We start from the raw sequence: 57,671 nt of genomic DNA, 5'->3' as shown, positions 1-57,671 counted from the left end.
AAAAAGCCATAATTTCAGCCATGTCTTTTTCATAGTCGCCTGTTGGATAAATAATCTTCCCAACACCTGTAGTTTTTTTATCATAATCCATATATGCAAGAGCAATAGGTACACCTGCATTGATGGCAACATGATAAAAGCCTGTTTTCCATTTTTCTTGTTTAGCACGTGTTCCTTCTGGTGTCACCAACATCACTAATTTTTCATGTGTTTTAAATAAGTCTGACATCAATTCAACCATACTTGAGCGTGCTTCACCCTCTTTTTTAGGCCGACGATTAATACCTATGCCACCCATTGCACGGACAAAAGGACCCAATGGCAATTTCATATAACTGTCTTTAATTGTGATGCGAACATTCACACCTAAAGCTTTAAGTGCAAGACGCGCATACAAAGCATCCCAGTTACTAGTATGTGGTGCAGCAATCATGACACATTGATCAATATTTAAATCCCAATGATTATCAATTTTCCATCCTATCAATCCAAGGCTTTGTTCTGCCAATTTTTCAAACACGTTATATACTCAATAAAATAATGCGTGGATTGTAGCAACCAGATCAAAATATGAAAGCTCAATTTGACAGAAAATTTATCAATTAATATATATGTGTATAATTTTTTAAGCATTCATAAATACTTAAAATTACTTATTTTTTTATTTTATTTTCATATAATGATTTTAATGTAAAAAATAAATAAGTTCGCCAAAAGAAAGATCACAATTATTCTCAATTTTATATATCAATACGTTCTTTATTGAATATTTTACAACCATAGAAGCAGAGTTTTGCCTATAAAATTTTTTATGTATTATGGCGAGATCCAACTCATAAAAATATATAACTCAACACAATCCTTTCGTATTTATGTTTATTTTTACATTACATACATATTCCTTTGAAAACATGAATTGTATTCTTATTCTGAAACTCTACTCATTCTACTTATTTTTTATAATATTAAATTGGATCATATGATGAAAAAAACACTCCTAATGATTTCTATACTAGGACTTACACTTAGTGCATGTTCTAAACCAACACATGAAGCAACTGATGACATCCAAAGTACGCCTCAAACACAAGCTGCAACGACACATGAAGCCGCAGTTCCAACTATTGACAGCGAACATAATGCACAAAACAGTCTAGATTGGGAAGGACTCTATACAGGTCTATTTCCATGTGCTGACTGTAGTGGTATCGAAACTCAATTGGAATTAAAACCCAATCATCAATACCAACTTACAGAAGTTTATCAAGGTAAGGGAGATGGTAAAGAGTTTAAATCTGAAGGAACATTTAGTTTTGACCCTTCAGGAACAATCATTACACTTGATCAAAATGCAGAAAAACGTAAATTTTTTGTCGGTGAAAATCAATTAGAAGCGCGTGATATTGAAACGGGTGAAAAAATTGAAAGTACACTTGCTGAACATTATGTTTTAACGAAAAAAACCGATTAACCTATGATCCAATTGAGTCTTAAAATGCTCAATTTTATTTATTTTAATGCATAAAAAAAACCCTGCTTGGCAGGGTTTTTTTTGAATCAATTTCGAGGATTAACCACCGAATTGGTTCATTGTGTTTTTAGCATCATCATGCGCTTTAAGTGCGTTGTCGCCAGAGAAGATTTCTTTGTGATCATCACCGATATCAGAACCAGCCATTGCTTGGTGCTTAACAGCAGAGATACCACCACGGATTTCTTTACGTTGTACGCCAGCTACATAAGCCAACATACCTTCAGAACCGAAGTAACCTTGTGCAAGCTCATGAGTAGAAAGCGCTGCAGTGTGGTAAGTCGGAAGTGTGATCAAGTGATGGAACACACCTGCTTCACGAGAAGCATCTGCTTGGAAAGTACGGATTTTAGCATCAGCATCAGCAGCTAATTCAGTAGCATCGTACTCAGCACTCATTAATTTAGCGCGGTCGTAAGCAGAAACGTCTTTACCTTCAGCAACCCAACGGTCATAAGACTGTTGACGGAAGTTTAAAGTCCAGTTGAAAGATGGAGAGTTGTTATAAACAAGCTTCGCATTTGGAACTGATTCTTTAACACGGTTAACCATGTGAGCGATTTCTTCAACGTTTGGCGTTGCAGTTTCGATCCAAAGAAGGTCAGCACCGTTTTGAAGGCTAGATACGCAGTCAAGTACAACACGATCAATTTGAGTGTCAGCACGGAACTGATACAAACCAGAAGCTAAACGCTTAGGACGGTGTAATTTACCGTTACGTTTGATTAAGATTTCGTCTTCTTGAGCATCAGCGATGTCAATTTCAACTGTGTCTAAGTAGCTAATGTACTGAGAAGCGATGTCACCTGGCTCTTTAACCACTGGGATTTTTTGAGTTAAGTCAGCGCCTTCAGAGTCAGTACGTGCAACAATGATACCGTCATCAAGACCCATTTCTAAGAATGCATAACGTAATGCATGGATTTTAGCGATGAAGTCTTCATGTGGAACTGTTACTTTACCAGCTTGGTGACCACATTGTTTAGCATCAGATACTTGGTTTTCGATTTGTAGTGCACATGCACCCGCTTCAATCATTTTACGAGCAAGTAAGTAAGTCGCTTCTTCGTTACCGAAACCAGCATCGATATCCGCAATAATTGGAACGATGTGAGTTTGGAAACCGTCAATTTGAGCAGTAATTTCTTTCGCTTTAGCTGCATCGCCTGCTTCGTTTGCTTTTTTAAGCGCACGGAACAAATCGTTTAATTCTTTCGCATCAGCTTGACGAAGGAAAGTATAGATTTCTTCAATTAACGCAGGTACTGAAGTTTTTTCGTGCATAGATTGGTCAGGAAGTGGACCAAATTCTGAACGAAGAGCAGCAACCATCCAACCAGAAAGGTAGATATAACGACGTTCAGTTGTACCGAAGTATTTTTTGTTCGCAATAATTTTTTGTTGTGCGATGAAACCGTGCCAGCAACCCAAAGACTGAGTGTATTTGCTAGAATCAGCATCATAAGCAGCCATATCTTGACGCATAATCGCAGCGGTATATTTTGCAATGTCTAAACCAGTTTTGAATTGGTTTTGCATTTGCATACGTGCAGCATCTTCTGGGCTAATATCGCGCCAAGTGCTTCCGAATTTTGCTTTTAATTCGCGGATTGCATCTACTGCTGTTTGATATTGAGTCATGATATTTCCTGTATATAATTTTAGGATTTCATCAATTGAAGGGCTAAATCGAAATTTTAAAAACTGTTCAGATTTAGTACACCTCGTTGCTATGGACTTAGCTTAGTTTGAGTCAAATAATTTATCCAATATCTTGCTGTAATTTTCAGTATTTATTTAAAAAATATATAGATCAAAGTCGTATTATAATTAGAGTTGCATTTAATAAATATATGTTTTTATTTATTTTATTTTTTCAATATTTTTTATTTCTTGTTTAAATTAAAGACAAAAACTCAAAAGTCACATTATTAGACCTAAGTCTTAGCTGTTTCAAAATAATTCGAAAATAGGTCAATTCAGCCAATTTTTTAAAAAATCTACAATTTTAAACGCGCAAATATTAAACAACTACACGAGCAAATCATACGCAATAATATAACATAGTGTTATCATTCAACAACACTTCTTCAATATAACCTTTACCCCAAAGTATCTATTGATCACCAATCAAAATAAAAGCTCCCACAGATAGAGTGCAAATAAAATTAAAATCACCTAAATGAATGTTGAGAATCAGATGCAAATTTCGTCAGCTTTTAACACAAAAGACTTTGCTTATGGCATAATCCATCGTGATTTCTAAATTTTATTTTCGGTATTTATTTTATGAATCTTGAGCGGGTCGACCTCAACTTACTGATTTACCTTGATGTACTGTTACGTGAAAAAAATGTAACTCGTGCTGCAGAACAACTTGGTGTAACTCAGCCAGCTATGAGTAATATTTTACGTCGTTTACGTAATTTATTTAATGATCCTTTATTGATTCGCTCATCTGAAGGCATGACACCAACAGAACGTGCATTGGAATTACAACCACGTATTCGTGATGCGCTATCTGATTTGTCGATGATTTTGGAACCACGTACAGAGTTTCGTCCTTATACGTCTAATCGTGTTTTTCGAATTATGACCTCTGATTATGCAGAAGCGACTTTAGTTCCTCGATTAGTCAAAGCCTTACGTTCAGAAGCCCCCAATGTCGTACTGGACTTTTTAACACCAAGTGATGTGTCATATCGTGACATGGAGCAAGGTAAAGTCGATCTTGCCATTAACCGCTTCAATGAAATTCCACAAAGTTTTCACCAAGTTTTAGTATGGCGTGACAGTTTTTCATGCTTACTCAACGGCAAACACCCTGCCGCCAATAACTTGAACTTAAAAAGTTACCTCGATGCACAGCATATTTGGGTTTCAAAAACAGGTATGGGCGTAGGCTTTGGAGTAAATCCTGAAAAACAAGCTGGACTTGGATGGATTGATCAGGCTTTAGAACGAATTGGTCAAAAACGTAAAATTTCTGTTTTTACTCGGCATTATCAAATGCCTGCACTTTTGGCATCCAATGTTGATTTGGTCGCAACGCTGCCAACACGTATTGCACAGTTACAAGCCAACAGCCAAAATTTGCTCATCAAAGACCCTCCTTTTTATATTCCTGAATTTGAATTGAAAATGGCTTGGTGTCCTTTATTGCATCATCATCCTGCACATCGTTGGTTACGTCAGCTAATTTTGTATGTGGCTCGTCAGATGGTTGAAGAAGAAAATCGTGAATTTTTAACAAATAATTCTCATTTCTCTCAATATTAAGCTGATTTTAATAAAAAAACTAAATTGTTATTTTTTTGCTTTATACTCGTCCAAACAATGAAACAATTCATTGTTTGGATATTTATGTGTTAAAAATATTCATAATAATGAAAATACACAGGTGGATGCGTGAGCCTTTTCCAAAACATCGTTATTATCGCCATACTTATTGCCGGGGCGGGTTTTTTATCTCTGACAGAAATTGCACTTGCTGGTGCAAGAAAAGTTAAATTAAAAATCCTCGCGGAATCAGGTGATATTCGTGCGCAAAAAGTATTAGATTTACAAGAAAATTCAGCAAATTTCTTTGCAGCCTCGCAAATTGGTTTAAATGCCATTGCCATCTTGGGTGGTATATTGGGTGAAGGTGCATTCCGACCTTATTTTCTCAATTTTGTGATGCAGTTTTATCAAGGTACTTGGGCTGAATCCATTAGTTTTGCATTGTCCTTCACTTTAGTAACTTCATTATTTATTTTATTTGCAGATCTAATGCCAAAACGTATGGCAATGATTGCACCTGAAAAAATTGCTGTTTCCGTTATTAATCCGATTCAAGTTTTTATTACCGTTTGTAAACCTTTGGCATGGATCATCAATGCTATTGCCAATGTGTTATTTCGATTGTTTAAAGTCAATACCATTCGTGACGACAACATTACTTTTGATGATATCTCTGCCGTTATGGATGCAGGTGCACAAGCTGGAGTTTTACAAAAACAAGAGCATCATTTTATTGAAAATGTATTTGAACTCGAAGAACGTAATGTTCCATCGAGTATGACTACCCGTGAAAATGTCATTTATTTTACATTGAATGAATCTGAAGAAAGTATTCGCCAGAAATTAGCACAATATCCATATTCAAAATTTTTGGTTTGTAGCGAAAATATTGATGATGTTATTGGCTATGTCGATGCCAAAGATATTTTGGTTCGTATTCTTAAAAACCAGTCATTATTACAACTTAACGAAAGTACCATCCGTAATGTTTTAACTATTCCAGACACACTGACCTTATCGGAACTACTTGACCGATTTCGTTCAACCAAAGAAAAATTTGCGGTTGTAATCAATGAATATGCACTGGTCGTAGGTGTCATTACCCTCTCTGATATTATGATTACTGTGATGGGTGATTGGGTTACCCCTGTTGAAGCTGACATACAAATTATTAAACGGGACAATAATTCATGGCTCATTGAAGGCAGTACGCCTATTGAAGACCTGAAACATGCACTTGAAATTGATGAAATGCCCGATGAAGAAAATTACGAAACTCTTGCTGGTTTTATGATGTATCGCCTACGTAAAATTCCTCGCCCTGCTGATGCAGTGATATTTGGCAATTATAAGTTTGAAGTGGTTGATGTTGATCATTTTAAAATTGACCAATTACTTGTCACCCGTTTATTAGATCACTCAGACGCACCTGTTGCTGATGAATAATATCTGTTCATTCCAATTGGCTGAAGCCGAATCTTCGGCTTTTTAATGCCTCCTGTTTTTATATAATTTTTTAGACGCAGACATTACCTGTGTAATTGCTGTTAATTTTGGCTAGATTACTCAGACTAAATATTAAGATTACCTCGACTCGCAAGTAGTTGATAACGGACAACCAAACCTCAGTTAAAGCATTGAAATAATTCATCCGAGTTTCGATCAATAGATTTTGTGAATTAATCACTTCAAGCAATTGTCCAGCACCTGCTTGATAACGCCCTTGGGAAACAATTTACACATCTTCCGCATTATCATCGAGTTTCTACAACGCTGTTATATTTTCATAAATCGCTTGTATAGTACATAAGCACACATGCAAGTAGTAACCCAATTTCGTATATATAATTAAAGCAACCCGCAACAGCCATATAGAAAATATCAGGAGGGATGATAAACATCACAATAAAAAAACTCACAACAACAGCATAAGCTTGCTTGTTTTCTAAAATATCTAAAGCAATGCCTAGAAATAAGATTTCAGTAAAACCCACTTCAAACATAACAATTGAACTCTATTTAGGATCGTTCAATGTCGTGTCATCTTTTACCGCTTGCTTAAAATCCTTTACGGCCCCACCGATATCCTTACCAAAATTTTTAAATTTTGTAGTTCCCAAAATAACCAATACAATGATTACAAACAAAATGATATGACCAATCGATAAATCCATCATTTAGAAGTATCCTTTATTTAAATTTTCTTAAAGTTTAGGTGTTATTTTTTATTTTCACATCCATATTGTTAAATTATGCTTAACCAAATCTTAAAGATTTTCTAATTATATGATTTGCTCAAATGAACATTTGTATTTGTAATAAGTGCCATTTTTTACTGATACACTTTAATAAAATACAATATTATTTTTTTATTTAAAATTACAAAAATCAAAGTAAGTTAAAAATAAATATAAAACAATTATTTATTTTTAACTTTAAAATCATCTAGTCAATAATTAAACAATCAATCAAAGACAATTATTTCGCTGAATGATCATTTGATAAATCATATTTATTTTGAATTATTTAGGTTAGTTTAAAAAACCATTAAACTTCGGATGAAATTATCCCAACAACAAGATCATTCAAAATCAAAGGATTGAACTATGCTAACCGTCCTCGGTCTTAGCATGATTATGTGCTTTATGTACTTAATCATGTCTAGGCGCCTTACACCCCTTGTTGCCCTCACATTGATTCCTGTTATTTTTGCACTTATTGCTTATGGGCTCGGTTTCTTTGTTGACAGCTTAAGTCATATCCAAATTCATGAACTTGGCGAAATGATGCTCGAAGGTGTAAAGAAGCTTGCCCCGACAGGTATTATGCTTTTATTCGCTATTCTTTATTTTGCCATCATGATTGACACTGGATTATTCGATCCTTCTGTTCGCTTCATTTTACGGCTTGTTAAAGGTGATCCGCTTAAAGTTATTCTTGGCACTATTACCCTGACTATTATTGTCTCTCTTGATGGTGATGGCTCAACCACCTATATGATCTGTGTGGCTGCAATGCTTCCACTTTATAAACGTCTAGGCATGAGCCCACTGATCATGGCATGTCTAATGATGCTTGCAAGCGGCATTATGAACTTAACCCCTTGGGGTGGTCCAACTGCTCGTGCTGCTAGTGCATTACATGTCGATCCAAGTGATGTTTTTGTTCCAATGATCTTACCAATGCTCTGTGCGATTGCATGGCTATATTTCCTTGGCTTTATGTACGGACGTATGGAACGTAAGCGCTTAGGTATTATTGATCTTGATGTGAGTCATGGTGATAGCATTCAAATCTCAACTAACCCTGAAGCCAATCGTGCACACTTAAGATGGTTTAATGCTTTATTGACTATTGTATTGATGGTCTGTCTTGTCAAAAGCGTCTTACCACTTTCAATTCTCTTTATGATTGCATTGAGTATCGCACTTGTTGTGAACTACAAAGATATTGATATGCAAAGAAGTTTGGTTGCTCACCATGCAGGAAGTGCGCTCAATGTAGTGGGTATTATTTTTGCAGCCGGAATTTTCACTGGCATTTTAACCGGCACGGGCATGGTCGATGCTATGTCTAAGGAATTAGTTGCGATCATTCCTGAAAGTATGGGACCTTTTCTCGCACCAATTACAGCAATTGTCAGTATGCCGTTAACCTTCTTTATGTCGAATGATGCATTCTATTATGGTGTTCTACCTGTTCTATCGGAAGCAGCAGCACACTATGGCATTACCCCTGTAGAAATGGCACGCGCATCTATTGTGGGTCAACCTGTACATTTACTCTCACCATTAGTGCCATCAACCTATTTACTCTGTGGATTAGCAGGCATTGAAATGGGACAACATCAAAAATTTGCCATTAAATGGGCGATTGTAACCTGTTTAGTCATGCTCGTTACTGCGATGCTTTTTGGTATATTCCCACTGTATTCGACTTTACCTTAAAGCAAAAGACATTCGGCTGATGCTAGAATCAGCTATATCATTAATTTATACGTATGTACAAAAAAGCCAATCTATTTCAGATTGGCTTTTTTACAAAATCAAAATATTAATTTTGTACTACGCGCTGAGCAATGCATCTAGAGTCGCTTGATAGTGAATACGAATATCATCATTTAAAATATTGAACGCATTATCAAACTGAACCATTGGCCAACCTTCTTTCCAAAATGGGAAAATGTTGTGCAAATCATGTGTCACAACCGCATCTTCACGTAAAATAGCTTGTGCGACTTGTGATAATACTTGTGCTGTTTCTGCACCATCAATATCCATATAATCAATGCCCTTGGCTTTCAAAATACGGATTCGATCTTTTTTATAACGAATTTTCTTCGCTTGAGCTTCATTTAAATTCAAAGCTAAAGTCACTGCTTCAACAAACTTCTCTTCAAAGCTTTCATGCAATGCAACCAATGCCTGCTTATGAGATTCCTGACGACCCGCTTTGCCTCCTTGACGAATAATATCTTGTGCTTGGATATCAAGCTCGTCATTTTTCATGGATTGTAAAATATCCATAATTTCGATATCACTAAGTGATGCAGGCGTTTGTTTAGTCATGGGAGTCCGAAAAACAGAAAATTTAATCTACCTATTTTCGCATAATTTCACGCAGAAAGCTGAGTTAAATGAAAAGATGAAATGATCAGCAGTTTTTGGCACAATGTTTAGCATAATAATCTTATAAAGATAGATCATTTCTATGCCTTTTTCTATTTCTGCAATTCTTGCTTGCACTTGTTTCTATTCGAGCATTTATTTGATTTATTTCTATTTTACAAAAAATAATCACCCATTTTTACTTATTTTAGCGGCGGTTTTACTTATCCTTGCTGTCATGATTACACCCGCTGCTTATGAACAAAAAAGACGTAACCGTTTTAATGAAACGCTGTGGCATGACCATTGGTTTACGTATCCACTCATTACTTGGTGGCGTTTGTTCAGTTGGCCTATACGAATTTTACTTTCTAAATTTTTTGATTAAATGATTGTGTTATACCTTCTCCCTTGGGAAAAGGTATACATTGAGCAAAATCAATACTTCATGTTAAAGCACTTCAACCACAACTTTACCAATATGCTCGCCTGTATCCATACATGCATGAGCCGCTTGAATTTGATCAAATTTAAAGGTTTGATAAATCATTGGCAGACATTCACCTTTTGCCCAAAGTGGTGCAACTTGTGTTTGTAAACCTTGAGCAATTTCAGCTTTTTCGGCTGTAGTACGCGCACGCATAGTTGAGCCTGTAATAGTCAAACGTTTCATCATAATCTGACCGAGTTTCACATCTTTAGCTTTTGCACCACCTAAAAATGCAATATAAACTAAACGTCCATCATGGCGTAGCAAGTTTAAATTTTGTTCTAAATATGGCGCACCTACCATATCTAAAATGATATCGACACCGCCATTTTCAGTTTTTTCATTAATCACTTGTTCAAAATTTTGCGTCTTATAATTAATTGCATCCGTTAAATGGCTAATAGCTTCAACTTTTTCATTAGAACCAACCGTTGCAAATGATTTTAAACCCAATGATTTTGCAAGCATCAATGCCGTCGTACCAATCCCGCTTGTACCACCATGGACAAGTAGAGTTTCCCCAGTTTTGGCTTTACCCATTTGAAATACATTTGCCCAAACAGTAAAGAATGTTTCTGGAATTGCCGCCGCTTGCACAAAACTGACGCCTTGTGGAATCGTCAATGTTTGGCTTTCAGGTACAACACAATATTCTGCGTAACCACCACCATTGGTTAAACCGCAAACTTGATCACCCACTTTAAACTGCGTAACTGTATCACCAACAGCTACAATTTCCCCTGCAACTTCAAGCCCAGGAACTGGCGTTACGCCTTTTGGCATAGGATATAAACCTTGACGTTGCAAAATGTCAGGGCGATTAATTCCAAATGCATGTACTTTGACTAAAACCTCATCTGCGTTTACTTCAGGAATACTGACTGTTTCATAAGCCAATTTTTCCACACCGCCTGGTTCAGTAATAATCACCTGCTGCATACTTGTTGCGATCATTTGGTTTAACATCATTCTTCCTATTTAATTCATTACTTTTCAAATTTTATGTATTTGAACATAAAGTTGCTCAAGAATGAATAACAGTGGACTTATGTATAATTTGTTTTTATTTAGCAAATGAATAGTGATGGTCTAATGCATTATATTATCGAATATACAGAAAATAATTATAGTGACTTTGAATGGCATGATGGCTTTGCTGTGATTCGTTTTTACGCAGATTGGTGTGCACCCTGTGTACAAAATTTTCCATTTTTTGAACAAACGGCTACGTATTTTCAAAGTACACAAATCAACATTAAATTTGGGAAAGTGAATATCGACCAATCCCCCATTCTCACTTTACGCTATAACGTCTACGGACTCCCATCAACCTTAATTTTTTACCAAGGAAAAATTATTCAGCGTATTGTAGGCGTTAAAAATGTGCTAGAAATGCAAAATATTTTAAGCCGAACATTCGCTCATATTGAAGATTAAATCACTTATTTTTCCAAATGACTGGGTGCATACACAAACTGCATCAAAAATTTACGTACCAAAGGTAACATCACTAAAATCAGTGGAAATGCGAGAAGCCATGATATGCCCCATGCATGTAACCAAGTTGATAAAAACCCATCAATAAACCCTAAATTCATCCACATGTTAAAACATGAAATAGTGCCACTCATGATGGCTGATAAAATTAATGGCATTAACCAAGCCAAGTGTTTAGGGTGAAATTTTGGAAAATGATTTGACATATAAGACCTATTTTTTAATTCATTTCATCTTGATTTTGAGTTTTAACGGTTTGCTTTAAAGCTTTCATAAAGTGTGCAAACTGTGGCAAAAATTCTTTAAATAGCGGAATGTCTTTATTTTCCAATAAAGTTTCACCAAATAGTTTCAATCCCACGGTAAATGCTTTAGTTTTTTCATCATCAAGTAAGTTAGCTTTAGCCAATTTTTCCAAAATTTTAAATAAATCATCATGGTTATAGGCTTGAAACTGTAAAACCTCGCTGTAGCTTGAAGGCTGACCTTGCGCATCGGCAATGTGTTTTACAGTTACTTCATATTGATGTTGTTTCATGTTCTGCTCCTATAAACGACTAATTTCAACAGCGGCTTGATCTATCTTATCGGCTATATCTTGGACTTGTTCTACACTCAGTTCGCAGTGTTGAATTTTGAGGCGTAGCGAGGCTTTAAGATGCTCCATCGCACGTTTAATCTCTAAATATTGTTGGTTGTTTTGAATCTGTTTGCGAGTATCAAAACGATTCATTATTTTTTCAACCGTTTCAATTTGCTGTTGTAAATGCACCATTCCTGCATCTGTTATACGATATTGTTTACGATCATCTAACGTTATATCTGACTGAATAAACTGTTGTTCTTCAAGATAATTTAACGTTGGATAAATCGTACCTGTGCTTGGGCTATAACCACCACCCACAATATTGCCAATTTCTTTAATAATGTCATAACTAAACTGAGGGGTTTGCGCAATCAGATGTAATACCAAAAGCTTCATATGCCCTGCTTCAAACAGGCGTTTGCGTGGCTTTTTACTATTTTCGATATCAATAAAATCTTCTGAATTTGACATCATTAAGACATACCATAAGACTTATTAAGATATATCTTATATGTGAAGTAATAAAATTTCAACCTTATAATTTTTAAATTACAACACCACAACTACAGTGCCTTCCTATTCCTTACTAAAAATATAGATTCTTTATTTTTAGCTTCATGTGATACAGCAAAAATAGGTTAAACAATATCTATCAAAAAACGATATATTTTAAACTGTTAAAAGATTATGATCGATTTGAAAATACAATTTTATTGAGATAAAAATTAAACCATCTCAGCTGCAAAATTTGAGGTGCAGCATTATGTTTAACCATCTTTCGATGACATGGCAAAATCGACTTGAAATTGCATTTTTCACAGGCTTAAGCACATTGGCAATTATCGCTTGGGCGTGGTTTTTACAGTTCCCTTGGGATTATGCTTTCAAAGCTATCGTTATATTTCAAGTTCTGGCTTATTTTTATATTAATTAGGTCGAATTCTAAGCATCAAAAGTAAATGGTGCATCTGGATGGAGCTTTTTGATATTCTTTGATTTTCAGGCTATTTTCGTCGCCATAATAAGCATAAGCCGCGGAGTCATTTGGCTACTCCACTTACGACATTAAATATTCTAAAAATAATGACCAACTCTCACAGTCGCTTATATTTTCATTTTTTAAAAACTCTACTTATATAATGACTACAAACAGCATTTTTTATTTATATCAAGATTACTATTCAAAGGCTTGATTCTTTTTTGCTTTATTCTGAATCTATTCACGCGCATAGCAATATACTTTTTCAATATAATTGAATCATCTAATTCAATGCATTCACCTATTGTATTGTCATAAAAAAGCCCACTGACGTGGGCTTTTCACATCAATTCATCTATTACAGTCGAACAGTTTCCACAATTTTCTCAGCAAGTTCTTCAACAGCTTCCTGAGTTAATGTTACATCTGCACCTTGCTCCAGATCAGTGATCACAACAATACCTGTTTGACGAAGTAATGCCACTTGTTCTGCTGTTAAGCCAACTTTAGCAATTGCAACTACACCTTGCTGAATGAGCAAACTCTCAAGTGCTTGCGCATTTTCAAGTGCTTTAGCTGTTACAGCCACAACAGCAGGTTTCTGACCCAAACGAGCTGCACGCGCTTCTGCTGTGACAGGTTCATCATGCGCTGACCATTCGATTGCAGACTCAACCATACCTGCACCCACCGTTACATTGCTTAAACGGTCAATGAAAATAAATGAGCCTGTATAACGACTGTCGTTATAACGGTCAAAGACCATAGGTACATCAAACTCAATATCAATATCAGCAATGGCATTTAAATCTAATTGATCAACTTCCATTTTTTCCAAAGTATTCACATTGGTACGGAAATTGATTTTAGATACTTTGGCAGGAATGGTTTGCGTACCAAACTTAACGTTAAATAACTTACCCACCACTAAAGGTTGATCTGCCATCCATACCACAGTTGCACGAGCCGAACGTGAAATGAGTGGTTGCTCTCCAGCTTTCACCAAAACATTACCACGAGAAACGTCGATCTCATCATTCAAGGTCAACGTCACTGCTTGACCTGCAATAGCATGTTCTAAATTGCCATCAAAAGTCACAATCTCTTTAACTGTTGATTTTTTGCCTGATGGCAAAGTCACGATTTCATCGCCAACTTTCACAGAACCTAAAGCAATCGTACCGCAGAAACCACGGAAGTCGAGGTTCGGACGATTCACATACTGCACAGGAAAACGGAATTCATGTGCGCTTGTGTCACGGCTGATTTCGACTGTTTCCAAAGTATTCATCAGTGTTTTACCGTTATACCACGGCGTATTCGCTGATGGATTCACCACATTATCACCATTCAATGCAGAAATTGGTGTGAAGATAATATTGGCAGGTTTGCGATCACCCAATTGATTGACGAAATCATTGTACTCTGCTTGAATTTCGTTGAAGCGAGTTTCAGAGAATTCAACCAAGTCCATCTTATTGATCGCAACTACAATATTACGAATCCCTAAAAGGCTCGCAATATAAGTATGACGACGCGTTTGTGTTTGAACACCATAACGAGCATCGATCAAAATAATCGCAAGATCCGCAGTAGACGCACCTGTCGCCATGTTACGCGTATATTGCTCATGCCCTGGAGTATCCGCAATGATGAATTTACGTTTTTCAGTCGAGAAATAACGATAAGCGACATCAATGGTAATCCCTTGCTCACGTTCAGCTTGTAGACCGTCTACAAGTAACGCCAAGTCAGGTGCATCACCTGTTGTACCGACTTTTTTTGAATCACGAGTTACGGCTTGTAACTGATCTTCATAAATCAATTTTGAATCGTAAAGTAAACGACCGATTAAAGTTGATTTACCATCATCCACATTACCGCAAGTTAGAAAGCGCAATAAGTCTTTATTTTCGTGCTGTTTTAAATATGCCAAGATATCTTGGCTAATCAATTCTGATTGATGAGACATCGCTCAAAGCTCCACAATATTCTTTAGAAATCGGTTTTTTAATCTCCCTATATCCCTCTTTGAGAAAGAGGGACTTTCCACTCTTTCTTTTCAGGATTCACCCTCTTTTAAAAGATGAGTAGCACTGCTGCGCATGGGGGGAGATTAAAAATTAATTTAGAAATAACCTTCTTGCTTTTTCTTTTCCATCGAGCCCGCTTCATCATGGTCAATCATACGACCTTGACGCTCTGAGCTTGTTGCCAAAAGCATTTCTTGGATAATTTCAGGCAAGGTATCCGCTTTAGATTCAACTGCGCCAGTCAATGGGTAACAGCCTAAAGTACGGAAACGTACCGATTTCATTTGTGGAACTTCACCTTCTTTCAAGCGCATACGTTCATCATCAACCATGATGAGCGTACCATCACGCTCAACAACTGGACGCTCAGCAGCCAAATATAAAGGCACTAAAGGAATACTTTCTTGATAAATATATTGCCAAATGTCTAATTCAGTCCAGTTTGACAATGGGAATACACGAATACTTTCACCTTTGTTCACTTTACCATTGTAAAGATTCCAAAGTTCAGGACGTTGGTTTTTCGGATCCCAACGATGTTTAGAATCACGGAACGAATAAACACGTTCTTTAGCACGTGATTTTTCTTCATCACGGCGTGCGCCACCAAAAGCCGCATCAAACTGATATTTATCCAAAGCTTGCTTTAAGCCTTGGGTTTTCATAATGTCAGTATATTTTGAACTACCGTAATCGAATGGATTTACATCTGCATCTTTGCCTTCTTTATTCTGATGAACAATTAGGTCAAAACCATGCTCTTTTGCCATATTATCGCGGAACTTAATCATTTCCTTAAACTTCCAACCTGTGTCGACATGCAACAGTGGGAAAGGAAGTTTTGCAGGATAAAATGCTTTTAATGCAAGATGCAGCATTACTGCTGAGTCTTTCCCGATTGAATAAAGCATGACTGGGTTTTCAAACTCAGCAGCAACTTCACGGATAATATGAATACTCTCAGCTTCAAGTTGCTTGAGATGAGTAAGTCTTTCCTCAGATATAGACATTGACAGCACCAACTCACAAAAACGTGTACTTATTACACATATTAAAATTTATATTCATTATAGTGATTTACAATCCCTTTCTATTGCTTGTTTTTTTATATTGATATAAAAAAACATCATATATAAATCACGAGAACGCAATAAAATGATGACCAATATCCTTTCATTAGAACAGATAAAGTTTGAGCAATGGCTTCCTCTTTGGCAAGGTTATTTAAACTTTTATAAATCAGAAATGACAGAACAACAAATAAGATTATCTTGGAAGAGAATCACAAATTCAGAGCAAGCAGATATGTTTGGTTATGCGCTGATTCATGAAGGAAAAATGATGGGTTTTGTACATTTAATTTCACACATGAGTATGTGGACAGAAAAACCGTATTGTTATTTACAAGATTTATATATTGATGAAAATTTTAGAAATCAAGGATTTGCTCGTAAACTGATTGAACATAGTTATACAGTATGTGCTGAAAAATTTGATCGTATCTATTGGCTAACACAAAAATCGAATATCGCCGCACAATATCTTTATGATCAAGTTGCGAGTCAAACAGGATTTATTCAGTATAAACAGACACTCTAAAATTCGTATTGTTGAAGTTATGCAATTTTATTAAAAAAAGGCTTATCCAATATGAATAAGCCTTAAAATACATAAAAGCACAACCTCATCTTTCATGCTTTAAAGTAGGAATAACTTATTCATCAAGGTCATGATGGATAAGCACTTATAGAATAACGTTCTAAAAATAACAGTGCTATACCTGAAATCAGGTATTTTTATACTTTAATTAATCGTTCATTATATAAAAGTCCATATGTAATATATTGATATGAACTTTTATAATGAGTATTTCAAACAGTCACTTCTTAGAAACCAAAAATATCACGATCAAGTGGAATTTCAATTCCAATAGATGCCCCAGCATCATTACCTTGACGATCTGAATCACTCACCCAACCATTGATTTTCAATGGTAAAGTCGGCTTCAAATAATGTGTCCATGTTAAATCAAGTGCTTTAATTTTATCATCTTCAGGAAACGCTTTATTAATTTGATCATCACCAAAATGAGCTGCAGATTGATTCACTTTGGCATACATCACACGACCACTTAAGCGATTCATTACATCAAAACGAATATCACCACCCATCGAAATCATTTCACCATCACCGCCCATTGCATGTCCGAGCGGAAAGCCGTGTTGGTAATAACCATCTTGATAAATATAGTGACTATATGAAATCCCTTTTGCATCGCCATTAGTACGTGTATCTGCCCACTCGGCATAAAGCTGATACGGCATATTTTTATAACTTGATGAAAAATCAGCGCCAGCTAAGTACATTTTCTTCGATGGTAATAATCCAGCTTCATCTTCACCGACATACTGCCCATATAGGCTTACAGGTACATCAAGTAAAGGCTGTAAATTTAAACGCCCATCAAATCCTGCAATTTGGTTCGATTTATCATCATCACCATCATTAAAATTATCATTACCTTTTATTGCATTCCAAAGCGAATCCCAACTTTCAGGACGACCTTCTCCACCCCACTGTAGAATACGAGATGCCCCTAACTCCAAATACGGAAGTGGCTGAGCTGTTAAACGAAAGCCTAATATTTTCGCATCAGGAATTGCTTCGTAATCATCAAGTTGACCCGCAAATGCTTGATACTGCCAAGGACCAACCCAAGACAACCATTTTGTATCAAATGCTTTTTGTTCCGCACGTTGCGCAGTAAAACCATAAACAGGACGACTCGCATCACCACGAATTAAACTACCATCATGACCTGGGCCCCAGTAAGTCGGCATTTGTCCTGCAATCAACCATTGGTTCCATAATTTTCCTGCGATATAAGAACCCTCAACATTGACGTCTTGACCATTGTCAATTTGTGGATCTTTTTCTGCATTAACACGTAATTTACCATCCCAATTTTCGCCACCTGCATTTAATTCAAGTGATCCAACATATTGAGCTTTAGTACTATCCCCAAAGGCTTGTGGAATATTTTTTTGATCCGTTTCTGCGAATAATCCTATTTTTGCAGTTTGATTGTCCGCTTTCAACGCATTTTGGATTGAATCAATCACTTTTTGTTGTGCATTATTTGAAATTTTAGCTTGAGAAAGCGCGCGCTGAATTTCATTACCACTCATTGGCCATGTCGATGTACTGATCTGAATCACGCCTTGCTGAGTTAACCAATTTAAGTCAGTGCGAATATCTTCATTGTTCAGCACTAAACCTTGTGCAAAAATAGGCAGACTCATCGTCGTTAAAACTGCAGCATAGAGCGCTTTTCTTAAATACATGTGTTATTTCTCAAGTTTATTTTCTCCGCCCCACCATAAAGATTTTAGTCACTTTATTCAATGGTAAATCTGTGTGTTTATCTATCATGTGTATTTAAAACTAGGTCTCTCAACAAATAATTAAGGCTCAAAATTGATATAAAAAAACCACTAAAATCAGTGGCTTTTTTACTTTTAAACAACAACTTATTTAAAAAAATTAGTTGCTTTGTTTAATACGCATATGTGGGAACAAAATCACATCACGGATACTTGGTGCATTGGCGAATAACATCACCAAACGGTCAATACCAATACCCTGACCTGCTGTAGGAGGTAAACCGTATTCCAATGCTTCAACAAATTCAGCATCATAATGCATTGCTTCATCATCACCTGCATCTTTCTCTGAAACCTGTGCCTGGAAACGTTCTGCTTGATCGATTGGGTCGTTCAACTCTGAGAAGCCATTCGCCAGCTCTCGACCGCCAATAAAGAATTCAAAACGATCGGTAATATGTGGATTATCATCATTACGACGTGCAAGTGGAGAAGTTTCCGCAGGATATTCAGTAATGAAAGTTGGTTGACGAAGTTTAGTTTCAACGGTTTCTTCAAATACAATCGTTTGAAGTTTACCTAAACCAAAACCTGGTTTAACTTGTTCTTTCAATTCATTTTTAACGAAGTTTGCAAGGAATTCACGATCACCGACATTTTCAGGTGTGAACTGTGGATTATTCTCAAGAATCGCATCGAACATTGAGATTTTTTTGTATGGCCCTTTGAAGCTATACACTTCTTCGCCATAAGGAACATCAGTTGAACCTAAAATGTCGATGGCTAATTTTTCAAGCATCTTTTCAGTCAATTCCATCAAGTCTTTGTAATCTGCATAGGCTTGATAGAATTCAATCATGGTGAATTCAGGATTGTGACGCGTTGATACACCTTCGTTACGGAAGTTACGGTTAATTTCGAATACACGTTCAAAACCACCTACAACCAAACGTTTTAAATAAAGTTCAGGTGCAATACGTAAGAACAATGGCATATCCAACGCATTATGATGTGTTTCAAATGGACGTGCAGATGCACCACCAGGAATCACATGCATCATTGGCGTTTCAACTTCCATGAAGCGTTCATTGGTTAAATACGCACGAATACCTGACACGACTTTTGCACGAATTTCAAAAGTTTTACGTGTTTCTTCATTCACGATTAAATCTAAATAACGCTTACGGTATTTAGCTTCAGTATCTGTTAAGCCATGGAATTTATCTGGAAGTGGACGAAGTGATTTAGTTAAAAGTTCAAAATGTTCGATATGAACATAAAGATCACCTTTACCAGAACGACCGATATAACCTTTAGCTGCAACAATATCACCAAGGTCTAAGCTTTTTATTGTCTCTAAAACATCAGGTTCAAGTTCTTTACGTGCAACATACAACTGAATACGACCTGTCATGTCTTGAATCACTATGAATGATCCACGATTCAACATTACACGACCCGCGACAGACACATAAACTTTCTCACCTGCTTCGATGTCTTCTTTAGACATTTCTGCAAATTGATCTTGCAAATCTTGTGCGTAATGTTCACGTTTAAAGGTATTTGGCCAAGGACTCGTTCCAGTTTCTTGAGCCTTGTCTTGTATTTGTTTAAGCTTGGCATGACGCTGTGCTATTAAATCGTTCTCGGAAATAGTTGGTTCAGAAGTCGATTGAGCGTTTTGTTGCGTCATCTCTGCCTCGATTGTAATTAAAAACGGAAGTTGCATAGCATAGCAGATTTACAACATAATGCGTATGACTATAATTCAATGAGCCTACAAAAATAAAAAATGGATAAGCAATTGCATTCAAGCATACACAAGACCATGTTGCTGATTTTGATCGGGATGATTAAATGCAGTGTAACGATTGCTTCACCTATTCAAATATTAAACACAGCACGTAAAGATCTGCCGACTCGTATCGAATCCACTAACGTAAATACACAAAATTACGTTTGGCAACTTGAATTAATTCCACAGCTCAATCAACAAATTCAAGTCAAATTATTAAATCCGCATGCCCAACTCAGTCTTTTAAATACTCGAGCCTTAAATATTGCTCGTCAGATCAAAATTTCTCAACTACCTAAAATTGATAGCCTTTCGAGTAAATCCAATTTAAATACTGATGAAAAAAATCTACTAAAAACCGATTTTTATTATGGCAAATACATCTTAGTAATCAAATTCCCAAGAGGATTTCAGTACAACATTAAACCGGGTTTCAAAGCCATGAATGATGGACTGCAAAACCTCTGTAATAATGAAACACGACAACAAAAGGGATTAAAAATACGACCTGATCAAAATCATCAACTTATCTTCAATGCCAATTTGTCTGTAGATTCTGAAGGGCAAATTTATGCCGTCAAATATAATCCAACTTTAGATCAAGAAACCATTCATTTAATGACCTCACAATTCAAAAAAGCACGCTTCTATCCCTACAATCAATATGGTATTCCTATACCGTTTACGATTGATCAACCGCTGATTATTCAATGTAATTCGGAATAAGTATTCATCTCAATCAGTATAAAATCATACAGTCGTTTAATCATCTTAGACCAAAAGCTAACTTTTCATATTATTGCTAATACGTACAATGAACAGAACCAGAAAGTTAATTGAAATATAACGTTTCAATTCAAATCTATCTTTGTATAAAAGACAGTATGAAAGCGATAACAATGAATCAAAGTAATTTAAGAATTTTATTTTTACATGGACTTGATTCTTCTCGAGAATCAACTAAATTTCATGCCATTCATGCTACTAAAAAGTTTTGCATAGATGTTGATTATCGCAATTTGAATTATGCAACGGTCGAAAAATTTTATAATGACGCTATTGCAACTATTAAGCCTGATCTTTTAGTTGGTCACAGTCTAGGCGGTTATTGGGCGCTAAAACTTTCCTCTCTACATCGAATGCCTGCAATCATTGCCAACCCTAGCCTTTCGCCTAACTTTAGAGATGATTACTGCCCTATAGATGAACATGATCTTGAGCACGATATCCCACAAACTGCTTATATTGAACTTGGCGATGAAGTTCTAAATATGTATGAAGTATCAGAGCAGCTTGAGCCCTTCATGCAAATTAAAAGTATTGAAGGTGGTCATCATCGTTTGGCGCAACCTGAAAATTTGAATGCATTAATCGAATATATGCAGAAAACCTTTCTTCAGTCCTAATTTTTTCGATTTGATTGATCAATACTTTTTATACATCAATCTTAAATTATTGTAATTTTCACGCATAAAAAAACCTGCAATAGACAGGTTTTTTTATTCATCAAGAACAAAAATCTATACGTTTGAAGTCTATTGCTTATGCAACTTCAACTTCTTTGATGACAGGTTTTGAACTTTCATCTAATACAGACCAAATCGTCATACCTAAATCACCATGCAGTGTAGGTAAGTCAAGAAAAATACTTGCACCCAATACCGTGTGATGACATTTATCCATCAACTGTTTTACAGCTCGTAGTGTGCCACCCGTTGCCAAGACATCATCAACAATAATCACTTTTTGCGCTGCAATGTCAGCCGACATTTCTAAACGATCTAAACCATATTCGAGGCTATAACCGACACCCACAACTGGAGGTGGTAATTTACCTGCTTTACGCACCAACAATAAACCTTTGCCTGTACGTTGTGCAAGTAAGCTCGCCAATACAAAGCCACGTGCTTCTACTGCTACAAAACTGTCTAATTGCTCAAGTTGATCTACAGGAATACTGGCAATAAGTGCATCTGTTAACGCTTCAAGTTTATTCATAAACAATGGCGTTAAATCATAGAAACAAATACCTGGTTTTGGAAAATTTTGGACAGTACGAATGTGTGACCACAAAGCAGTAGACATGTTCATAATAGGGAGAATAGTATAATAAGGAATAGGTGAATATTAACGCATTTTTATACAATTTAACAGCTCAAGGGTTTTTTAATAGCAATGAAAGAGTCAATGAAAAAACATAACTAATTGATTTTATTTACATCATTTTTATATGAAATATTGGGTATATAATATTCTGATTTAATTATACCTCATTACATACAAAAATCATGCTAGACAATAGTCTAAAGATTTTCATTTTATGTCATTATCTTTCAATATGAAAAATGCATTAAAACTCATCCTCACATTTATAAACAATTAATTATTTAACAATTCGGTTGATTAAATAAAATACGACGATATAAATTGTTAGACAAAATAATCATATATTTGCCAAAACGCCCCTGCTTTTGTCCTACTCTGCCATTCAGCTTTCAGATTAGTACGGTAAACTCCCTTTAATTACTTTACTTTCATATTGAAACTGCGTAAAAATTCAATTGAATTGAATATGTAAACTTAGAGCAACATTTCAATAGACTTCTGATTGAAATTCTTTATCGCCTTTATTTACGGTAATAATAAAGAATGTAGCAATACAAAATAAGAAGTCTGAGCATATTATAAAGGTCATATAAAAACCAAGAGTCTAGCTGATGAGCTGTTGGTTTTTTTGGAGAGTTAAATGAAGAAGTATCAATGCATCGTTTGTGGTTGGATTTATGACGAAGCAGAAGGTTGGCCATTGGATGGTATTACTGCTGGCACAAAATGGGAAGATATTCCTGATGATTGGACTTGCCCTGACTGTGGCGTGTCTAAAGCAGACTTCGAAATGGTCGAAATCTGATTACAAGACAAAGACCATGATGCTGCATGGTCTTTTTTTATGTTATTTGAATAAGTAAAAAGCGGAGAAAAATATGCAACCAATCGTCATTATTGGCTCAGGAATGGCCGGTTATACCCTAGCACGGGAATTCCGCAAATTAAATCCAACACAAGAATTGGTTATGATCAGTGCTGACGATGCGGTGAATTATGCAAAACCGACGCTTTCCAATGCTTTAGTCGGTAACAAAGCACCTGATCAAATTGGTCTTGCCGATGCGACAAAAATGCGTACACAACTCAATATTCGCATTGAAAACGATACATGGGTTAAATCGATTGATGCTGATAAACATGAATTAACCCTAGATCAAGCAGGTCAAACCACAACTCAAGGTTACTCCAAACTTATTCTTGCTGTGGGTGCCAATCCTGTCCGTTTAGCCATTGCAGGTGATGGTAGTGATGACATTCATGTCGTAAATTCATTGATTGATTACCGTGCATTTCGCGACTCACTGAATCAGTGCTCTACTGCTGAATCAGGTGAAAAACGTGTAGTCATTTTAGGTGCAGGTCTAATTGGTTGTGAATTTGCCAATGATCTACAAAATACAGGTCACAAAGTCACGGTGATTGATTTAGCGCCACAGCCTTTAGGTCGACTTTTGCCAGCACATGTTGCACAAGCCTTCCAACACAATTTACAAGAATCAGGCATTCAGTTCGCACTCGGCACAACGGTTGAAAAAATCAGTAAAATTGATATTGGCTACCAAGTTGTACTCGCTAATGGTCAATCGTTAGTTGCAGATGTCGTACTTTCTGCGATTGGTTTACAGCCAAATATTGCCTTAGCAAAAACGGCGAATATTGAAACAAGCCGTGGCATCATTGCAAATACCCTAATGGAAACCAATCAACCGGATATTTATGCAATCGGTGACTGTGCAGAAATTAATGGTACATTATTGCCTTATGTGATGCCTCTGATGCAACAAGCACGTGCACTTGCAAAAACACTTGATGGTCAAAATACGAATGTCCACTATCCAGCTATGCCCGTTGCTGTTAAAACACCTGCTGCTCCACTGACTGTGCTTCCTGTGCCTGTGGGTGTTGAAGTCAATTGGGAAAATGAAGAGTTTGAAGATGGTATGTTGTCAAAAGCCATTGATTCAACAGGTACACTCAGAGGTTTTGTCTTGCTCGGTGCAACTGCAGGCAAACAACGCTTAGCTTTGACTAAACTCGTTCCTGACCTGATTCCTGCTACAGTTTAAATTGATTTTTAAAGGTCTGTATCCATATAAAAGATACAGACCTCTTTCACTATCTAGGAAAAATAATAATGAATAGTGCACTTCAGTTCCAAATCTCTCCTTACACACCTTTTATGCAAGAAACTTCGATTGACTTGGGTAATGGTGTGCAATTGCATGTTGAAATAGGCGGAAAAGAAACTGATCCAGCCATTTTGTTGATTATGGGCTTAGGTGCACAAATGTTATTTTGGCCCGATTTTTTCTGTAAATCTCTTATTGATCAAGGCTATCGTGTAATTCGCTTTGATAACCGTGATATTGGTCTATCTTCTAAAATTCGCCACAAAGGCCCTCGTTTGAATCATTTAAAACTGATGGGGCGTTTTGCCATAGGCTTACCTAATAATGGCGCGCCTTATAATCTTTATGATATGGCAGATGATGTTGCACTACTTATTGATCGCTTAGGTTTAGATCAACCCCATATTATTGGGGCTTCCATGGGCGGTATGATCGCACAAATTCTTGCAGCAAAATATCCTGAAAAAATTGGAAAATTAGGGTTAATATTCACCAGTAATAATCAGCCTTTACTGCCACCACCCTTTCCAAAGCAATTATTTACACTCATTGGTAAACCTGAATCGCGTGATGAACAAGGTATTATCAATCATTCGTTAAAAGTTTTTAAAACGATTGGTTCTCCTGGATATTTAAATCAATTGGAAGCTTTACAGACCGCTCGTAAGTTATATCAACGAAGTTATCATCCAGCGGGTGTACTTCAACAGTTTTTAGCAATATTATGTACAGGTTCATTATTACCATTGGATAAACAGATTCAAAAACCGACTTTAGTAGTTCATGGATCAAAAGATCGTCTACTTCCACCGAGTCATGGTAAGGCTGTTGCCAAGGCAATATCAGGTGCTAAGTTTGAATTAATTGAAGGAATGGGGCATGATATCCCTCCGCACTTTATTCCTCAACTTAGTGGATTATTTGCTCATCATTTTAAATCGTAAATATTAGGACACTATGGCTGCATTACCATCCCTAAGACAGCTGTCATATTTGGTGACATTGTCTGAGACGTTGCACTTTACTGAAGCAGCGCGCCGTTCGTTCGTCACTCAATCTACGCTTTCAGGCGGGATTATGGAGCTTGAACGTTTATTGGGTGGCGTACTTGTTGAACGCGATCGTCAAAACGTACGTTTAACTCCGTTGGGTGAACAAGTTGTCGCCCGCGCCCGTGTCCTTCTTGCCGATGCTCAGGACTTAATGCGATTAAGCCGTGAGATGAGTGAGCCGCTTACGGGTGATCTACATCTTGGTATTATTCCGACTATTGCGCCTTTTATTTTGTCTAAATTATTAGATGAAGTGCATAAGCAACTGCCCAAAATTCAGTTACATTTGCATGAAGCGCAAAGTGATAAAATTGTAGAAAAGCTTGAACATGGTAATTTGGACATGATCATGCTCGCTCTACCTTTCGATACACGTGGTCTAAAAGTTGCTGAAGTTGCAAAAGAAAGTTTATTTTTGGTTTACAATAAAAATGATCAAAATGCTGCCAATGCAAGAAAGCTAGATGACCTCGATTTAACACATTTAATGCTACTTGAAGAAGGTCATTGTTTACGTGACCATACTTTAAGTGTCTGTCCAATTAGTGAACGTAAAAATGATCACCGCCTAAAAGCGAGTTCTTTACCGACTTTGATTGAAATGGTTAGTGCCAATCTTGGTTTTACCTTACTGCCTGAAATCGCAATTCATGCACATATGCTGAAAAGCAATGAACAGATTGTCATTAAACAGATCGAAAATGCGCCTTCTCGTGTATTGGCTTTAGTTACGCGTAAAAGTACGCCATTACAAAATGAGTTTGATGTTCTTTTACAAATTTTGCAAAAAATTACCTCTGATTTGCATTAAGTCCGTATTGTATTATTTTAAAACCCCAATTTAATATTGGGGTTTTTTATTGTATTGTTTTTCTTAGATATAAATTTTTATGTAATTCTATTAGTAAGCAATTTTTACAGTCATCTTGTATATAATTATTCAATTTTTGATCTAAGCAATTGTTTGGTCAATTTATAACAATCTAAAATATTTTTTGTAATTCCACATTTTAGATTTTATTATTTCCGACAAAATTTTGAACATTTAGTCATTTAAAAAAGAAAAACCATCCTCTATTTTAATCAAAATTAGATCAATGAATGGGTATATAAAGAGAAAAACAAACCCCACATTCTGTATTTTCAACATGATAATCACCCTCTTGTAATTTCATAATTGAAGCCACAATCGACAAACCCAAACCACCAGAGCGCCCTTGTAAATGACGAGATGACTGGCACTGATAAAAGCGTTCAAAAATATAAGGTAAATGCTGATTTTCAATGAATACATCTTGACTAAGCACAGAAATCTTAATCATTTCTCGGTTTTTATATGTAACGTATTTTGCATAAAGATGAATGATGCCACCTTCTGAGCCATGTAAAACTGCATTTTCAACTAGATTAGAGATTGCACGTTGTAATAAATCAGGATCCGTTTTAACAATTAAATTTTCAACTTCTGACATGATCTGTATACGCTTTTCACTCGCTAGAAGTTCATAAAAACTCAAAATATTTTCAATAAATTCTTGAATTTCGATAGACTGAAAATCTAGTCTAACTTGCTGTTGCTCTGCTCTCGCTAGAAATAACATGCTGTCGATCATGCGCTTTAAACGTTGATATTCATCTAAATGTGAAATCAGTAATTCTTGATATTGAGCAGATGTACGAGGCTCTGAAAGTAAAATTTCAGTTTGTCCCATCACGTTATTCAATGGTGTTCGAAATTCATGTGCAATATTCTCTGAAAAACGATTAAGCTCCTGATAACCACTTTCAATACGTTGCAACATATGATTAATCGCATGGCTCAGTTGCATAATGTCACTGCTTTTATGCCGAATCACAATCCTCTGTTGTAAAGATTGAATATCTATAGCCTGAGTTTGATGAGTTAGTTCACGTAGACCCGTTAACCCGAAACGGCAAACAAACCAACAAAATAAACATATTATTCCGATGCCTATACCAAAATAAAAAATCAGGTCATTGCGAAAAGAATATAAAATACCAAGACGTTCAGACCATTGTTTCCCTGCAATTAATTGATAGGATTGTCCTGAAATTTCAAAATTTTTCCAAGCGATGCGAGTCGATAATTCACCTTGATGCAGGTCAAGAAAATGGATTTTTTGATCAGCGATCAAATCGGGAATATTGATATCTAATGGATTGATATTAATTAATTTTTCTTTGTCATGAATTAAGATAAATAGATTATCTTGGTTTCCTAACATATTTTGATAAATCTTAGGTTTCTGAACGATTTGTTGAATATTTTCGCTATCTTGAAGTAATATTTCCAAACGTTCTATACGCGAGGCTAGAGCCTGATCCTGTTCACGAATCAAGATACGGTCGATTCCTAAATAAGTCAAAATACCAACCAAGCACAATATAATGGTACAGACAAGTGTCACCATGAGTGTAAGTCGAAACTCTAGTGAACGCACATTCATCAAACAATCTCTTCTGAAAGTTTATAGCCTAAACCACGAATGGTATGAATTAATTTAAGTTCACTGATATCATCTACTTTTTGACGTAACCGTCGGATGGCAACATCAATAAAATTCGTATCTGTATCAAAATTGATTCGCCAGACTTCTGATGCAATTTGGCGACGTGAAATAATTTGATTATGGTGTTGCATCAAAAAACGTAACAAATCAAATTCTTTTTTACTCAATTCAATCAATTGATTCGCACGTAAAACTTTGTGTTGAGTCAAATCAAGTTGTAAATCTGCAAGCGTTAAAATATTACCCATTTGAACTTGTTGGCGACGAAATAAACTTTTAATTCGAGCCAACAATTCGACATATGAAAAAGGTTTGGCAAGATAATCATCTGCTCCTAATTCCAACCCTTTGACCCGATCCATAATCTGATCTTTAGCGGTCAGAAAGATCACAGGAACCTGAGAAAATTGTCGCAATATTTGTAATACAGTCCAGCCATCAATATCGGGCAGCATTACATCTAAAATAACCAAATCAAATCGCTTTTTTTTTAAAAGCTCTAGCCCTTCAAGACCATGATTAACATATTGCGCTTGATATCCAGACTCGATTAAACCTTGTACCAAATAACCTGCAATTTTTGTTTCATCTTCAATAATAAGAATACGCATGATAGGAACATCCATTTCTAAAATGACAAGATTGTAATGTAAATGTCATGTTGCACTTCGACTGCTTAATTAGACTAAAAGCAATACAAAGAGGTGGGTCGTATGGAAAAAGTCATTTTAGGACTGATGCTGGGATTGTTTTTTAGCGCGCCTAGTTTTGCAGAAAATTTTGAACTTTCAAAGCAGTATAATCTTAATTTAGCTACAGCAGAAAAATTAGCGATAAATGCTGAAAAATCTTGTCAACAGTTAAATAAGCATTTAGCTGTTGCGATATTGGATCGTAGTGGTCAACCTCTCTTAATCAAACGTCATGAAAGTGTTGGGCCACATAATGCAATCGCTGCACAAAAAAAAGCATTTACTGCACTTTCAACTAAAACTCCGACCACTATTTTTAGCCAAAATGCTCGGCAGAATATTGACTCACAAAACCTCACTTCTTTCTCAGAACTATTGTTGTTAGGCGGTGGTTTTCCAATTGTTTATCAAAATGAAGTCGTCGGAGCCATTGGAATTGCGGGTTCTGGTGGTTCTAAAAATGATGATTTATGTGCTGAACAAGCAATCAAAATGACATTTAATTCACAGGAGATATAAATATGAAAGTATTGGTATTGGGTACAGGAATGCTATTAAGTGCATATACAATGGCTGCTGATAATCCTTTAAGTGTACATGTACTTAACTTACAAACTGGATTGCCATCATCTGAAGTTGCTGTTGTACTTGAACAAAATAAAAAAGGTCAATGGATCAAACTCAATGAAAAATTCACCAATGAAAATGGACGTGTTACTGCGCTATACCCTGATCATAAAACACTTGAACAAGGTGTTTATCGCGTGACTTTTAAAACAGGTGATTGGTTTAAAAGTCATAATGAAAATAGTTTCTTTCCAGAAGTGCCTGTCATCTTTAATGTAGATGGTGCAGTAAAGCACTATCATATTCCTTTATTAGTGAGCCCTTATGGTTATTCAACCTATCGTGGCAATTAAACGTTAATGACAAAAAAGTATGAATAAAATGATTATTATTTTGTTCATACTTTTTCATACATGAATATGCTTTTCTAATTTTATTGGCTATTCACAACTGCTTTCATGTAATTTATAAGCAAAAAATAAATTTCACGAACCTTATTTTGACCCACTCAATTTTCATAGGTATTTCGAAACTTTAGTGTTGATATCTAATCTAAAATTTTATATACGCTACTTTGTGCTGAAATCTTGGCTGAAAAAAACTTAATAACAATATCTTAATTAAAACCTTCTCAACCTCCTCCCAATGCAGCAACCAATTGTGCAGTATTATTCAATTGTAACTGCTGCAATTGTAAAGTAGTTTGCTCTGCCTGTAATCTTAAGTTTTGAGCAGTTACTACTTCCAAATAACTCACCAAACCTGCATTGTAACGCCGAATCGCAACTTGTTCATTTTCAGTTGCCAAGGCAAATAGTTTCGCTTGTTCATCTTGTTGCTGTTTAAAACTCGATGCTTGTAACAAAGCATCTTCGACATCTTTCCACCCCGTTAAAATTGCCTGCTTATACGCTGCTAATTTTTCATCATAATTGGCTTGAGCCTGAGCAATTTCAACTTTTCGTGTGCCACCATCAAAAATAATTGTTGCAGCTTGTAAACCTGTAGACCATAAGTATTGTGGCGATTGAAAAAGATGACTAAAAATTTGACTATTTAACCCTCCATTTAAGCCAATTGTTACATCTGGCAACCATGCTGTTTGGGCTAATCCTAGTTCAGCATGCATTATTGCTAATTCACGTTCTGCATGAATAACATCGGGACGCTGTACCAATAATCGGCTCGGAAGCTCTGATGGTATGTGTGGTACTGTCAATACTTGCTTTTGTTTGGTCAATTGAAATTGGGCAACACTTTTACCTTGTAACACTGACAAAATGTTTTCTTGTAAATTTCGATCTCTAGTTGTTTCAATCTGTTTGATTTGTACCTGCTTTAATTGGGTTTCAGCCTGTATGACATCTGCCCGAGCAATCATGCCTGCATTGTATTGATTCTTTAAAATTTGAACTGAGCGAATATAACTTTTTAGAGTATGTTCAAGCAAATCGAATTGAGCATCCAACACTCTGATATTCCAATAAGTTTCTGTAGCTAACAACTGTTGGTTTAATTTCACAGCGTCTAAATCTGCTTGATTCGCTTCTAAATTGGCTTGTTGCCCTTCAATGGCTTTTGCCACTCGCCCCCATACATCAGGTACCCAACTGGCTTGAAGAGCCAACCCAAATTGACCGCTTGTTGATATGTTTTTTGCCCCATTACGGTTTGTAGAACCATTTACTGTGATGTTTGGTAACCGATTGGCGCGTTGTATATCAAGTAATGCTTGTGCCTGATGATAACGTGCTTCAGCTTGTTTTAAACTTAAATTTTCTTTATTCAATTGTTCCATCAACCGACTTAACACTGGGTCTTGATAAATGTCCCACCACCCATCATCGGAAGTTTTAATGGCTGAGGTTTGTACCCAATTTAAATCTGCATATTTATATTGATCATCGGCTTGTATAAGTGGAATTTTATATTCAGGTGGTTGCAATAGCATATGAGAACTGCAAGCAGTTAAAATGAGCACGCAACTTAGGCTCATCAAATTTTTATAAATTAAACTCTGCATTTTGTTTCCTATTTACCCAAATCAATCGCATGCACATTTTTCGATCTTTTAAAAAATTCAGCACATTTTTCCAAAACTAAATACAACACAGGCGTAGTATATAAAGTAAGTAATTGTCCAAGCGCCAATCCACCGACAATCACTACACCTAATGGCTGACGCAATTCAGCCCCTTCACCCCAACTGAGTGCCAATGGAACAGTACCTAACAATGCTGCCGTGTTCGTCATGAGAATGGGTCTAAACCGTAGTTCCGCTGCTGATAACACTGCCTGATAAGCTGATTTTCCTGCCCGCCTTTCCATCAATGTAAAATCAATGAGAAGAATGGCATTTTTCACCACGACCCCAATGAGTAGGAACATTCCCAACAAGGCAATTAGGGTAAAATGGAAGCCAAATGTCCATAGTGTCAATAAAGCTCCCAAGGCGACTGCGGGTATGGTGGACAGAATCGTAAAAGGATGAAGTACACTTTCATAGGTCACACCTAATACGATATAGATCATTAAAATCACCACCAACACAAGTACAGGCGTGCTTAAGCCACTTTGTAAGCTTTGTTCTTCGGCTTCTTTATCACTGGTCATGAAAATTTCGTTTGGCAACATGACTTCAGGTAGAACTGAACGAATTGCGGCATCGGCTTGTTCATTGGTATATTCTGGTTTTACGACATAACCAATTCCCATGGCAGCATATTGATTACGACGATATACTCGATCATTGGTAATTCCGTAAGACCATGTGGCAAAATTACTTAATGGAACTGACTCGCCTTGCTGATTCGGTACGCGTATATTGGTCAAAGCCTCAGGTTGTTCGGTAAAACGTTTATCGACTTCCATAACCACATGAAACTGTTGTGTCTGATCATAAATCGTTGAAATTTGGCGCTGTGAAAATGAATTATTTAAGACACTGGAAATACTTTCTATATTTACGCCCAAGCGTCGAGCAGCCTCACGGTCAATTTCTAAAGTTACATGTTGCGCACCTTCATCGCCCATCGACTCTACTTCTTCAAGCTGAGGAAGTTTTTGCATTGCCAATGCAACTTTAGGAACCCACTCACGTAGCAATGCCACATTGTCAGATTGCAGGAGTAACATATAATCCTGTCCACTTCCACCAAATGGATCATCAAGTTCCAACTCTTGTTTTACACGTGCAGAAAAAATTGCCCCTGCCTGCCACGGCGCATTCTGTTTCAAACGCTCTGCAACTTCATGAGCACTTTGACCATCTCGTTCAGCTTTTGGTTTTAAACTCACCATCAATGATGAATTGGTTGTCCCACCTGAGCCACCCGAAGTTCCTACTACATTTTGTACCGCAGGATCTTTCAGAACGCTCTCGCTAAAAGCTGCAATTTTGGGCTGCATAATTTGAAATGAAAATCCATCATCGCCTCGAATAAAGGCATCGATTTGCCCTGTATCTTGCTCAGGCAATACACGTTTAGGTAGGGTTTGATAAATGTAAGCCGAGCCAACAATTGCACTAACCCATAACACAATAATCAAATAGCTATGCCTGAGCATCCATTTTAAAGATACTAAATAAGCTCGATTTAGACTTTGCATCCACCGATGACTATATTGATACAGCGCTTGATGTTGATAGCTAGCCAATGGTTTCAGACAGCGTGCAGATAAGCTTGGCGTTAATATCAGTGAAATCACTACCGATAAAATAACAATAAAAACTAAAGTTAAAGAGAACTCTCGAAAGAGGCGCTCAATTACTCCCCCCATAAACAAAATAGAGATAAAAATCACGACTAAAGCTAAATTCATAGCAACCAAGGTCGTCCCAACTTCCTGAATGCCCTTTAAGGCAGCTTGAATGGGTTGTTCGCCTTGCTCTATATGACGTTCAATATTTTCGAGAACCACAATAGCATCATCAACCACAAGTCCAATAGCGACAATGACTGCCATAATGGACAAATTGTTAAGTGAAAATCCAGCCAAGTACACCAAACTGCTTGCGCCAATCAAAACCACAATTAAAGCTACAGCAGGCACCAATGCACTTTGTACTCGCCCAAGCATTATTGCGACAACAATCACGACCAAAATGATTGAAAGCAACAAAGTATCTCTTGCTTCATCTAAACCTGCCCGAATAATTTTTGAACCATCCATTACTGTTGCAAGTTGAGCATCCTCAGGGATCATCATTTGCAATTCAGGCAATCTTTCTTTAATTTTCTCAATGGTTGCAACGGTGTTGGCATTCGGCTGTCGGCTAATTTTAATAATGACTGCGGGTTTACCATTATGAAAGCCACTCACATAACGGTTTTCCACTGAGTCTTGAACCTCAGCCACATCTTTTAACCGTACAATGGTTTGAGCATTTTTATGTATAGTCAGATTGGCAAAATCAGCCGCTGTTTTTAAGTTGCTAGAAAGTGCCACTTGCCAACGTAATTGTTCAGTTTCAACCACACCAAGCGCTTGTGTACGGTTACTTTTATCAATGGCTTCACGTACCTGCTCTAAAGTAACGCCTTGCGAAATAAGCGCATTTGGATTTAAGGTAATTCGCACCGCAGGCATGGAAGCACCATCAATAGAAACCTCCCCCACACCGCTGAGCTGTGCCAAATTAGGTTGTAATAGATCACTTGCGATTTCATACAATTTACCCGCAGATAAATGTTCCGAACTCAGTGCTAAGTAATAAATAGGGCTTTGGCTTGGGTTCACCTTAAAATATTCAGGTGGGTTGGGCATGCCTGAGGGTAACTGTGACATGGCGGCATTGATGGCTGCCTGTACTTCTCTTGCCGCTTCATTAATGTCGGTTGCCAAATCAAAATTCAAAACCACTTGTGCCGAACTCTGACTACTCGATGAGTTAATGGCTTTGACCCCCGAAACACCCATCATGGCACGTTCCAATGGCATTGCTACTGTTGCAGACATACTTTCAGGGCTTGCACCAGGTAAACTTGCTCGTACCACAATGGTTGGAATATCTGCTTGTGGCAAAGCAGCAACAGGCAAACGTAAATATGCCAAAATACCTAATAAGACGATTGCAATAGCGATTAAAACACTTGCTACTGGTCGATGAATGAACGTTGAGAGTAAATTCAAGACTTACTCCCCTGTTCTTGAGCAAGCTCTTTAGCAATCGCTTGACTTGAGTCTGGTTGACTAAAAGACTGTTGTAACCGATCAAAAAACAAATACACCACAGGTGTAGTAAAGAGTGTCAGAACTTGACTTAATATCAATCCACCGACCATAACAATTCCAAGCGGTTGTCTAAGCTCAGCCCCTGCCCCTGATGCCAACATCAATGGAATTGCACCCACCAATGCGGCTAAAGTCGTCATTAAAATAGGACGGAAACGCATGAGTGCTGCTTGGTAAATTGCTTGTTGCGGTGACAGACCTTCATTGCGCTGTGCAGCCAAAGCAAAGTCGACCATCATAATGCCATTCTTCTTCACCAAACCAATCAGTAAAATTATGCCAATGAGAGCAATCATGTCTAATGGCCGATTGACCATAAACAGCGCAAGCAAAGCTCCGATTGCAGCAGAAGGTAAAGTGGAGAGAATAGTAATCGGATGAATAAAACTTTCGTATAAAATTCCTAACACGATGTACATCGTAACAACCGCAGCAATAACTAACCAAAATGTATGCTGTTTTGAGTTTTCATACGCTGCCGCAGCACCTTGGAGTTTTACTTTGACATCAATCGGTAAATTTAATTGCTTTTCAACTTCATGAATCACAGTAATTGCATCACCCAATGCCACATCTTTTGCTAAATTAAATGACACACCATTGGCAGGAAATTGTGCTTGTTGTTGTATAAGAATCGGGATACGTTTTTGCACAATTGTTGCCACGGAACTGAGTAAAATCGGCTCACCATTCTTATTATGAATATAAGTTTGTGCTAGAGCATCAAAACCTTGTGTTGAATCTGGTGCAAGTTCTAACACAATACGGTATTGATTCGACTGTGTGTATAAAGTGGCAATTTGTCGCTGCGCAAATAAATTTTGCAGTGCCAAGCTGATGTCTTCAATATTTAAATCCAATCGTGCTGCCGCATCACGATTCACATCAATAAAGGCTTGCAAACCTAATCCACCACCATCACGGGTCACATCAGAAAATTCTGTCTGCTTGCGTAAAGCATCAACCAAAACTGGTGTCCATTGCTCTAAATCTGCAGTATGAGTTGCCGTAAGGCTTAATTGATATTGGGTTCGACTAATTTTGTCTTCAATACTTAATTCCTGTACAAGCTGCATCCAGCCTTGAATGCCTTTGACCTGTTCAAATTCTCCTCTTAAACGGGTTATCACTTCTGATGCACTATCACGTTCAGCATAAGGTTTAAGATTAATAAGAATTCGACCATTACTGAGCTTTGGATTATTGGCATCAATCCCAATAAATGAGGACAAACTTTCAACTGCAGGATCTTTTAAAATTTGTTGTGCCAAAGCTTGTTGACGTTCGCTCATGGCTTGGAACGAAATATCATCAGGTGCTTCTGTCACGACTTGAATAACGCCACTGTCTTGTACAGGGAAAAATCCTTTTGGAATCATCCAATACATAACACCTGCTAACATGACCGTAGTTAGCATCACAACTAAGGTAAGTGTTTGATGTTTAAAAACCCACTGCAATCCTTTGCCATATTGCTGAATAACCCAATCCAAGCTCCATCGGCTACGTGAAGAGGCATGTTGGGTATTTTTAAGTAAATACGCACACATCATTGGGGTAAGCGTGAGTGAAACGACGAGGGATAATCCAATCGCTACTGCTAAAGTCACAGCAAACTCGTGAAACAAACGTCCCACCACATCGCCCATAAACAGTAAAGGAATGAGTACTGCGATTAATGACACTGTAAGCGAAATAAGGGTAAATCCAATTTCCCTTGAACCTTTTAGTGCTGCCTGTAATAAACTTTCACCAGACTCTCGATGTCGGGCAATGTTTTCCAACATCACAATTGCATCATCGACCACAAAACCAGTGGCGATGGTCAGTGCCATCAGCGTCAAATTATTGACAGAAAAGCCTAGAAAATACATTAAAACAAATGTACCAATAATCGACAGCGGTACAGCAATACTTGGAATAATCGTGGCAGAAAGGTTTCTTAAAAATAAGAACGTTACCATCACTACCAAACACACAGCAAAAACCAATTCCTTTTGCACATCATGAATCGAACTACGAATACTTTCAGTTCGATCAGTCAAAATACGAATTTTGACATTATCGGGTAGATTCTGTTGCAACTCAGGTAATATTTTTTTAATCTGATCGGCAACCTGAATGACATTAGCATTTGGTTGACGCTGTACATTGACCAAAATTGCAGATTGGCTGTCTGCCCATGCCGCCATATAACGGTCTTCACTTCCCTCAATGACGGTTGCAACATCTTTGAGGCGAATTGGTGCACCATTATTCCAGCGGAGAATTAAAGCTTCATAATCTGCAATTGAACGAATTTGATCATTGGCATCCAACATCGTAGTACGAAATGGCCCATCAAAACTTCCTTTCGGTTGATTTGCATTGGCAGAATTAATCGCAGATCGAACATCTTCCGCACTCATTTTATAATTTGCCAGTGCAGTTGGATTCATTTGTACGCGGATTGCAGGTCGTTGTCCCCCTGCAAGGCTCACCATACCCACACCCGTCAGTTGCGACAGTTTTTGTGCAACCCGAGTATCAACCATGTCATAGACAGTCGTTAATGGTAATGTTTCTGAGCTAATCGCCAATGTAATGACAGGAACATCGGCGGGATTTACTTTACGATAAATTGGTGGTGTTGGTAAATCGTTGGGTAATTTACTACTCGCAGTACTTAATGAAGATTGAACTTCTTGCTCTACCACGCCCAACTCGGCACTAAGATCAAACTGCAATGTAATAACAGATGCTCCAACTGAACTGTTGGAAGACATTTGCTTTAAGCCAGCAATTTTCCCCATTTCACGTTCAAGTGGTGCGGTAATAGTTCGCTGTACCGTGTCTGGATTTGCTCCTGGCTGAAAGGTATACACCTGAATAATCGGATAATCGACTTGCGGTAAAGCAGATACAGGAAGCATTCGCCAAACCAACAGACCACTCAACAGCAACGCCAACATCAGTAGCGTTGTTGCGACTGGACGTAAAATAAAGAACCTTGAAATATTCATGATTTATCCAGCAACAGATTCTATTACAGGGTGATTTTTTTGATCATCAGAAATAATTTGAACTTCTTTACCTTCTGAAAGACGGTCAATGCCTTCAAGAACCACTTTTTCAGTACCATCCAATCCTTCTAAAACTTCAATTTTCCCATTGGTACTTAAACCCAATTTAAGCATTTTAACTTCGGCTTTATTGTCTTTATTGATGATGTAAACATAAGTTCCTTTTGCACCATGCTGCACAGCATCAATCGGAATAGTCACAGCATTTTGAATGGTTTGAGAACTTAAACGCACATTCACAAATTGATTTGGAAATAAACTGTCATTACGATTATCAAATACTGCTTTTAACTTTAATGTGCCTGTAGTGACATCAATTTGATTATCCAATGCCTGCACATGACCCACTGCAAGCTGCTTTTGCTCTGCTTTATCCCATGCACTCACTTGTACTTGATGACCAGATTTTAAAGTTTCGCGCAGTGCTGTTAGATGGTTCTCTGCTACAGCAAACTGCACATAAACAGGATGAACTTGAGTGATAGTCACCAATCCTGTGCTTTCATTGGCTTGAATCAAGTTTCCAGCGTCTTTTTGTTTAAAGCCAACACGACCTTCTATGGGTGAATAAATTTTGGTATATGACAATTGAAGTTTTGCCGCATCAACTTGTGCACGATTAGATTGCGTTTGACCTTTGAGCTGATTCACCAATGCCTGTTGTTGTTCGACTTGCTGTTTTGCAATAGAGTCTTGTTTAAACAGTAATTGATAACGAGCAAGTTCAGTTTCAGCATTGTTTAATTGCGCAAGGTTTTGTTGCCTTGTTCCTTCAGCTTGTGCCAAAGCCACTTCAAATGGCGCAGGGTCAATTTGAGCCAATATCTGCCCTTTCTTCACCCATTGCCCTTCTTTAAAATAAACCTGTTGAAGCAAACCAGAAACTTGACTTTGCACATTTACTGTATGCACTGGGACAACCGTACCAATGGCTTTAATTTCAACATCTAAGTTATTACGCTGTACAGGGACAATACGTACAGGTACAGGTTTACTCCATTGGCTATATTCTTCTTTCGGCTTGTTTGAAATCTTTTTCCAATATATTCCACCTACAACTAACAAAACCAATAAGAAAAATCCAATGATATATTTCAATTTTCGACCCAATGATGTATGTTTTTTCGCTGTATTCACATCTAAATTACTCATAAAACTCACTCATTTACAGTCGAAAAAATTGCAATCCAATCACAATAAAAAAAGATATTCTTAATAAGTTTAAATTCAATCTAGCCCGATAGGATTGGATAAAAACGATTGCCCCAGCAATCAACGTAATGACACCAAACCATGCTGTAATTCCGATCGAAACACCCCACGCTAAAATACTGTGAAACAATGAAAGTGCTAAAAATATCCACCCAAAGACTTTAAATATTTGGATTTTTTTTATAGACAAAGGCTCTTTCAAAACCAGTTTTGCATTACGCTCCATCGAAAGATTTAATGCAAATAATCCGATATAAATCAAAAATATCGTGGTTAAGATATTGATCGATAATATGTTCATGACAACTCCTTGGAACCTTGTAGTTCTGTGGAATTCTCTGTCTTGAGCGCAAGTTGCTTTTTAGCTTTTTTGACTGGTAGCTTTAAAATAGAATCACGCTTACGCCAAACCTTATAAGTTGCCCATGCGAGAATTAAACCAATACCAATAAATCCAATATCAATACTGGCTAATGCATAGTCTTGATGTAAAAGTGATACACCTAAGTGACGATCTGTGGTTATAAAATTCAATAAAGGAAGGGATAAATAAGCCAAAGCGGCAAGGCCTAAGATTTCAATCCATGCTCGTACAATCGGTCTGCTTAATGCATAAAGGAAACTGAATAATAGTGTGATATATAAACTATGTACTTCCCAATTCGCACGGTTTACAAAATCCGCAGGAATGAGTCGATTTGCCCAAAAATACACTGCTATAGCAAGTGGTAAACCTGCAATCATGGCAATATTCAAGCGCTCAACTAAGGAGTGCCCAAAACTCATTCGATCTGCTTTTAATTGTTTTGGGCGACGCTTAACCGTCCAAAGCACCAAGCCAGTAGCAATCATTGCCGTACCAAGAACACCAGTTAAAACATATAAAATGCGTAGCAATGGTGAAGCAAATAAACCCTCATGTAAGCCTAATACTGTTGTACCGAATACCATTGGGGCTTTGTCTTGGTTAGATTGATCCTGAAGAATCTTTTGACCTGTGTATAAATCAAAACTTAAAGATGTACGTTTTCGTGCAATAGAGTCACTACCCGTTTGGTAAAATTCAATTTTTGCAGGCGTTTTACCTTGATCGGGATAAAAATTTATTTGGCTGATTTTTTGTGTTCCCCCCCATTCAGTTTGAACTTTTGCGAGTAAAGGCTGAATAGGAACAAATTTTTGTTGGATTTCACCCATGGTTGGCGGAACAGCAGAATCATTTTTATTAAAACGTGAGTTGGTTGGATAAAGCTCAGCATAATAGCGTTCTGTATTTTTCTCTCCCGAGCCATAAACCATTGGAACACCCAAAGGCATATAGGCATTTGCAAAGAAAATAAGACCACTGTAGGTAATCATGATATAAAACGGCAAAGCAATAACGCTAATCACATTATGCGCATCCAACCAAGATCGTTGACCTTTGGCAGGTCTAAAGGTGAAGAAATCTTTAAATATTTTTTTATGCGTAATAATGCCTGAAATGATGGCAACAAACATGAACATCGTACATATGCCAACAATCCGAATACCCCAATCATATGGAATATAATGTAAAGCATAATGCATTCGATAAAGTGTAAAACCGCCACCAGTTTCGCGTGGCTGAATTTGCTCAGAAACAGGCTGACCTGATGAAAGATCAAGTACCTCTTTATTATATTTACCCCGCTTCCCTTCTTCTTTTGCAGGAGAAGTCCAATTCACTGCAAAGTCATCTGCTCCACGTTGATTGGTTAAAAGGTTAATTCCCCAATGTTCAGCATTTTGTGCATCTGGATTATTTTTTAAATAATTATATGCTTTATGCATTTGTTCATTTTCGGGAACAATTACACTTGACTGTAGAGCCTTTTCAGGTTGCATCCAACGGGTTAATTCAATTTGTACATAGCCTGCTGTACCTGTTAAGAATACAAAAAATAAAACCCAGCCAACTACTAAACCAGTCCATGTATGTAACCATGCCATACTTTGGCGAAAGCCCTCTTTCATGTGCTTCCCCAAATTTTTAAGACACTTACAAGACACCCTAAACTTAAAAGTGCTCCACTACACAACCAAACTGTATTTAAGGTTTTCTTTATACTGAATATTGCCAATATAAAAACTAACCAAACAATAAAGCTCAATAGAAAACCGGCATAGGTAGCAACTGCAAGATTATCGGGGAACAATAAACCAACCACAGCAACACTGAGATTTGCCACACAAAACCCACCAAATGCAGCAAGTAAAACTCGTATTAGTACAATAAATCGATAATGCTGTTGCACATTCGACTTGATAATATGGGATTTCATGACTAGACCACTTCAATAAACAACACTGCTTTTACACAGCTATATTTACTTAGACGTATGAAAGAAAAAAAAAGCTCAAAAGAAATGTTAATGTTTGTAAAACTCATTATTGATTTCAATAATGATAATCATTATTATTACCATAATTATTTTTAAGTCAATTCATTCTATAAAATAAGTTTTTATTCTCTCTGTTATTAGGCTGTATTATGAATCTAAATGTAAACAAGCAATTATGGTTCAGCCATGTCTATCAAACGCACCAAACCACACTACTATATTGGTTTAAAAATAAACTCCAACATCATCATCAATCTGAAGATTTAAGTCATGAAGTATTTTATCGTGCCTTAAAAAGCACCTATGATTATGAGAATATTAAAGAACCTAAAGCGTGGTTACTCGGAATTGCAAAACATGTCATTATTGATCATTGGCGTCATCAACATGTTGAGCATTTATATTTAAAAGCTTTAGCTCAACTTCCTGAAGAGTTTCACCCTTCTGTTGAACATGAAATCTGCATTAGAGAAACCTTATTTCAAGTGCATAAGATTTTAGAAAAATTACCACCACGTGCTACACAAGTATTCTTATTATCTCAACTAGATGGCTTAACTTATAAAATGATTTGTGAAAAACTTGATATTTCTGAAGCAACAGTAAAGCGAGATATGAAACTTGCTTTTCTTGCCTGTATTAGCTTATTACAATAATGAATATGATTGACTTGGTTTCTGATCTTTATGACTACTCCAGCACAACTCTCTGAACAAGTTTTAGATGAGGCTACTGATTGGCTTGTCATTTTAAACTCAGGTAAAGTCAGCCATGAAGAATATCAACAGTTTGAACATTGGAAAAAACAAAAACCTGAAAATGCACTTGCGATTGCGCAAGTCACAAAATTAATGTCAGGTATAAGTGAATTACCCTCAAATCTAAAATCTGAATCATTTACCGACTCTAAAAATAAATTTAATAAAACATTAAAAAACAATATTACTCTAGGTTTATCAAGCCTTCTTATCATTTCATGTGTTTTACATCAGCTCCCTTGGGCTAAATGGCAAGCAGACTACTATACTCATGTAGGCGAAATTAAAAGCTTTAATTTAAAGGATGGCTCTAAACTCACTTTGTCGAGTAATAGCTATATCAATATCCATTTGTCAAAAAATACTCGAACTGTCGAATTGATTCAGGGCGAAATATATATAGAAACAGCTAAAGATCAACAAAAACGTCCATTTATTGTTAAAACTCAATACGGCAATATGCAAGCACTAGGCACACAATTTACTGTTCGCTACGAAAATAATAAAACGAAACTGAATGTTTATCAGCATGCTGTTGCAATTAATGCTCACAACCAAAAAATGCCACAAGTCATTCAACAAGGTTATCGCGCTGTATTTGACAACGACTTCATATCTAAACCTATTCCTTTAAAAAATAATCGTCCTTATTGGACACAAAATTTATTGGTTGTAGAAAATTGGCCACTAAAAAAAGTTCTACATGAATTGTATCGCTATAAAAATGGACAGTATTTTATAGACCCTAATATCAAAAACTTAACTGTTTCTGGTGTTTTTTCATTGTCCAATACTCACCAAAGTTTAGAAAGCTTAGCTTATACCAATCAGCTTGAACTCAATTTTTATAGTCCATATGTACTTTATGTGAAAAAGAAATAGTTTACTTTAACGATTCACTCTATATTTTTAAGCGCTCTATCCGTATCAATACGGATATTACGTACTATAAAAAATAAATATTTCACAGCTTTATATAAAACAAAAATCATTTGAAATCATTACTATATTTAATATTTCCTTGTAACTTAAATTTAGCATTCTAAAGCCTTGAGAAAAAATGAGCTATTTTTTTGTTCTATTCGACTTATAGATAAACATGCTTTTAAATGAGAATTTATATGTCGACATTCCAAGTAAAAAATACATTAGCACTAGCCATTCGTGCAGTTCTTTTGGGGGTTCCTACATTTACATGTGGACTAACCGCAACTGTTACTTATGCCGCTACTATGCATAGTCTCTCAATTCAAAAAAGTACACTTGATCAGGCCTTAAAACAGCTTGCAATCCAGACAGGGACGACTATCAGTTATGATTCAAAGACCCTTTCAAAAATATATAGTCAGGGCTTAACAGGAAGTTATTCAGCAGAAGATGCTTTAAATAAGTTATTGCAACCCACTAATTTTGAATTAATTAAACTTAAAAATGGTGGGTTTGGTATCACCCCAAGCAAAACAACAAATGAAAATGAAGCGAATCAACTTAAACTTAGCACGATTCCATCTAATCTAAATTTACAAACATCAGATGAAATAGAAAAACTACCAACTATTACCATCACCTCAAGTACGACTCAACCATTAACGACAGAAAACACAGGTTTATATACTGCAAAAGCAACCACTGCATCTACTGGATTAACACTCAGTTTAAAAGAAACACCTCAATTGGTAAGTGTTATCACTCGGCAACAAATGGAAGATCAAAATCTTACACAACTTATGGATGTTGTAAATCAAGCTGCTGGTTTATCCACTAAGCAAGGAGGAAATATAGGTTCAGATAGTTCTCCAATTTATGCTCGTGGTCAAACAGTAGATAACTATTTACTAGATGGTGTAAAACTACTTAATTCATATTCAAGTATATTTCAAAGCCAAGATACGGCACTTTTTGACCGCGTTGAAATTGTTCGTGGAGCAAATGGAATAATGACTGGTGCAGGCGCGGCTAGTGCAAGTATAAATATGGTTCGTAAAAAACCATTAGAAGATTTCAAGGCTGCTGTCAGTGCAAGTGCAGGTTCATGGGATACTTATCGTGCAGATATTGATGTTTCTACACCTTTAACACAGTCAGGCAATGTTCGTGGTCGAGCTGTATTGGCTTATCAAGATGGTGATTCTTATATTGATCGCTATAATGAAAAACGTAAAGTAGCTTATGGTGTCATTGAAGCAGACTTATCAGATCAAACTAAAGCCAGTTTAGGAGTCAGCTATCAACAGATTGATATAACGGGTATTGCTCGTAGTAGTTTACCTACCTATTACACTGATGGAACACCTATAAATTGGTCACAATCAGATTCAGCTTCTGCAAATTGGTCAACATCAGATCGTTCAACTACTGGCTATTTTGCAGATATTGAACATCAGATTAATGATAACTGGAAAGTAAAAGGAGTTGCATCACGAACGATTACTTCATCCGATGAGACTGTAGGTTATGTATTCTCTGGTGCAGGCATCAATAAAGAGACAGGAGCTGGTGCTTTACTTTATGGAACACGCTGGGACTACAAACCCACTCAAGATTTATTTAATATAACCTTAAATGGCTCATTTGATTTGTTTAATCAAACACATGAAATCGTTGCTGGAACCACATATGCAAAAAGTGAAAATAAACGTCCTAGCTCAACGGGTTGGAATGTTAATACAATAGATAATATTTTTACTTGGGATGGCTATACTCCTGCTAAACCGGATCTAAAAACCAATGGGTGGTACAGTACTGACGAAAAAACTCTTTCTGCCTTTACTGCCGCTCGCTTTAAACTTACTGACCCACTAGCAATGATCATTGGCGCTCGATTTGATGATTGGGAACGGATTTCAAAGACCAATCCCGAAACAGGTGGTACCGCAACGAATAAAAAACAACAAGAAAAAGAAATCATTCCTTATGTGGGACTTACATACGATCTAACGCCATCGTGGACCGCTTATACGAGTTATACAACTATTTTCTCTCCACAAGATCGATATGATATTAATGGTAATTTTATCGACCCATTGGTTGGAAATAGCACTGAAATAGGAATTAAAGGTGAATTTTTCGATAATCAATTAAATATCGGAGCGGCAATTTATCAAACAAAAGAAGATAATAAAGCGATACTCATCACGGGTGCTCCACAAATTGATCTACCGAATGGTCAAAAAGTATCACCATATCGTGCTGAATCTGGTACAAAAAGCCGCGGGTTTGAGTTGGAAGCAACAGGTAAGCTAACAGATTTATGGCAAATTTCAGCAAGCTTTGCGCGTAATCTTTCTCAAGATAGTAAAGGTGATAATCTCAATAGTGATGTACCAAATAACATAGCTAAATTATTTACTTCATACACATTCCCCCAATTGAATCAGGCATTAACAGTTGGTACTGGAATTCGTTGGCAAAGTGATATTTATACATATGTTAAACGCACTAACTCTTTTAAATCTGAACAAGGAAGCTATGGCATAGTTGATTTAATGGCACGCTATAAAATCAATGAGAACCTAACAGCCAATTTAAATATTAATAATCTATTCAATGAAAAATATCATTTAACTACGTTAAATAGCTATTATGGTGCACCAACTAACTTTCAAGTTGGTGTTAAATATAATTGGTAGTTCATAAGTTATAGTTTTATATAGAGGCTTATTCATTAATATTACTCTCAAATGAATAAGCCTTAAGCAAAGTTTAATCTATGAAAGATTTAATGTTAAAAACATTACTCTTTCTAAAAAAATCAGGACAATCTTAAAAAAAAATCAAAAAATAAAATAATGAATCCATAACCCCATCACAGTTATACCTCAAATTTTAAAACTGAAATAATAAATTTATACTTGAATAAGAACGAGCTATTACATCAATCAAAAACTAAATATTTCCATTAAAAACTTATCAAAATATTTAATCACAATCTAGTGAAAGCTGAGAAAAAAAATTCTAGAAAGCACTTGCTGTTGTGCAATTAGATTCGTAAATATCAAAAATTGTGGCATACTTAGCAATCGGTGCAAACTCGAAACTAGGCTCATCGTCCACTCAAATCGGAGCAACGAGTATCATAACTAACATAAGATTGTATCTAATCCCCTGAATTTTTATATTAAAATCTAATTAATGAAATTTATCTTCGTACAGAAGTATTAAATAAAGTTACGGAATTAGATCAACTCCATACCGAAGTTGGTATTTGATTTTTTGTAATTTAGCAAAATTTTCTTTTTAATTTTTTATAAGATAAATTTTATTAAAATAATTTTGTTTTAAAATACTTAAAAGCAACCTATTCTAAAATTATTATTTTAAAAAAGGTTGCTACATAACATAAAATCCTAATATTTTTTAAAACTTATACTTGAGTCCTAAATTATAGTTACGCCCTTCACCCCATGTATAAGTGCTATACCAGCTAAAAATCGTATAATACTTTTCATCTAAAAGATTATTCACATTAAATGAAAATGATAACTGATCATTGAGTTTATAATTAGCCATTGCATCAACTAGCCAATAATCAGAAACGGTATGTTTTACAGGGTCTGTATATTGTGGATTATGTACATTACCCCATGTCTCATCTTGCCAACGTACACCACCACCTATGGTTAAACCCTCAACCCATTGATTAACTTTATAACTAGTATAAAGTGTAAACTCATTTTCAGGTGTTAACGTACTCACCTTACTCTCTTGTTGTTTCGATACTTTATGATTAAAACCTGCATGTAGATTCCAATCAGGCATAATCTCACCTGTAACTTCTAATTCTACACCTTTAGTTTTAACGCCTTGTATCGCTTCAAATGCAGCATCACCAGAAGGGGTTATCACACCAGCAATCTCTTGAGCAAAATTGTCTTGTTTAAGCTGATAATATGCCAAACTCGCATTTAAGCGACCATCATAAAACTCACCTTTTAGGCCTACTTCGTAGTTCTCACCTTCTTGTGGATCAAGTGTTTTTCCATTTACATCTCTATTAGATTGAGGTGAGAATATTGTGCTATAACTCGCATAAAGAGAATAATTATCATTTAAATCATAGACCGTACCAATATATGGTACAAAAACTCCAGATTCTTTAATATCCTCTGATTCATAATTGGCAACCCTGCCTCCTAAAATCAATTTTAAATCATCTCGTAAATTCAAACGAGATGTAACATATAGTCCATTTTGTTTGGTCTTTTCTTTATTTGTCCAATGACTACCTGCTTGCCAATCAGGTTCTGGTACATTGCCATTCCATTGATAGTATTGATCTACAGTGGTCTTATAATCATTAGGTGCGCTATAGCCATTATTTTTCCATGTACTTTCCGAAATATTTGCACCTACAACCAATTCATGTTCACGTCCAAGTAATTTAAATGGTCCGCTTGCATATATATCAGCAGCATTGCTTTTTGTCTCACCTTTATAATTTCCAGCCCACATAGAGACACCACTTCCATCGATTGGATTTGGATTTCCTCCTGCAGCTGCACCTAACTGCGCATCATAACCATTGATTTGGTGATTTAACTGTAGTTTGGCTACCCAATCGTTATCAAATTTATGCTCTAAAGTTGAAAAAATCGTCCGTGTATATTGCTCCCAATTACTCCAACGTGCACCATTATTAAAGCTAGCGGGCATTTTATTGAAATTACCTGCTGTATTATAAATGGGTATACCGCCCCAAGTTGATCCTTCAGGTTTGCTATCTTGATAATCAGCACCAACCGTCAAAAGTGTTTTATCTGTCAAATCAGTTTCTACTATGCCGTAAAAAACGGGGGTTTTACGTTCATAGTGATCCAATTCAGATTCTTTATCCTGATATGCCGCAACACCACGGGCACGAATAGTACCAGAGTCATTAAGTGGCCCACTTAAATCGATTTCACCACTATAAGTATTCCATGAGCCTACCCCAACTGATGCACTACCCTGAAATTCGCTAGTCGGTTTTTTACGAATTAAATTAATCGTAGCTCCAGGATCACCTACACCTGTTAATAATCCCGTTGCGCCTTTTAAGACTTCAATACGATCATAGATTGCTGTATTACTTAAGGTATTACCCGCTGAATATGCTGAATCACGACGCATAGGAATCCCGTCGTATTGAAAATTTTGAATAGCAAACCCACGTGAATAATATTCAGTCCTTTCACTATCATAAGTGACAACACTAACACCAGGTGTATGGCGCATTACATCATCAATAGAATTTAAGTTAAAATCATCCATTTCCTGTCGAGTAATGACACTAATTGTCTGTGGTGTTTCTCTTGGCTTTAGAACTAAACGCGTAGCAGTAGCGATTGTACTTGGTGTGTATATTCCACTATTTTCTGTTATTCCACCTAGCTGATTGGCTATAATCGTGATCGTAGGAAGGATCTTAGTCTCTACCACATTACTTTTTTCTGTCTCGTCAGAAGCATGTACTACAGCAGTTGTGGCAACATATGTTGCACCTAGCATAATGATTTTTATCATTTTTGTTAAATAATTTCTTTTAGCTAACTTACGAATGTTCTTTTGCTGTTGCATGGATTATGCCTCTTAAATTATTTACTGTTACAACATAAAATGAGTAAGAATCATACATTCAGCCAAGTTGTCTAAGCGTTAGACTGAACACCTCAAACGGTAATAATTCCCAATTACAATAGTAAACAATTCTTATTAATATTCATACTAAAATTCATCACATTTTTATATTCATGTATTCTGAAATTAAAGGGAGGTCTCATTTGGGAGATTTTATGCAATCAACTTATAAATTTATCTATCATTTGATTTGGTGTCTTAGAATATAAATCTTTCTGAATTCTTCGCGGATTCTAAAATAGCTGTATATAATTTGTAATATCTACTTTAGCTTACTAAGTGAAAGTCTCCCTTTTTTCAGCACACTCATTTTAAATATCTGTTGAAAGCCAAAATATGTCGTACAGATTAATTTTGAACAAAAAAATACTAGAGCTAACACTGCTTAACTTATTCTCGACTCTCAAACCGATTTTCAATGCATTGATCGATTTCATAAACAGACCAGCCAATACGGTTTTGCGTGATTTGAATTTCTTATGGAATGTTGGATCATGATACAGTGCAAACTCATCCATTATTTCATATATAGTTGAACAGCTAACATCTGTGAATTGAATGACTTCTTTAATATTAATAATTTGATTAACTTCAAGATTTAAAAGTACCGTATCCGATATAGCGCGTCTTTTAATATTTGTTCTTTTCACGGCTTGTACACCAACGAGTTCAATAGAATGTGTAATGTACAACACAGTGTACACGACGCATGTACACTATAGTTCGTTATGTTTAGGCATAAAAAAAGGCTTAACCCCTTTAGGATTAAGCCTTTCCGTTTTATATTTCACTATATTAGTTCATATAAAACTAGGTATTTGGTGGAGGTGGCGGGATTTGAACTGGCGTACCCAAAACATTGTAAATCATATATTTAGACTTAATAAAACTTAATCATACCAACAATTTATACCAACACAATCAATCGATTAAATAATAATCAAATAGAGTGGGGTTAGCACATTACTGTGTAAGTCTACCCCCCATTCCTGTTCACAGCACAACAGTCATTCCTGTTCCAAGTGAACATAATATTTACCCTAGGCGTGCTATAAAATTATCTTAATTAATCAGTTGTTCACAATGTCTTGATTTGAAATGATTAATAATATCTATTAAAAACACTATTTGACCATTGCGTGGGTCGACATAGGAACTATTCATATCTGCTTCACACTGTTCTAACATGTATTTAGCAATTTCGTATTCATCACTCTCCAAAGCCAACATAAACGGTGTGTAGCCTAAAATCGGTGACTTAGCTGCCTGATTCACGTTTGCACCAGCCTTGAGTAAGATAGATATGATTTCTTTAAGCTGTTCCGTTGATGCTTTGGGTTTCATGGCTTCAAATAGTTCTTTACCAATTTTCCTTCCCATAGGCGTGTTTAGATATTTCAAAGCATCATCTAATTTGAGTTTCCCCGCAGAATGCTGGTATAGGCTGTATTGGCTTTGCTCAGGATGTAATAAGATCTGCTTAGCCATATCTTCAAATGAAAAATTCCTCTGTGAATGATGAAGCAATTTCAATGCAAGATGTAAGGGACTATGGTGTTCAATATCTGCAAGTAAATTGACATTGCAGCCCATTTGAATGAGTGTTTTAACCAAATCAGGATTACCAATCTGAATGGCTAAATGAAGCGCACTTAAACGTTTTTTTGAAGTGACCGCATTTATTACTGCTGGTAAAAAACTCTGCTCCAAGAGCATAGCTAATATTTGCTTCTGCTCATCTGTCAGCTCAAAAATATTATCATTCAGACAAATCGTGAGTGCAGAATCATTGCTACTACTTAACTTATTTACATCTGCGCCAGCATCAAGTAACGCTTTAACTGTTTTAACATCACGTAATTGAATGGCATGTAGCAGTTGGGGCATTTTTACTGTTTTTTGTTCATCAATTTTGATGACTTTATTGGGTTGGCTCAGGTCAATTCTTATCTTGTTTTTCAAAGTCAAAAATTTTTGCGTTGGTAGATTATTCAAAAATGAACATTCTTCAGTGATGAATAACTCTGTATCAAAAATATCATAAACCTGCGTTCTTAAAGCGTACAGTTCCCATGTTTCAAACACATTTTCCAATTTAAACTTTTGTGGAAGGCTGTCAAAATTTAAATCAATTTTAGAAAATCTAAAATTATAACGAATTGCAATATTGGCAAATTTTCTAAGTACATTACTGTCAGGTGAATTTCGTAATGAACAAACCGTCAAAGCCTCAATTAAAATTTGCTCAAGATTACGTCCATCATATTGGATACAACTTTCCACACATTTTATATAGCTTTGGATTGAATCATCCAACTTTCCAGTAAATAAGCAGTAACGAGCTATAGCCCAATATCCACTAAAGCGAAAGCTTTCAAACTCTGGATATTGATCAATAGTCTGCATAAAAAACTTGATATTTGTGAGACTAAACTGTAGTTGCTCGGGTTGATTCGGAATACGTTTATATAGTGAGGATAATGTCTCTGTATCCTTGTGTTTATATTCATCTAAAGTAATATTTTCTTTAGGCAGCTTCAACAAAGCTGAAAAAATTAAGTCATTCAATGATAAATATAGATATGCCGATTCATTTTCTGTGTTTAGTACTTGCTGAATAAAAGGGCCAAACTCTTGATCTGAAAATTCTTTCTCTGTTATGCCATTTTTATAAAGGCTGTCTAAAGTCCGAGCGATTAAAAGCATAGACAGAATTTCAGCTTGTTTAGTGAAATGTATATGATCTTTAACAATGAGCTGTAAGCTTTGCGGTTCAGGAAGCTCTTCTAAATTCCCCCAAAGTCTAAAGCGGTCTTGTAACTCTTTAGTAAATTTCGTGACGTTAAAATTTTGTTTTAAAAGTTCACGTACAAAGTGAGATTTTTGATTTTTCGAAATACAACCTAGTGAAATCAAATGTTGCTTTAGAATTGGGATAAATTTTACTGAGATCATCAGATTTAAAAAATCATCTGTAGCCTTTTGCTTAGCATCGCCATTCAAGCTAAACCGTAATTGAAAACCATAAAATTCCTGCATTGCTTTTCTGAATGCATGAATCATTTTACTTTGAGTATTTGCTGAAAAATATTTGCTATTAAAAAGTGCTTTGATAAAGCTCTCTTCAAAATAATGCGGATAGTGAATATTATCTGTATATTCATCAATTTGCTTTGCTAGATCTGTATGGTTCTTTAAGCCAAAATGGTTAGCAATTTCTCTGAGTAGTACGGCACCAGTTGGATATACTAATGATGTAGTTTGCATGTTAGTCACTTCTTAAAAATCGATTTACATCGTGTTTAAACTGTTGAAAACTTCTAAAGTCACTTGGTGTTGATGGAATAGCTAATTTTCTATTGTTAATCATTAAAAAATTATGCTTTTTACCTTTAGACACATAGATAGATTTTTGCCTTAAAAGTTTAGTAATGAATTGATGAATGTCTTTGTTATTCGAAAACTTCATATCAATCATCATCGTCATAATAATCATTGTCTTGCTCTGCTTGACATGAAGAGCAAAGTTCTCCATTGACGATATAATTGTAATGCTCACCTTCTGGTAAGGCATCTCCATAAAGTGTTGTATAACATCCTGCACATTGATATAAATAAGCCATAATTAACTCCTCTTCGGCATGGGAGTAATATAGATTTTATAAAATAAAATAACTGCAAGGCAGTTGGCGGGAAAATATTAAAAAAATGAAAATAGCATCTGCCTAGTAATAAGAAGCACTGGTAGGCTAAATATAGGAATACGTAGCTAACTTATCCAGTAATTTGCAGTACAACCCACCTAATTCCTTGCGATTTTGCGATTTTCCACCGCTAACACTTATCCAAACCATATTCAGATATCGCAAATTAAAAGCGACAAGCTGCGATAACATAATATCGCAACATATCGCTTTTTAACTGCACCAATCAATAGGTTGGTATTACTAGCTTTTCCCTAGAAAATCGCAAAATCTCACTCTTTTTTGAAGAAATGAGGATTACCTTCTAGATATGTACGATTATTTAGTTCAATTATTTTAACGTATTTGTGTTCTATTAAAACATCTAATACTGGCTTAAACTCTGCAACTTTTCTGAGATGAGCTGGAGCATTCTTTTGTGCAATGATCTTTTCAACTACAAACTTATCTATTGTAGCGTCTTCATTTTGAGACCTTAAAAATAAGCGCTTAAATGAATTAAGTAGTTTCTCAGAATCAATTAAAGTATGATCATTAATAGATGGATATCTCATCCATTCATTTAATGAATAACGCACTATTTCACAAGCTGCTTTCATAGTATTTTCAGTAATTTCTTCTTCCATACTAAAGAAAGCTAAATTAGTAGCGACCCTTCTGCTTATTTCACTTGCTCGACTAGCAAAGGCTTTTATTTCCTCATAATCACCTCCACTCTGTTGTTTAATTTCACAATCATTGTAGAAAAACCTATCAATTACTTCAGCTTCTTCACTTAATTGAAGTACGACAAATCCACTATTTGATTTAGACTTTTCATAAAGCTCTATACAACGATTCCAAAAATTATTTAATCTAGAATCTAAATGGGCATTTCTAAGTTTTTCTCTAAACTCAGCTGTATGAAGTCTAGAGCCTTCAAGTGATTCAGGTATACTCAATATAAATCTCGGTAAGAAACCCTGATCTCTTAAAATAGGACTGAGTAAAGCATTTTGTAGAATTACCCTTTGCCCTAATAAATTAAATGTCAGTCTAATGTCAAAAGCATTACCATCACTAGCAATACCAACATTAGTCCCAACACGTTTTTTTTGACAATTACCAGCATCATAGATTTTAGTCATTGCACCTAAATTAGAGCGTGCTGAGTCACTCTTCATCGAAAACCCTTCAAAAAACTGTGCAGCTTCATCGGTACTTAATGAGGCGAATTCAAGTCCTCCATCAATATACATCGACAATAATTTTTCAATGGTAATGTCAGAGAAAAAACACGTTGGATCTTTGATCTCTAATTCAAAGTCATCAATTAAATTTTCAGATTTTTTTGAATTTTTCTTCGATACTTTTATTAAGGCTTTAAACCTCTGGATTTCTTTTTTTTCTTTATCCATTAATGGTTTTGCTATTAAGTTATAACAAGTAGATTTTCTTACACCACTTCCACCTTCTGCAATCAAAAAAAGACTACATGGCATACCATTTTCACTATTTAATAGTGATGGTGCATTTACACTTGATTGAGCTATATGAGAAATGACACTCAAAATACAATGTATTGCTAACAAATAATCTACTTGGACATATTCAGAGGCTGCTTCAGCTGCTAAATGAATAACTTCAGGTAGAAACTTTTTTGGGTAAGGAATAGGATTTAAAAAAACATCAGCTTTTAATGGAATAGGTTTATTCCATTTATTATTTAGATTAGAATTTTCCATTACTATACTCACCAAAAATTATTTAGAAACCTTAAGATTATTTTTTTTAAGCCATTCATCAATTTCAAACTTTGACCAAACGATAATTTTAGGACTTAATCTTGTTGGTTCAGGAAATTTCCCCTCCTTAATCCATCGAAATAGAGTTGCTTTACTTATGTTTAAATAACCTTTTGATGCAGGTTTTGCATTCTGAATACGATAATCACCTTTTAAGTTATCTTTAATAACAACTTTGAGTTTTTTTTCAGGAGTATTACATAAATCTTCATACTTCATTATTTCAGAATATGTATTTCTATCAGCCATTTTACATCTCTTTGAGTTCCAAACGTTCTCAATAAAACTACATAAGAAACTTTGTGTGTTCTAGACCTCAATAGACAGTCACGTTAAAAATAAAATATAAACCACTGATTTTAAATGATTTAAAACTTGGCTTTACATTGCATAATAAAAACTGAAATCATATTGTGAAATTTAATACTTTTCCTTTCACAAAATCCTTTAAATTCTGTAGCTATCCACTGCTCTAAAACTTTCCTTAACTCTGATGGAGCAACATTTTCTTTATTATTGTTCCAATAAAGATTTTTAGTTTGATCAATTGTCTTAGTAATTATTTCATCTAAATAATCTTTTGATGTAATTATTTTTCTATCACATAAGTTTTTTTTAAATAGTTCTACAACTTCAGGATATTTCTTATTATCTTTATACATTTTATTTATTTCATTAGAGAATAAATATATATTTGACTGATAATTACTTATTTTATTACCTTTAATTATGTTTAAAGATTTCATTTTACGATCATCAAAAACTGATTCTTTTCTTTGATTTATACAATTTTTTGTTAAATCAGCATAATTAGAAGAAATTATATCTATTTTATAATCAAAATTCATAAGAAAACTCTTAATTTCGTCAAGGAAATCAATAGAAATTTTATTTAAAATTTTCATTTCATGGGTTTTCTTTTGAGTATATAAAAAATCACACAAATAAACTGATTGAATAACAAACTCTAATACTAAAAACTTAAATAAATTTCCTTTCTTAATATCATATGATTGACGTATTATCTCTGACAAAAAAATGGATTCAAAGCATAAAATATTTGCTCTTATTTTTCTACAAATTTGGTTCATTTGCTTATAGCTAGATTTCTTAAGTAATTTAATATTCTCATAAAAAATATTAATATTTTCTAATCCAAATTTTCCTAAATCTGTGAATGGGCATTCCTTTCTATTTATAATTATTAACGCCACATAATTAAAAGAGAAATTATCAATCAATTCCTTGAAAATTATATTTCTTGCTTTTACAAAATTATTTTCAATATCAATTTTTCCAAATTTTTCTGCTATTGCTGAGGAGTCTAGGTGCAGATAAATGAATGACAAATACAGAGATAAAATTGTTTTATTTTGCGTATTACATTCAAATAGCTCTTCCGTATCATTCAAGATACTCATTAATGATATTCCAGTCATTTGTTAAGATAATTTCTCGAGGTAATTCAAAATTAAAGTTTATATAAATTTCTCTGCGTAAACAGTATTCATCATAACTTTCAGCATATGTTTCATAGCGTGGAGCAAAATAGAGTTTCAAAGTAGGCAAATTTGAATCATCCCATCTTTGCTTACCACGACTATATAGAAATAATTTCCCTAATGTGTATAGTCGTCCAACCTGTTGTCTCATCCCTCTAAAAACAGCATAGGTTTGAAAAAAGGACTGCCATTTAACAAGATCTTCAATTGGTTTAGCCTTGTTAGGTTGTGAAACATAGCGATTTATAATATTAACTAAGTCTGTTTTCTTTTTCGCTATAACTTCTTTTTTCCATCTCCAAGTCCAACTAAAGGGTTTACTTGGCGTTTTATAAAATTTGTCAGAATTTGCTTTGTACTTCTTATGGGTCATTCGTACAAGTTCTGCTGAACATCCTGCAAAATCTAACTCTAGATAAGGCTTAGACATTACAAACTTCAAAAATTCACCATCTTTAAAGTAGTCATGGATTAGATGTGTTTCAGCAATAATATTTTCTCTAGTAAAAGACAACTCTTCCATTTCATAGATTTTATCTTTGCCGATTTGCTTATGCTGTTCAGTAGGGTGAACTGGCTGTTTACTATGTTTATGGCTGTTAGGCGTGGTGATTAATAAAATAAAAAGCCATCTATTTTCATAAATAACATCTTGCACAATCAGATCTGCAATCGGCTTTCCTGTTTTAAGGCGGTAATTTCTCTGACGACTAGTTAAATTTAGATCATATCTGATCGTGAGTTTTTCAATGAGTTTCTTAATATTGGTTGTTGAGCCAATACCATTATCAATACTAAATGATGAATAGAAGTATGCTCCACGAGTAACTTTATCCTGAATTTTTTGTGCTGTGTATTTGGTATGAGGGCTGTAATCAATCATCTTTTGTCATCCAACAATACAGTTTAACTGTAAATCAACAATCCACTTTTTCCCTGTGGAATCCCATCTAAGCATTTGTGTCAATCAACAATAGATATTGTCTGAATTAAGGTGTTTTTACTTTTGAGCTTTGCTCAAAAACCGCTATGGCAAAGCCATAGCTTTATGAATGATCACCTCACTTTGTAAGGTGGCAATTAAGTAGTTCCTAATGACGACACAAACTTCATTAGTTAAATTTATATCATTTTAAATTTAATATCAATAATATTGATATTTGAAATTAGATGTACTAATATGAAATTATCAATCGAATAGTGGACTGACCATCCATCCTTAATTTTCTTCTTTGAAGTTTTGGATGGGTTAAAGACCACCATTCAAAACTTTGATACATATTGCCGTGAGTACATGAACTAACCATTCTTGTACTGCCGATGTAGCGGACTGCTGGGGAAACCTCGCTCGGTACGTTGCAACGGGGGCTGGAGAGCTGCAATGCTCTTCTTCTATCCGTTCATTCAACTTGGATTTAAGAGTTCCTATATGCATTGCATATAAAGTTGTTGGGCGACAAGGACACGGGAGCCTATAAGGAATTTATTCCGAAATGGTCATTTGGTTAGGAATAGCCAGATTAGATTTAAAACTTAGGTTTTGAATTGATACCCTGTTCAAAGTGATACAGTCAGGAGCAGCACAGGATGTGCGATAGTCTCCGTTAATAGCTGAGTGTGTATGCTTGATCGAGGCAAGTGAATAACTTGCGAAAAGTATGCTCATTTCCAATCACGATGGCTGCTGAGAGTACCGTGAGGTACTAGGACTTCGAGCCTAACGGTGGAGAAGTTGGCACCATTTGGCGCAAGCTGAATGGGTCGCTGGATAGCTTAAACGTGTAACGGCATTAATCGATAGATGCTGATTGGAGTGTAAGAGTTTTACCCTTTATAAAGTTGTGTATACATCATATCCCGATAAAACTAAGGAACTACGGTTGGGGGAAACAGGAAGTATGTATGCAAGCGAGAGGATAAACGGTCTGCACATTAAGACACTTTGAAATAACTTGGGAAGCACTGTATGAAGGACTTAAATTGGTTAAAGGTCTGTTAATTTATACAGTGTGGGAGCGATGGCAAGTAGCGCATATAAAGCAAGTTTTTACTTGTGGAAATTGTGGTACAGATCTTCATACTAAGATTTGTACTAAGTGGGATAGCTAGCTTAAAGCGAATCCTAAAACAGTCTGAGTCATCAGATTGCTCACTGCGAAAGCTTGAGTCGGCA

General features: G+C 35.8%; 49 protein-coding genes and 1 pseudogene (1 of these 50 only partly in view). 19 read left to right on the top strand and 31 right to left on the bottom strand.

Annotation, left to right across the window (positions count from 1 at the left end; all coding sequences use genetic code 11):
• Positions 1-520, bottom strand: the 5' portion of a protein-coding gene (locus ACK2M2_RS07955) for a 1-acyl-sn-glycerol-3-phosphate acyltransferase (RefSeq protein WP_419347290.1). The gene continues 71 nt to the left of window position 1, outside the view; 520 of the gene's 591 nt are visible here — the first part of the coding sequence; the start codon lies at positions 518-520; its stop codon lies beyond the left edge, outside the window.
• A 462-nt stretch (positions 521-982) separates the two neighbouring features.
• Here ACK2M2_RS07955 and ACK2M2_RS07950 point away from each other — a divergent pair, with 462 nt between their 5' ends.
• Positions 983-1,471: a copper resistance protein NlpE gene (locus ACK2M2_RS07950; RefSeq protein ID WP_409512609.1), complete on the top strand. Its 489-nt coding sequence runs from the start codon at positions 983-985 to the stop codon at positions 1,469-1,471.
• Positions 1,472-1,570: 99 nt separating this feature from the next.
• Here ACK2M2_RS07950 and ACK2M2_RS07945 read toward each other — a convergent pair whose 3' ends face one another.
• Positions 1,571-3,172 carry an isocitrate lyase gene (locus tag ACK2M2_RS07945; protein ID WP_409512608.1) on the bottom strand — a complete coding sequence of 534 codons (1,602 nt, stop codon included), beginning with the start codon at positions 3,170-3,172 and terminating at the stop codon, positions 1,571-1,573.
• Between the two features lie 648 nt (positions 3,173-3,820).
• Between ACK2M2_RS07945 and ACK2M2_RS07940 the strand changes: the two genes are divergently transcribed.
• Both ACK2M2_RS07940 and ACK2M2_RS07935 read left to right on the top strand, forming a co-directional pair.
• The gene (locus ACK2M2_RS07940) at positions 3,821-4,810 is read left to right on the top strand and encodes a LysR family transcriptional regulator (protein ID WP_409512607.1); all 990 of its coding nucleotides are present in this window, start codon (positions 3,821-3,823) and stop codon (positions 4,808-4,810) included.
• Positions 4,811-4,939: 129 nt separating this feature from the next.
• Positions 4,940-6,259 carry a hemolysin family protein gene (locus ACK2M2_RS07935; RefSeq protein ID WP_409512606.1) on the top strand — a complete coding sequence of 440 codons (1,320 nt, stop codon included), beginning with the start codon at positions 4,940-4,942 and terminating at the stop codon, positions 6,257-6,259.
• A gap of 338 nt (positions 6,260-6,597) precedes the next feature.
• Here the strand turns inward: ACK2M2_RS07935 and ACK2M2_RS07930 are convergent, their stop codons facing one another.
• Both ACK2M2_RS07930 and ACK2M2_RS07925 read right to left on the bottom strand, forming a co-directional pair.
• Entirely contained in the window at positions 6,598-6,816 is a 219-nt protein-coding gene (locus ACK2M2_RS07930; protein ID WP_419347286.1) for a hypothetical protein, read from the bottom strand.
• Positions 6,817-6,828: 12 nt separating this feature from the next.
• Entirely contained in the window at positions 6,829-6,990 is a 162-nt protein-coding gene (locus ACK2M2_RS07925; RefSeq protein WP_419347283.1) for a twin-arginine translocase TatA/TatE family subunit, read from the bottom strand.
• Positions 6,991-7,419: 429 nt separating this feature from the next.
• Here ACK2M2_RS07925 and ACK2M2_RS07920 point away from each other — a divergent pair, with 429 nt between their 5' ends.
• A complete protein-coding gene (locus ACK2M2_RS07920; RefSeq protein WP_409512604.1) occupies positions 7,420-8,760 on the top strand; it encodes a CitMHS family transporter in 1,341 nt (446 codons plus the stop codon).
• 117 nt (positions 8,761-8,877) lie between these two features.
• Here the strand turns inward: ACK2M2_RS07920 and ACK2M2_RS07915 are convergent, their stop codons facing one another.
• Positions 8,878-9,381 (bottom strand): hypothetical protein, encoded by a 504-nt coding sequence (locus ACK2M2_RS07915; RefSeq protein ID WP_419347280.1) that lies wholly within the window; start codon positions 9,379-9,381, stop codon positions 8,878-8,880.
• Positions 9,382-9,523: 142 nt separating this feature from the next.
• Between ACK2M2_RS07915 and ACK2M2_RS07910 the strand changes: the two genes are divergently transcribed.
• Entirely contained in the window at positions 9,524-9,808 is a 285-nt protein-coding gene (locus ACK2M2_RS07910; protein ID WP_409512602.1) for a hypothetical protein, read from the top strand.
• 63 nt (positions 9,809-9,871) lie between these two features.
• On the opposite strand, the gene ACK2M2_RS07905 is transcribed toward ACK2M2_RS07910, so the two are convergent.
• Positions 9,872-10,864, bottom strand: coding sequence for an NAD(P)H-quinone oxidoreductase (locus tag ACK2M2_RS07905; protein ID WP_409512620.1), 993 nt, complete (start codon positions 10,862-10,864; stop codon positions 9,872-9,874).
• 138 nt (positions 10,865-11,002) lie between these two features.
• On the opposite strand from ACK2M2_RS07905, the gene ACK2M2_RS07900 reads away from it, so the two are divergent.
• Positions 11,003-11,347 (top strand): thioredoxin family protein, encoded by a 345-nt coding sequence (locus tag ACK2M2_RS07900; protein ID WP_419347276.1) that lies wholly within the window; start codon positions 11,003-11,005, stop codon positions 11,345-11,347.
• 5 nt (positions 11,348-11,352) lie between these two features.
• Here ACK2M2_RS07900 and ACK2M2_RS07895 read toward each other — a convergent pair whose 3' ends face one another.
• The 3 genes from ACK2M2_RS07895 to ACK2M2_RS07885 are packed head-to-tail and all read right to left on the bottom strand — an operon-like array spanning position 11,353 to position 12,464.
• Positions 11,353-11,613 carry a DUF2798 domain-containing protein gene (locus ACK2M2_RS07895; RefSeq protein ID WP_419347273.1) on the bottom strand — a complete coding sequence of 87 codons (261 nt, stop codon included), beginning with the start codon at positions 11,611-11,613 and terminating at the stop codon, positions 11,353-11,355.
• A gap of 14 nt (positions 11,614-11,627) precedes the next feature.
• A complete protein-coding gene (locus tag ACK2M2_RS07890; protein WP_419347271.1) occupies positions 11,628-11,945 on the bottom strand; it encodes a DUF3861 domain-containing protein in 318 nt (105 codons plus the stop codon).
• 9 nt (positions 11,946-11,954) lie between these two features.
• Positions 11,955-12,464, bottom strand: a complete 510-nt coding sequence (locus tag ACK2M2_RS07885; protein WP_419347314.1) for a PadR family transcriptional regulator — start codon at positions 12,462-12,464, stop codon at positions 11,955-11,957.
• A gap of 292 nt (positions 12,465-12,756) precedes the next feature.
• Between ACK2M2_RS07885 and ACK2M2_RS07880 the strand changes: the two genes are divergently transcribed.
• The gene (locus ACK2M2_RS07880) at positions 12,757-12,927 is read left to right on the top strand and encodes a hypothetical protein (RefSeq protein ID WP_419347269.1); all 171 of its coding nucleotides are present in this window, start codon (positions 12,757-12,759) and stop codon (positions 12,925-12,927) included.
• Positions 12,928-13,330: 403 nt separating this feature from the next.
• Here ACK2M2_RS07880 and cysN read toward each other — a convergent pair whose 3' ends face one another.
• The gene (cysN, locus tag ACK2M2_RS07875) at positions 13,331-14,944 is read right to left on the bottom strand and encodes a sulfate adenylyltransferase subunit CysN (RefSeq protein WP_419347266.1); all 1,614 of its coding nucleotides are present in this window, start codon (positions 14,942-14,944) and stop codon (positions 13,331-13,333) included.
• Positions 14,945-15,100: 156 nt separating this feature from the next.
• Positions 15,101-16,009 (bottom strand): sulfate adenylyltransferase subunit CysD, encoded by a 909-nt coding sequence (cysD, locus tag ACK2M2_RS07870; RefSeq protein ID WP_409512619.1) that lies wholly within the window; start codon positions 16,007-16,009, stop codon positions 15,101-15,103.
• A gap of 151 nt (positions 16,010-16,160) precedes the next feature.
• On the opposite strand from cysD, the gene ACK2M2_RS07865 reads away from it, so the two are divergent.
• Positions 16,161-16,604 carry a GNAT family N-acetyltransferase gene (locus tag ACK2M2_RS07865; protein WP_419347263.1) on the top strand — a complete coding sequence of 148 codons (444 nt, stop codon included), beginning with the start codon at positions 16,161-16,163 and terminating at the stop codon, positions 16,602-16,604.
• Between the two features lie 287 nt (positions 16,605-16,891).
• On the opposite strand, the gene ACK2M2_RS07860 is transcribed toward ACK2M2_RS07865, so the two are convergent.
• Complete coding sequence (locus ACK2M2_RS07860) at positions 16,892-18,349, bottom strand: capsule assembly Wzi family protein (RefSeq protein WP_419347261.1); 1,458 nt, start codon at positions 18,347-18,349, stop codon at positions 16,892-16,894.
• A 199-nt stretch (positions 18,350-18,548) separates the two neighbouring features.
• The gene (gene lysS / locus ACK2M2_RS07855) at positions 18,549-20,081 is read right to left on the bottom strand and encodes a lysine--tRNA ligase (protein ID WP_419347259.1); all 1,533 of its coding nucleotides are present in this window, start codon (positions 20,079-20,081) and stop codon (positions 18,549-18,551) included.
• A gap of 99 nt (positions 20,082-20,180) precedes the next feature.
• On the opposite strand from lysS, the gene ACK2M2_RS07850 reads away from it, so the two are divergent.
• Both ACK2M2_RS07850 and ACK2M2_RS07845 read left to right on the top strand, forming a co-directional pair.
• Entirely contained in the window at positions 20,181-20,909 is a 729-nt protein-coding gene (locus tag ACK2M2_RS07850; RefSeq protein WP_419347256.1) for a hypothetical protein, read from the top strand.
• Between the two features lie 173 nt (positions 20,910-21,082).
• Positions 21,083-21,589 (top strand): YqiA/YcfP family alpha/beta fold hydrolase, encoded by a 507-nt coding sequence (locus ACK2M2_RS07845; RefSeq protein WP_409512592.1) that lies wholly within the window; start codon positions 21,083-21,085, stop codon positions 21,587-21,589.
• A 136-nt stretch (positions 21,590-21,725) separates the two neighbouring features.
• Here ACK2M2_RS07845 and ACK2M2_RS07840 read toward each other — a convergent pair whose 3' ends face one another.
• Positions 21,726-22,268, bottom strand: coding sequence for an adenine phosphoribosyltransferase (locus tag ACK2M2_RS07840; protein WP_409512591.1), 543 nt, complete (start codon positions 22,266-22,268; stop codon positions 21,726-21,728).
• 661 nt (positions 22,269-22,929) lie between these two features.
• On the opposite strand from ACK2M2_RS07840, the gene rubA reads away from it, so the two are divergent.
• The 4 genes from rubA to oxyR all read left to right on the top strand — a co-directional run bounded on the left by rubA (position 22,930) and on the right by oxyR (position 26,284).
• Positions 22,930-23,094 (top strand): rubredoxin RubA, encoded by a 165-nt coding sequence (rubA, locus tag ACK2M2_RS07835; RefSeq protein ID WP_409512590.1) that lies wholly within the window; start codon positions 22,930-22,932, stop codon positions 23,092-23,094.
• Positions 23,095-23,167: 73 nt separating this feature from the next.
• Positions 23,168-24,358: an NAD(P)/FAD-dependent oxidoreductase gene (locus tag ACK2M2_RS07830; protein ID WP_409512589.1), complete on the top strand. Its 1,191-nt coding sequence runs from the start codon at positions 23,168-23,170 to the stop codon at positions 24,356-24,358.
• A 68-nt stretch (positions 24,359-24,426) separates the two neighbouring features.
• Positions 24,427-25,365: an alpha/beta fold hydrolase gene (locus ACK2M2_RS07825; protein WP_409512588.1), complete on the top strand. Its 939-nt coding sequence runs from the start codon at positions 24,427-24,429 to the stop codon at positions 25,363-25,365.
• Positions 25,366-25,378: 13 nt separating this feature from the next.
• The gene (gene oxyR, locus ACK2M2_RS07820) at positions 25,379-26,284 is read left to right on the top strand and encodes a LysR family transcriptional regulator OxyR (protein WP_419347253.1); all 906 of its coding nucleotides are present in this window, start codon (positions 25,379-25,381) and stop codon (positions 26,282-26,284) included.
• Positions 26,285-26,567: 283 nt separating this feature from the next.
• Here the strand turns inward: oxyR and ACK2M2_RS07815 are convergent, their stop codons facing one another.
• The gene (locus ACK2M2_RS07815; RefSeq protein ID WP_419347250.1) at positions 26,568-27,941 is read right to left on the bottom strand and encodes a heavy metal sensor histidine kinase; all 1,374 of its coding nucleotides are present in this window, start codon (positions 27,939-27,941) and stop codon (positions 26,568-26,570) included.
• Entirely contained in the window at positions 27,941-28,615 is a 675-nt protein-coding gene (locus ACK2M2_RS07810) for a heavy metal response regulator transcription factor (RefSeq protein ID WP_409512585.1), read from the bottom strand. Before ACK2M2_RS07810 ends, ACK2M2_RS07815 begins: the two co-directional genes overlap by 1 nt.
• A gap of 102 nt (positions 28,616-28,717) precedes the next feature.
• Here ACK2M2_RS07810 and ACK2M2_RS07805 point away from each other — a divergent pair, with 102 nt between their 5' ends.
• Positions 28,718-29,215, top strand: coding sequence for a GlcG/HbpS family heme-binding protein (locus ACK2M2_RS07805; RefSeq protein ID WP_409512584.1), 498 nt, complete (start codon positions 28,718-28,720; stop codon positions 29,213-29,215).
• Between the two features lie 2 nt (positions 29,216-29,217).
• Positions 29,218-29,616, top strand: a complete 399-nt coding sequence (uraH, locus tag ACK2M2_RS07800; protein WP_419347247.1) for a hydroxyisourate hydrolase — start codon at positions 29,218-29,220, stop codon at positions 29,614-29,616.
• A gap of 278 nt (positions 29,617-29,894) precedes the next feature.
• Here uraH and ACK2M2_RS07795 read toward each other — a convergent pair whose 3' ends face one another.
• Genes ACK2M2_RS07795 through ACK2M2_RS07765 form a run of 7 tightly spaced genes read right to left on the bottom strand, consistent with a single transcriptional unit; the run spans position 29,895 to position 41,075 of the window.
• Complete coding sequence (locus ACK2M2_RS07795) at positions 29,895-31,286, bottom strand: efflux transporter outer membrane subunit (RefSeq protein ID WP_419347246.1); 1,392 nt, start codon at positions 31,284-31,286, stop codon at positions 29,895-29,897.
• 8 nt (positions 31,287-31,294) lie between these two features.
• Entirely contained in the window at positions 31,295-34,396 is a 3,102-nt protein-coding gene (locus tag ACK2M2_RS07790; protein ID WP_419347243.1) for an efflux RND transporter permease subunit, read from the bottom strand.
• Complete coding sequence (locus ACK2M2_RS07785) at positions 34,393-37,500, bottom strand: multidrug efflux RND transporter permease subunit (RefSeq protein ID WP_419347240.1); 3,108 nt, start codon at positions 37,498-37,500, stop codon at positions 34,393-34,395. The genes ACK2M2_RS07790 and ACK2M2_RS07785 overlap by 4 nt, the downstream gene beginning before the upstream one ends.
• 3 nt (positions 37,501-37,503) lie before the next feature.
• Positions 37,504-38,712, bottom strand: a complete 1,209-nt coding sequence (locus ACK2M2_RS07780) for an efflux RND transporter periplasmic adaptor subunit (protein ID WP_419347238.1) — start codon at positions 38,710-38,712, stop codon at positions 37,504-37,506.
• A 13-nt stretch (positions 38,713-38,725) separates the two neighbouring features.
• The gene (locus ACK2M2_RS07775; protein ID WP_419347235.1) at positions 38,726-39,073 is read right to left on the bottom strand and encodes a DUF3325 domain-containing protein; all 348 of its coding nucleotides are present in this window, start codon (positions 39,071-39,073) and stop codon (positions 38,726-38,728) included.
• Positions 39,070-40,767, bottom strand: coding sequence for a PepSY-associated TM helix domain-containing protein (locus ACK2M2_RS07770; RefSeq protein ID WP_419347232.1), 1,698 nt, complete (start codon positions 40,765-40,767; stop codon positions 39,070-39,072). The genes ACK2M2_RS07775 and ACK2M2_RS07770 overlap by 4 nt, the downstream gene beginning before the upstream one ends.
• A complete protein-coding gene (locus ACK2M2_RS07765) occupies positions 40,764-41,075 on the bottom strand; it encodes a hypothetical protein (protein ID WP_419347229.1) in 312 nt (103 codons plus the stop codon). Before ACK2M2_RS07765 ends, ACK2M2_RS07770 begins: the two co-directional genes overlap by 4 nt.
• A 209-nt stretch (positions 41,076-41,284) precedes the next feature.
• On the opposite strand from ACK2M2_RS07765, the gene ACK2M2_RS07760 reads away from it, so the two are divergent.
• The 3 genes from ACK2M2_RS07760 to ACK2M2_RS07750 all read left to right on the top strand — a co-directional run bounded on the left by ACK2M2_RS07760 (position 41,285) and on the right by ACK2M2_RS07750 (position 45,522).
• Entirely contained in the window at positions 41,285-41,791 is a 507-nt protein-coding gene (locus ACK2M2_RS07760; protein ID WP_419347228.1) for a sigma-70 family RNA polymerase sigma factor, read from the top strand.
• A gap of 30 nt (positions 41,792-41,821) precedes the next feature.
• The gene (locus ACK2M2_RS07755) at positions 41,822-42,775 is read left to right on the top strand and encodes a FecR family protein (RefSeq protein WP_419347226.1); all 954 of its coding nucleotides are present in this window, start codon (positions 41,822-41,824) and stop codon (positions 42,773-42,775) included.
• A gap of 239 nt (positions 42,776-43,014) precedes the next feature.
• Positions 43,015-45,522 (top strand): TonB-dependent siderophore receptor, encoded by a 2,508-nt coding sequence (locus ACK2M2_RS07750; RefSeq protein WP_419347223.1) that lies wholly within the window; start codon positions 43,015-43,017, stop codon positions 45,520-45,522.
• 727 nt (positions 45,523-46,249) lie between these two features.
• On the opposite strand, the gene ACK2M2_RS07745 is transcribed toward ACK2M2_RS07750, so the two are convergent.
• The 8 genes and pseudogenes from ACK2M2_RS07745 to ACK2M2_RS07710 form a co-directional block, all read right to left on the bottom strand.
• On the bottom strand, positions 46,250-48,448 hold the full coding sequence (locus ACK2M2_RS07745) for a TonB-dependent siderophore receptor (protein WP_419347221.1): 2,199 nt from the start codon (positions 48,446-48,448) through the stop codon (positions 46,250-46,252).
• Between the two features lie 450 nt (positions 48,449-48,898).
• A pseudogene (locus ACK2M2_RS07740) lies at positions 48,899-49,128 on the bottom strand (helix-turn-helix transcriptional regulator).
• 442 nt (positions 49,129-49,570) lie between these two features.
• Entirely contained in the window at positions 49,571-51,775 is a 2,205-nt protein-coding gene (locus ACK2M2_RS07735; protein WP_419347219.1) for an ankyrin repeat domain-containing protein, read from the bottom strand.
• A 203-nt stretch (positions 51,776-51,978) separates the two neighbouring features.
• On the bottom strand, positions 51,979-52,131 hold the full coding sequence (locus tag ACK2M2_RS07730; RefSeq protein WP_162840074.1) for a hypothetical protein: 153 nt from the start codon (positions 52,129-52,131) through the stop codon (positions 51,979-51,981).
• 353 nt (positions 52,132-52,484) lie between these two features.
• On the bottom strand, positions 52,485-53,936 hold the full coding sequence (locus tag ACK2M2_RS07725) for a DUF3987 domain-containing protein (protein WP_419347216.1): 1,452 nt from the start codon (positions 53,934-53,936) through the stop codon (positions 52,485-52,487).
• An 18-nt stretch (positions 53,937-53,954) separates the two neighbouring features.
• Positions 53,955-54,245: a helix-turn-helix transcriptional regulator gene (locus ACK2M2_RS07720; protein WP_419347213.1), complete on the bottom strand. Its 291-nt coding sequence runs from the start codon at positions 54,243-54,245 to the stop codon at positions 53,955-53,957.
• Positions 54,246-54,364: 119 nt separating this feature from the next.
• On the bottom strand, positions 54,365-55,408 hold the full coding sequence (locus ACK2M2_RS07715) for a hypothetical protein (RefSeq protein WP_419347211.1): 1,044 nt from the start codon (positions 55,406-55,408) through the stop codon (positions 54,365-54,367).
• On the bottom strand, positions 55,401-56,381 hold the full coding sequence (locus ACK2M2_RS07710) for a hypothetical protein (protein WP_180005996.1): 981 nt from the start codon (positions 56,379-56,381) through the stop codon (positions 55,401-55,403). The genes ACK2M2_RS07715 and ACK2M2_RS07710 overlap by 8 nt, the downstream gene beginning before the upstream one ends.
• Positions 56,382-57,671: the final 1,290 nt, after the last annotated feature.

The organism is Acinetobacter sp. TY1, from assembly GCF_048551395.1.
Taxonomy (GTDB): domain Bacteria; phylum Pseudomonadota; class Gammaproteobacteria; order Pseudomonadales; family Moraxellaceae; genus Acinetobacter.
This window is presented reverse-complemented; position numbering and strand designations above follow the sequence as displayed.

Excerpts from the sequence above, each read along its gene's own strand:
- ACK2M2_RS07950 (WP_409512609.1), top strand. The coding sequence starts at position 983 with ATGAAAAAAACACTCCTAATGATTTCTATACTAGGACTTACACTTAGT.
- ACK2M2_RS07945 (WP_409512608.1), bottom strand. The coding sequence starts at position 3,172 with ATGACTCAATATCAAACAGCAGTAGATGCAATCCGCGAATTAAAAGCA.
- ACK2M2_RS07940 (WP_409512607.1), top strand. The coding sequence starts at position 3,821 with ATGAATCTTGAGCGGGTCGACCTCAACTTACTGATTTACCTTGATGTA.
- ACK2M2_RS07930 (WP_419347286.1), bottom strand. The coding sequence starts at position 6,816 with ATGTTTGAAGTGGGTTTTACTGAAATCTTATTTCTAGGCATTGCTTTA.
- ACK2M2_RS07925 (WP_419347283.1), bottom strand. The coding sequence starts at position 6,990 with ATGATGGATTTATCGATTGGTCATATCATTTTGTTTGTAATCATTGTA.
- ACK2M2_RS07920 (WP_409512604.1), top strand. The coding sequence starts at position 7,420 with ATGCTAACCGTCCTCGGTCTTAGCATGATTATGTGCTTTATGTACTTA.
- ACK2M2_RS07915 (WP_419347280.1), bottom strand. The coding sequence starts at position 9,381 with ATGACTAAACAAACGCCTGCATCACTTAGTGATATCGAAATTATGGAT.
- ACK2M2_RS07910 (WP_409512602.1), top strand. The coding sequence starts at position 9,524 with ATGCCTTTTTCTATTTCTGCAATTCTTGCTTGCACTTGTTTCTATTCG.
- ACK2M2_RS07905 (WP_409512620.1), bottom strand. The coding sequence starts at position 10,864 with ATGATCGCAACAAGTATGCAGCAGGTGATTATTACTGAACCAGGCGGT.
- ACK2M2_RS07900 (WP_419347276.1), top strand. The coding sequence starts at position 11,003 with ATGCATTATATTATCGAATATACAGAAAATAATTATAGTGACTTTGAA.
- ACK2M2_RS07895 (WP_419347273.1), bottom strand. The coding sequence starts at position 11,613 with ATGTCAAATCATTTTCCAAAATTTCACCCTAAACACTTGGCTTGGTTA.
- ACK2M2_RS07890 (WP_419347271.1), bottom strand. The coding sequence starts at position 11,945 with ATGAAACAACATCAATATGAAGTAACTGTAAAACACATTGCCGATGCG.
- ACK2M2_RS07885 (WP_419347314.1), bottom strand. The coding sequence starts at position 12,464 with ATGTCAAATTCAGAAGATTTTATTGATATCGAAAATAGTAAAAAGCCA.
- ACK2M2_RS07880 (WP_419347269.1), top strand. The coding sequence starts at position 12,757 with ATGTTTAACCATCTTTCGATGACATGGCAAAATCGACTTGAAATTGCA.
- cysN (WP_419347266.1), bottom strand. The coding sequence starts at position 14,944 with ATGTCTCATCAATCAGAATTGATTAGCCAAGATATCTTGGCATATTTA.
- ACK2M2_RS07865 (WP_419347263.1), top strand. The coding sequence starts at position 16,161 with ATGATGACCAATATCCTTTCATTAGAACAGATAAAGTTTGAGCAATGG.
- ACK2M2_RS07860 (WP_419347261.1), bottom strand. The coding sequence starts at position 18,349 with ATGTATTTAAGAAAAGCGCTCTATGCTGCAGTTTTAACGACGATGAGT.
- lysS (WP_419347259.1), bottom strand. The coding sequence starts at position 20,081 with ATGACGCAACAAAACGCTCAATCGACTTCTGAACCAACTATTTCCGAG.
- ACK2M2_RS07850 (WP_419347256.1), top strand. The coding sequence starts at position 20,181 with ATGGATAAGCAATTGCATTCAAGCATACACAAGACCATGTTGCTGATT.
- ACK2M2_RS07845 (WP_409512592.1), top strand. The coding sequence starts at position 21,083 with ATGAATCAAAGTAATTTAAGAATTTTATTTTTACATGGACTTGATTCT.
- ACK2M2_RS07840 (WP_409512591.1), bottom strand. The coding sequence starts at position 22,268 with ATGTCTACTGCTTTGTGGTCACACATTCGTACTGTCCAAAATTTTCCA.
- rubA (WP_409512590.1), top strand. The coding sequence starts at position 22,930 with ATGAAGAAGTATCAATGCATCGTTTGTGGTTGGATTTATGACGAAGCA.
- ACK2M2_RS07830 (WP_409512589.1), top strand. The coding sequence starts at position 23,168 with ATGCAACCAATCGTCATTATTGGCTCAGGAATGGCCGGTTATACCCTA.
- ACK2M2_RS07825 (WP_409512588.1), top strand. The coding sequence starts at position 24,427 with ATGAATAGTGCACTTCAGTTCCAAATCTCTCCTTACACACCTTTTATG.
- oxyR (WP_419347253.1), top strand. The coding sequence starts at position 25,379 with ATGGCTGCATTACCATCCCTAAGACAGCTGTCATATTTGGTGACATTG.
- ACK2M2_RS07815 (WP_419347250.1), bottom strand. The coding sequence starts at position 27,941 with ATGAATGTGCGTTCACTAGAGTTTCGACTTACACTCATGGTGACACTT.
- ACK2M2_RS07810 (WP_409512585.1), bottom strand. The coding sequence starts at position 28,615 with ATGCGTATTCTTATTATTGAAGATGAAACAAAAATTGCAGGTTATTTG.
- ACK2M2_RS07805 (WP_409512584.1), top strand. The coding sequence starts at position 28,718 with ATGGAAAAAGTCATTTTAGGACTGATGCTGGGATTGTTTTTTAGCGCG.
- uraH (WP_419347247.1), top strand. The coding sequence starts at position 29,218 with ATGAAAGTATTGGTATTGGGTACAGGAATGCTATTAAGTGCATATACA.
- ACK2M2_RS07795 (WP_419347246.1), bottom strand. The coding sequence starts at position 31,286 with ATGCAGAGTTTAATTTATAAAAATTTGATGAGCCTAAGTTGCGTGCTC.
- ACK2M2_RS07785 (WP_419347240.1), bottom strand. The coding sequence starts at position 37,500 with ATGAATATTTCAAGGTTCTTTATTTTACGTCCAGTCGCAACAACGCTA.
- ACK2M2_RS07780 (WP_419347238.1), bottom strand. The coding sequence starts at position 38,712 with ATGAGTAATTTAGATGTGAATACAGCGAAAAAACATACATCATTGGGT.
- ACK2M2_RS07775 (WP_419347235.1), bottom strand. The coding sequence starts at position 39,073 with ATGAACATATTATCGATCAATATCTTAACCACGATATTTTTGATTTAT.
- ACK2M2_RS07770 (WP_419347232.1), bottom strand. The coding sequence starts at position 40,767 with ATGAAAGAGGGCTTTCGCCAAAGTATGGCATGGTTACATACATGGACT.
- ACK2M2_RS07765 (WP_419347229.1), bottom strand. The coding sequence starts at position 41,075 with ATGAAATCCCATATTATCAAGTCGAATGTGCAACAGCATTATCGATTT.
- ACK2M2_RS07760 (WP_419347228.1), top strand. The coding sequence starts at position 41,285 with ATGAATCTAAATGTAAACAAGCAATTATGGTTCAGCCATGTCTATCAA.
- ACK2M2_RS07755 (WP_419347226.1), top strand. The coding sequence starts at position 41,822 with ATGACTACTCCAGCACAACTCTCTGAACAAGTTTTAGATGAGGCTACT.
- ACK2M2_RS07750 (WP_419347223.1), top strand. The coding sequence starts at position 43,015 with ATGTCGACATTCCAAGTAAAAAATACATTAGCACTAGCCATTCGTGCA.
- ACK2M2_RS07745 (WP_419347221.1), bottom strand. The coding sequence starts at position 48,448 with ATGCAACAGCAAAAGAACATTCGTAAGTTAGCTAAAAGAAATTATTTA.
- ACK2M2_RS07735 (WP_419347219.1), bottom strand. The coding sequence starts at position 51,775 with ATGCAAACTACATCATTAGTATATCCAACTGGTGCCGTACTACTCAGA.
- ACK2M2_RS07730 (WP_162840074.1), bottom strand. The coding sequence starts at position 52,131 with ATGGCTTATTTATATCAATGTGCAGGATGTTATACAACACTTTATGGA.
- ACK2M2_RS07725 (WP_419347216.1), bottom strand. The coding sequence starts at position 53,936 with ATGGAAAATTCTAATCTAAATAATAAATGGAATAAACCTATTCCATTA.
- ACK2M2_RS07720 (WP_419347213.1), bottom strand. The coding sequence starts at position 54,245 with ATGGCTGATAGAAATACATATTCTGAAATAATGAAGTATGAAGATTTA.
- ACK2M2_RS07710 (WP_180005996.1), bottom strand. The coding sequence starts at position 56,381 with ATGATTGATTACAGCCCTCATACCAAATACACAGCACAAAAAATTCAG.